Source organism: Legionella sp. 39-23 (genome assembly GCF_001897665.1).
In the GTDB taxonomy this organism is placed as follows: domain Bacteria; phylum Pseudomonadota; class Gammaproteobacteria; order Legionellales; family Legionellaceae; genus Legionella; species Legionella steelei.
On sequence record NZ_MKTO01000037.1, the window covers coordinates 115,343 to 173,013 of the forward strand.

Here is a 57,671-nt window from a genome sequence, read left to right on the forward strand (position 1 = left end):
ATTTCTTGACGGATTAATCTTGCCGCATTCATGACATAGGCCAAAGATTCCGGTTCAGGAATTTGTAAATTAGCAATTGCCTGTTTATCTTGTACTGGACGTTGAAAACACGGTCCTTCACCTTCGGCAAAATATAAACCGAGTCCCATTGCATCAGGAATTGTCAAAATATCAGAAAATAAAATGGCTGCATCCAGTGCATACCGACGCAAAGGCTGCAATGTCACCTCACACGCAAGTTCAGGATTTTTGCATAGGCTTAAAAAATCACCTGCCAACGCCCTAGTCTCTCGATATTCAGGTAAATAACGCCCAGCTTGACGCATCATCCATACTGGAGTTCGCTCTACGGGTTGTCGTCTTAAAGCACGCAGGAACAAAGATTGATCCAAATCATACATCGTATTATCCCAATCTAATCAAAATGTCCCAATGCTAACATATTTGCACTCTAAATAATGCAAGAATTGGCTCTGAAGCACAATCTTTCCCCATACCCTACGTCATCGCGAGTGTAACGAGAGATCCCCAAGCTGTAGCACACTGTTACGAATAGGAGATCCCTCGCTATGCTCGGGATGACGAGCCAAAGAACCAATTACGCCACTCTGTACATCATGCTAATTATTTAGATAAAATCACCAGCAAGTCACTTTTGGGTAAGTAGGAATAACATTGGATACTTTAAATATCAAAGCGCTTAGTGTAAGTACCAAAATCGGTGTTTATGCATGGGAGCAACGCATTAATCAACAATTATTAATTGATCTCAGTATTGATACCGATCTCAGCGACTGTCAGGGCGATTTGACTAAGACTGTAGACTATGATGCACTTTGTAAGAGCGTCACTCTTTATGTAGAATCAAAATCATTCCAACTCATTGAAACAGTTGCCAATGAAGTGGCAGATTTAATTAAAGAACAATTTAAAGTGGCTCAAATTACGGTAGGGATTAGCAAACCTCATGCAATCAAAAATGCAGCAAACATTCAAGTAATTGTGCGGCGCTGAAAAAAATAATTACTTTGGTTCCAATAGTGGATTTCCCGGGTTTCGCTTCGCTGCACCCAGGCTACATAGTAACCGTGGCTACATCCTTTTATCCACCGCTTGTAATCATGCCATTTAGACGTTCATTTTTGGCCAAAGTAACCTGAGCCTGTTGTGCAAGTCCTCGATTAGAATAGGGACCCACTACTACCCGAAACCAATTACCTTTAACAGGATGACTTACCGGAATGATATACGCACCAAACCCTTTAAGAATCAGTGAACCTTTCATGTGTTCTGCATCTTGACGTGCTTTAAAAGAAGCTACTTGTACTAAAAATCTTCCTCTCGCAGTTGCAGAAGTATCCACTTTGGGTGGTGTTTGTGGCGCCTGAGCAATATTTTGTTTTACCGGTGCGGTTGAAGGTGCTGTATTGGTAACACTGGCCGACGCAGTTTTTAGAGTTGCCGTAGACACTGAAGCAGCCGCGGTTGCAGTAGGAGAAGCATTTGCTGCAGGTTGAGGTTGGGCTGAAACTGCAGCATTTGTGTTAGGTTGTGAACTAGGAACTTTTTCATTAGTGAGTAGTGTGTAAAACTCAAATTTTGGTTTAGGCGGAACCGCGGCATGTTGTGCTTCTGATTTGGATGGTTCTTTTTTGGTTTCATGATGAGCCAAAACCTGAGTATTTACCCAGCGGCTTAGCATTTCAAAATTAAAAAAAGAAGCGGCCAAATAACCCAATAAAAAAGTTAAGGTAATCACTAGAAACTGGTGCGGTGCGCTACCGCGCGACCGTGAAGAACGCCTATTCCCATATTCTTTTGCCATCACATACTCTCAGGAGCGGATACGCCCAATAAGTCCAAACCATTCTTTATTACTTGACGCACCGCCTCGAGTAAACAAAGACGAGCGCATCGTAATTGCTCTTGCTCACACAATAGTGGCACAGCATTATAATAACTATGTAAGCCGTTGGCTACTTCACGTAAATAATAAGCCACTTGATGTGGTTCACAATGGGCAGCGGCTAATTCTACAATCTCTGGATAACGACCAATTAAAGAAATCAAATGAGTTTCATGAGATTGTTCTAACAAGTCAATATGTTTGAGTCCAATTGCTTTATCCCAAAACAAACCTCGTTCCTTCAATTGCCTTAATACGGAGCATATTCTTGCATGTGCATACTGAATGTAATATACCGGATTATCACTAGACTCCGACTTTGCTAAGTCCAAATCGAAATCCATATGTTGCTCTGACTTGCGAGCTACATAAAAGAAGCGTGCCGCATCATTACCAACCTCATGACGCAATTCTCTTAAGGTAACAAAAGAACCACTACGTGTGGACATTTGCACTCGATCAGAACCACGATATAAAATAGCAAATTGCACAAGCAATACATTAAGTGCACTTTCATCATGCCCTAAAGCTTGAACCACGGCACGTAAACGCGTTATATAACCATGATGATCCGCGCCAAAAATATCTATTACTCGATCATAACCTCTGTCGTATTTATTCCAATGATAAGCCACATCTGATGCAAAATAAGTAGTTTGGCCATTAGCACGCACCAGCACACGGTCTTTTTCATCACCAAAATCAGTTGCTCTAAACCAAAGTGCCCCTTCTTTTTCAAAAGTATGACCACTGTCCTTAAGTGCTTGAATACCTTTTTGAATGGAACCATCTTCAAATAGAGACTGTTCGGAAAACCAACTATTATAAGTCACACCAAATTCAGCAAGATCATCTTTAATGTCATCAAGAACCGTATTTAATGCATGCTGATGAAACAAAGCAAAAATATCCGCGCCCAATAGTTGTTTCGCACGCTCAACCACCGCATCGATATAAATTTCTTTGTCTCCGCCATGAGGTTCATCAAGAGGCAACCCGTCAATGACAGTAGCCCATGGACGCTCATACTCTTTGCCATGCTCAGCAAAAAACTCCTGCGCTATTTCGGAAACATAATCTCCTTTATACGCATTAGCAGGAATAACAACAGGTTCACCAACAAGCTCCAGATAACGTAACCATACACTAACGGCAAGAATATTCATTTGCCGTCCAGCATCATTCACATAATATTCTAAGGTAACATCGTAACCGGCAGCCTTTAAGACATTTCCTAAAGTAGCACCAAAAGCAGCCCCTCTTCCATGTCCCACATGCAAAGGGCCTGTTGGGTTAGCAGAAACAAACTCAATCAATACTTTTTGATTTTGGCCAGTAGCACTGCGACCAAAACACTCACCTTTATCTAATATTTCACCAATAATTTGTGACCGAGAGCTATTGCGTATAAAGAAATTAATAAACCCCGCCCCAGCAATTTCTACCTTTTCCACAGCAGAATCAGCAGGCACAGCCTGAACTAAAAGCTCTGCTATTTTACGAGGTGCCTGACGACATGGCTTCGCTAAAATTAAAGCCAAATTACTGGCATAATCACCATGAGCGGAATCTTTTGTACGATCAACCTTAATCTCAATATCTAAATCGGCAGGTATTTCACCTGATTTTTGTAATGATATTAAAGCCTGTTTTAAAAGCTGCTCTACAGTATGTTTCATGCTACTCAGTTTTCCATCAAAAAATGATGTTATTATGCGCTTTTTTGCACCATATGAAAAGGTTTTATACCCAGAAACTTCAAAATGCTGCCCTACTAAAAACCGCAATTGCTTCCACATAAAGTAAACAGGACTCAATAAATATCGAGAATGATTATTGCCTTCATGAGTGTCAAACAGGATGAAGAATATTATAGATATTTATTGAGTCCTGCTTCTGAGTTACACTTAAATACCAATTCATTCAATATCAGTCATCGCATGTTATTTAACCCATGTGAATCGCTAACCGGAATCGGACCAACACTTGCAGAAAAACTTGCTAAATGCGGCATCCATTGTGTGCGTGATTTGCTTTTTCATTTACCGTATCGTTACCAAGACAGAACCCGAGTAACGCCGATTCAAGATTTGCGCGCCAATGATTGGTGCGTTATTGCAGGGCGCGTGTGTAAAACAGAAATTAAACCCGGTAAACGGGCGATGTTGCATTGTTATGTTGAAGATAAAACAGGAATAATAAAACTTCAGTTTTTTCATTTTAATAAAAATCAAATCACTAACCTAAAGAACAGCACCATGATTCATGCTTTTGGTGAAGTGCGTGCATTTAATAATACTCTAACTATGACTCACCCGGAGTATCAATTACTAGATCATGAAGAGGAATGCCAGGTTAATGAAACACTTACCCCCATTTACCCAAGTACCCAAGGTTTAACGCAAACACGATTAAGACAATTGGTGAACGTTGCATTACAAAGTTGTGAGCAAGAGCTTCAACAATTAGAATGGATGAGTGCAGAACAATTGCGGACATACAATTTTATCGCTCTGGATAAGGCAATTCAATTATTGCACAATCCACCCCCGGATATTTCCATACAATCTCTTGAACAAGGTCAACATCCTGCTCTCAAACGATTAGTTTTTGATGAATTGTTAGCACAGCGCCTCAGCATGCAATTTGCAAGGAAATCACGAAATGCACTCCATGCGATCGCATTACCTACTGATCACGATTTAGAGCAACGTTTTTTAGATTCGCTTCCATTTAAGCTCACCAACGCACAACAAAGGGTAACACAAGAAATCAGCCAAGATTTAATGCAAACAAAACCGATGTTGCGCTTAGTGCAAGGAGATGTGGGGGCTGGAAAAACCATCATTGCAGCACTTGCCGCCTTACAAGCGATTGCAAATGGACAACAAGTTGCCTTTATGGCACCAACAGATTTGCTGAGCGAACAACACACCAACAATCTAACCAATTGGCTAGAACCACTGGGCATTAACATATTAAGATTGAGTGGAAAAATGAAGCTTAGTGAACGGCGTATGGCATTTGCTGCACTTGCAGACCATAGTTGCCAGTTGATTATTGGTACTCATGCCTTATTTCAGGACAGCGTTACTTTTGCTCGTCTAGGTTTAGTCATTATCGATGAACAACATCGATTCGGTGTAGAACAAAGATTGCTGCTACAACAAAAAGGACAGCAAGAACAACTTATTCCTCATCAATTATTAATGACAGCTACTCCTATCCCAAGAACATTATCCATGACTCACTTAGCCCATTTGGATGTCTCGATTATCGATGAGTTACCTCCTGGACGCATACCCATCGCTACAGCGGTATTAAACCAAAATAAACGAGAAGCAGTCATTGAGCGCTTGGAAGTTGCTATAACGAGTGGACGACAAATTTATTGGGTGTGTACACTGATTGAAGAATCAGAGAAATTGCAATGCATGGCAGCCACTGAAACAGCACGCGTATTGCAAGAGCAACTTCCTGATGCGCGCGTTGGTCTGATTCATGGACGAATGAAACCCGTAGAAAAAGAAGCAACGATGGCCGCATTTAAATGTGGCGAAATTAATTTACTGGTTGCCACGACTGTTATAGAAGTTGGTGTAGATGTCCCCAACGCCAGTCTAATGATTATTGAAAATGCTGAACGTTTGGGCTTGTCTCAACTCCATCAATTACGCGGTCGTGTCGGCAGAGGCAGTGCGCAATCTCATTGTCTTTTGCTTTATCAGTCCCCACTCTCACAACAAGGAGCAGAACGATTAAAAATTATGCGTGCAACCAATGATGGATTTGTTATTGCAGAAAAGGACATGGAGTTAAGAGGCGCCGGAGAAGTATTGGGGAGCCGGCAAACAGGTTATCGACAGTTTAAAATTGCAGATATTCAACGTGATCGTGACCTTCTCCCTCTATTGCCTTCTGTTGCAAAACAACTGATAGAGGATGCACCTGAAATGGCCTACGATTTGACCCAACGCTGGTTAGGCAATTTTGAGCAATTTTTGCAAGGATAAAAATATTTTTAAAAATACGCGAGTCAAGACTGTTTTTTATTTTTTTCTTTGTTAATATGGTCGGGTAATTTTCTAATTCTATAAACATCCATTGTGGATAACCTCCTCTTAAACCAATTGACACCTCCAGTCAAATATTTATGTAATATCTCAAAAAAACCTTACTGTAACAGGCTTAGCAACAATTCAGTATTCTATTGTCAAAAAATTATTTATCCACAAAATCTGTGGATAACTCTGTGAACATGATGTACAACACCTTATAAAATCAGCCTAATTTAAACATGCTTCAGAACCTTCCACAGTGTCTCCAATATTTGGCTTGAGCGATTTTTTTAAATTTTATATTTCCGTTGATTGGATAAAATTTAACCTCAATAAAAATGAGATGATTAACAGCAAATTTTTTTTTAACAAATACTCAAGTCAAGACTGTTTTTTATTTTTTTCTTTGTTAAGATAGCTGGGTAAATTCCTTATTCATCTAAAAATACATCCTGTGGATAACTTCTCTAATCATATCGATTAATAAATACTCAAATCTCACTATAGTACTTGAAAAGCCTTATTACAAAAGGAGTATCGCTGATTTGCTCTTTTATGGCCTCAAAATCATTTATCCACAAAATCTGTGGATAAGCCTGTGAACATGATGTAAAACACCTTGTAAAATCAGCCTATTTTGCCTCTGCTTCAGAACCATCCAAAGTGCTTCTGAAACTTTGGTTTAAACGAGCACTTAATTTTTAATCCTTCTTTAAATCAGTAATTTTTTTGAGCAGTATAAAAATCTTGAGTACTTTTATTAAACGTTAAATTTTTTTAAAAAAAACCAAGTCAAGACTGTTTTTAATTTTTTTCTTTGGTACCATAGTCAGGAAAGTTCCATATACCTTTAATCTACATCCTGTGAATAACTCTTTTCATTATACTGATTAATTAAAACTCGAACCCATTTATAGTCCTTAAGAACTCTTATTTTAAAAGACCTATTTTGTCTTAAGCTTTTATTGCCTAAAAATCATTTATCCACAAAATCTGTGGATAATCCTGTGTACAAGATGCGTAATATCTTGTGGACTCCGCACCAGCCTTAACACACTCTAGATATTTCAGAACATTCAATTTAATGTAAGTTTTAATATAAAATAACTCTTAACCATGTTTAAATAGACCATTGATAGACTGAGCTTGGGATTCTCTAAGTAAAAACCAAGTTCTTATTTTTTTCTTACTTAGATTACATTAATTAAAAAAACATGACCCAACACGACAGATACTGGCAAGCAAAAAAAGTAACCCTTTTGGGGGCTATGTCAAATGCACTATTGGGTATCATAAAACTTATCGGGGGGTACTTTTTTCACTCTCATGCTCTTGTTGCAGATGGAGTTCACTCCCTATCGGATCTCCTCACAGACGCGATGGTTTTATTTGCTTCTAAATACGGCAGCCTGGATGCGGATGCCAGTCATCCTTATGGACATCAACGTATCGAAACCGCTGCAACTTTATTGTTATCTCTTTTACTTATTTTTGCAGGTATCGGTATCGCCTGGGATTCAATATATGACCTGCTCCACTCTAATTACGTCATGCCAAATTGGTTAACCCTACCAATAATTTGTATTTCCATCTTGAGTAATGAAGCGTTATTTCACTACACACTACATATTGGCAAACGCATCAATTCTAAATTGATTACTGCCAACGCCTGGCATCATCGTTCAGATGCAGCCTCTTCGCTTGTTGTATTAGTAGGTTTAATTGGCAGCATCGCCGGTTATAGTTATCTTGATGCGGCCGCAGCAATTATCGTGGGTTTAATGATAGTTAAAATGGGGCTGGACTATGCCTGGAATAGCGTCAAAGAATTAGTAGACACTGCCGTCAGCCCAGAATTATTAACACGAATTGAAGAAGTCATTCAAAATGTGGATGGGGTTGAAAGAATTCATCAATTACGCAGTCGTTCTATGGGAGAAGATGTATTAATTGATGTACATATTCTAGTTTCACCTACGATATCGGTATCTGAGGGGCATTATATTGCGCAACACGTACACCATGCACTCATCGATCAAATAGAAAGCGTCAAGGATGTGATTGTACATGTCGACCCAGAGGATGATGAGACTTCTTGCCCCTCTTTACATTTACCCAGTCGCAATGTCTTACAAGAACTCCTGTCAAATGAAGTCCATATTGATTTCCCACACATTTTATTTTGGAATTTACATTATCTGGATGGAACTATAGGCATTGATATAGTCTGTGATGAAACATTTACTCAATGGCAGGAGTTGCATGCTCGAGTCATTCTGGCATTAAAACTACAGTCTGATATTGTAGAAGTTCGCTTATTTAGCTTGCATGAGACCATGTATCACAACTAAACTATGTGGTTTGGGTTAAGTCTGGGTTGTAGTTTGAGTGCACAATTGTAGCCCGGAAGAAGCGCAGCGAAACTCGGGTTTAAGAAGTTTTTAATTCAAGTCAAGAAAATCCCCGAGCTCTGCTACTTCACCGAGGCTACAGTTTAGCTATAGAATTCTAGAATAAATAACAGGATAAACAATGGTATCTGCTACCAGTTTAAAAATACTTTTTGCGCTTTCTATTTTTATTGTCATCTTACTCGCCGGGTGGTATCCCTTTAGAAAACGCATTAAAGATGACCAACATATTGATCTTCCTATCGGTGAAACCCTAGCTACTGGCGTTTTTTTGGGAGCAGGCCTATTGCACATGCTTCCGGACGCGAATTCTTTATTTAAAAAAATGGGGTATAACTACCCTTTTGCCTTTATTATTACTGGTGCCGTATTTCTGGTCTTTCTCTGGTTTGAACATTTAGGAAAAGAACTTTATCACCATAACAGGAAGCATCCTGCTTTTGCCATTTTAGCCTGGGGAATGCTCTCCATTCATTCTATAATGTTGGGTGCCGCCTTAGGATTAGCTCACTACAACTCCATGATTATTATGATTTTTCTTGCCATTATCACTCATAAATGGGCAGAAAGTTTCGCAATAGCGGTGCAATTAAATAAAAGCTCTATGAGTATGAACACCAGCCTGTGCTTTTTTATTTTATTCAGTTTAATGACACCCCTAGGGATCTACTTGGGTTGGTATTTTGGTCATGGCGTAGAAACCAAATCTTTATTTGATCCCATTTTAATTGCCGCCTCCGCAGGCACATTTCTTTATCTGGGAACGCTTCACGGTTTAGAACGCTGTGTTATGGTCGAGCGTTGTTGCAATCTTAAAGATTTTAGCTTTGTAATTATAGGTTTTTCACTTATGGCTCTGGTCGCGGCATATGTCTAAGTTTTTACAGCAAAAACCTATCATTCTTGCTTCGAGCTCCGCAATAAGATGCAAATTGCTGCAATCTCTGGGTATTGAGTTTTCCGTGGTTCCTTCTCATTGTGATGAAGAAGCAATTAAGGCATCCTTCAAGACGGGGAGCGCATTGGAGTTAGGCTATGCACTTGCCGCAAATAAAGCTTTAGAAGTAAGCCAGCACCATCCAGACCATTTTATTGTTGCCGCCGATCAACTGTGCTTGTTTGGTCAAATCATACTGAATAAGCCTTTAAACCATCCTGCAGCAATAGAACAATTACGCCTATTAAGTGGCAAAGAGCATGTGCAAATTGCTTGCCTTTGCATTGCAAAAAATAATCAAATGCTTTGGCAGCATCATGAAACAGCCCGCTTAACGCTACATCATTTAAATGAAACAACAATAGACGCTTATTTGCACAGTGAAAAACCTTATCATAGCTGTGGTAGTTACCAATATGAAAACCAAGGTAAATGGTTATTTAAAGAGGTTCAGGGAAATGAGGATACCATTTTGGGCTTACCTTTGCTTCCTCTAGCTCAAGCTTTAATGAAACTTGGTGCGGTGAGTTTCTAATTATTTCCTCTATTGTAGCTAAGCCCAGCATGTATTTCTTTATTTCAGAGCAATGGATTAGCACTTGTTTAGTGGGGCTTGCGTTAGGGGTCGCATGATGGAAATTTTGGAAAGTAAGGAATTAACTCCGCAAATGCTGGGCTTAACAACCCAGCCTACACACCATTGTAGCCCGGAGCAATTCCTCCATAAATACACTCAAGTATCGCCTAATGAATTATTTGTATATATAAAGAACGTTTTGATATGATGCTTCATCATGATGATGAATTGAGAAATCAAAATGTACTTAAAAAGTGTCACTCCATATTCTAATTCAACCGATGCACGAAGATTAAGTCTAGAGGGATTAAAACAACAACATTCGCGATTCGTTCTAGATTGTGGCTTTTCTAGAGCAAACTTTCAAAGAGCAATTGAAGGATTACAAAATAACTACAGTGGCATTATTGTTACCCATGAAAGGATGATTGCAACAGTCCAGGAGCAAATTGCACAGAATGAAAAGAGAATTAGCGAGGTAGCGTTTTATGGAGAGGATGGAGAAGAACTTAAATCTCGAATTACGAGAGAAATAGAAAGACAAAACAAATACAAAGAAGGATTAACGGCACAGCTCGCCAAAACAAAATCTTTAAAATTTTTATTCTCTTTAAATCCAAGTGAATTATTTCAGGAAGCTGTAAAAAATAAACCTTCTGCACTACTCATTATTCAAACACCTGAACTGATTGCAAAAATTAGCGATGAGCAAATCGAGCATATTAGCCATCAAGATAGTGGGATGGTTCAATCTCTCGCTTCCATTTTGGCGGCACGTGAATATACCTCAGCAACCCCCACTATTTTTATTGCCTTACAACAACACACCCAGGCTGAGGCAGATAAACAATTTATTGCCGAAAAAGAAAATGCGGCAATCAATCATTTGTTGGTAAAAATTAATAGTTATCTTGATACAAAAATAGCACAAGCGCTGAAAAGCAATTCTCATCCATGGGCATTAGGATATTTTGGTTCACGTCATAAAGTAATCCAGGGTGATAAAAAAGTGTCTGTACCACGAGGTGTTTATGAATTAAAAGATCACCTAGCGCAACGTGGTAAACTTCCTCCAAGTGAAATCTTAGCTAAAATGCACAATACGTTGCATGCCAAGAACGTAGAAAATAAAAATGAATCCTTATTGGCGCAATTTAAACGCTTGATAAGTTATCTTTTTGGATGCTCACAATCACTAGTGACAGCGAAAGAATATGAATATCTTGAACAAGTCACCGAAGGAAAAAAATGTATGCCTTGACAAAACAGGTGCATATCAAAACAATACTAGAGCCTAATGAACCTTTGAGTGGTAGAAGTCTATCGCTTGTTTAGATGAAACAGTTTTACTCGTAACCAGGACTCAACATGCAAATTACAAAAATTCAAGCCCGTGAAATTTTAGACTCTCGCGGTAATCCTACTGTTGAAGCAGACGTTATTTTAAAAAATGGGACCCTAGGAAGAGCAAGTGTTCCTTCCGGGGCATCAACTGGAAGCCGTGAAGCGTGTGAATTACGCGATAATGATGCAAAACGCTATACTGGCAAAGGCGTGCAACAAGCAGTTGCTCATGTTAATCATGAAATTAACCAAGCACTGCACCTTTTTTCTGTTGAAGATCAAGACACTTTAGATCATAAATTATGCCAATTAGATGGCACAGAAAATAAATCACATCTTGGAGCCAATGCCATTCTTGCTGTATCACTTGCTGCAGCTAGAGCGCGCGCAAATGAACATCAGTTGCCTCTGTATGCTGCATTAAATCAAGGCGAAGAAATGAGCATGCCGGTACCTATGATGAATATCCTAAATGGCGGTGCTCATGCGGATAACAATGTTGATATTCAAGAGTTCATGATTATGCCTGTAGGTGCTGTTGATTTTCCAAGCGCATTACAAATGGGAGCTGAGATTTTTCATGGATTAAAATCCGTTTTAAAAAAACAGGGATTAAATACAGCAGTGGGAGATGAAGGTGGTTTTGCACCCAATATTAAATCGAACCGTCAAGCTCTGGATCTGTTATGTGAGGCAATCGAAAAAGTTGGATATAAGTTAGGTGATGAGATAGTGCTTGCTCTGGATGTTGCCGCTTCCGAATTATATGAGCAAGGTATGTATCATATGGCGTCCGAAAATCAAAAGTTCACCGCAACACAGCTCATTGAATATTATGATAATCTTGTCAATAATTACCCTATTATAAGCATTGAAGATGGCCTGGATGAAAAAGATTGGGATGGCTGGAAACAATTGACCACCCGATTGGGTGGAAGAATTCAATTAGTCGGCGATGATGTGTTCGTTACTAATCCAAAAATTCTGCAAGAAGGCATTACGCAAAAAGTAGCTAATGCCATACTTATTAAGGTCAATCAAATTGGTACTTTAAGTGAAACCCGACAAACAATTCAATTGGCCCATCAAAATGGCTATCGTTGTGTCATGTCACATCGCTCCGGTGAAACAGAAGATACCTTTATCGCCGATCTTGCTGTTGCTACAGGCTGCGGTCAAATTAAAACCGGCTCGTTATGCCGTACCGATCGCGTCGCCAAATACAATCAGCTATTGCGCATCAATGAAATGGCCACATTACCTTATGCAGGCAAAACCATTTTGAAAAGATAGATTGTAACATCATAAATAGCCTGGGTGCAGCGCACAGCGAAACCCGGGTTTTCTACCATAAAATTCAGGGCTCCGCTACGCTACCTAGGCTACATGTTTTACGCTCTATTTCTTAATCCTCTGCAAAATGAATATTTGTATTGTACTTAGTACGATTAAGACAAAAACTACTGCGAAAAACTTTAATATTTGCTTCATTTGCAAATACTCTACGTGCAAATTCATTGTAATGATTCATATCCGCAACATGAATTATAAGTAAATAATCGGTTTCGCCGGAAACAAAATAGCATTGCTTCACTTCCTCTTGCTCCGCCATTTTACGTTCAAAATGCGCGAGCAAATCTTCTCGTTGCTTTTCCAAAGTAATATTTGCAAAAACAATGAGCCCTCGTCCCGCTTTAAAAGGATCGACTAAAGAAACATCGTTCACAATAATGCCTTCATCACGTAACCGTTTTACGCGACGAAAACAAGGAGGAGCAGAAATCCCTACTTTTTCAGCAAGAGCCAAGTTAGTAATTTGATTGTCTTTTTGTAACAAATTTAAAATTTTTCTATCAATTTTATCTAAATATACTGGTTCAGTAGTCTGTTCCAGTGAACGTTTTTCTCCATATTTTTTCATATATTACCCAAATTTCAAAATTAACCATTATAAAATGAAATAAAACATCATTAAATTAAAAATTTATTAATTTTTATTTCATGATACATTCGTCACCTCATTAAAAGACCTAAAAGGAACCTATCGTGATCAGAACAGCTCAGATTGATGAAATTAATCTCTTAAACCAGCTCATTGAGCATTCGGCACGTGGATTAAGCCAAGAGGACTATTCAAAACAAGAAATCGAAGGCGCAATCCACTCCATTTTTGGGGTGGATAAAGAACTGGTCATGGATCAAACTTACTACGTCATCGAAAAAGAAGGTACTGTTATTGCCTGTGGTGGATGGAGCAAACGCAAAACTCTGTTTGGTGGCGATCAATGCAAAACACGTGAGGAGGGATTTTTAAATCCACAAACAGATTATGCCAAGATAAGAGCTTTTTTTGTCCATCCACACCATGCTCGGCAAGGGTTTGGAACCATGCTTCTAGAATATTGTGAACAACAAGCTTTATTCCATGGATTTACAAAAATGGAAATGATGGCAACGCTACCTGGCGTAAAACTGTACCAAACCTGTGGGTATCAAATTGAGCAACCAGAATATTTTGCTCTCCCGGATGGGAAACAATTTAAAATGTTAAAAATGATAAAATATTTATAAAATTAGTGAATGCTTTGTAGCCTGGATGCAGCGTAGCTACACTCAGGCTACATCACAAACCAGCTATTTTTTAGAATGATAATCAGGAATTTCCTTTGGATAACGACCTCTTATAGTTCTAAAGAAATCGAGAATTTTCGGAAAGTCACTATCAATATCTCCCGTAGGTTGGAACTTCTCATGAATTCGCAGTTCTTTAGTTGCATAGTCAGGTGCAACCATCACTATAGGCAAACCTGCTTGGCAGGCAATATGATAAAACCCTTCTTTCCAGCGTGTGACTGGGCCACGCGTCCCCTCTGGAGTAATGGCCAATTTAAATTCATCAAGAGAACGAAATATTTCTACTACCTGGTCTACAGTCTTATTTTTTTTGGAACGATCGACTGGCGCCCCTCCTAATGCCCTTAACAATAAACCTAAAGGAAAAAAGAACAATTGATTTTTTGCTAAAAAGTTAATTTTAACGCCTACTGAAAAACGAGCAAATAAACCCACAACAAAATCCCAATTACTTGTATGAGGAGCCACGACAACCAAATATTTTTTATCTTGTGGTAGTTCTCCGACAACTTTCCAACCAAACAGTTTTAAAACCATACGACCGAATTTTTTCATAAGCAAAATCTATAATTATTTTTTTTTAGTATATACAAATTATCCTATTGATACACCTCTATCACATGACGAGTCTAATTGACCTAAACAAGTAAAACAATAAATAAAAAAATGAATAAAACCCTCAATTGTACAATATTTATACTAAAATGATACATATATAGGTGGAGCTATGGAGTGCCAAATGAATAAGCAAGATCCTGCACTTAACTTTTCCAATCCACGTTTACTGGCGACTGTTTATTATGGATTGCTATCCGTTGTCGGAACGATACTTATCGATGCTTTTCTCACAACAATTGGCATCGAAGAACTTGTTCCTCTTTTTAAAGCGATTATTCTAGGAATGATTGTCGCTTCAATAACTGGAGCGATATTTGGGAAACGTCTTGTTCACTGCCCTAGACCCTACAAGCGTAAAACCTTTTTATTAGGTTTTATTATGGTATTGGTTTCCTTGCCATTTTTTGATCTAGGTCTGGTACTCTCTATGGACACATCAAATAACCAAGTATTACCAATAACCAATGTACATGATTTTGTGCATGTGTACCTCATTGTCCTTGGTTACAGCTATATCCTTTTTGGTGTTTTACTCGCCATTGCCTCAGGTTTAGCTTCAGTCTATTTACGCGGTCATTTTGTTTATCATATCTTGCGAACAGACAGACGAGAAAGTCATAGTTTACCTCGCTATGTAAGTGCCGCTGATAGAATCAAACCAAAACCCAAATCCGTATCCAAAAAACCAGTCAGCAAAACGCGTACTTTGCAGCGCAAAAAAACTTAAGTAAAATCGTTTACTATTCAACAACGGAACCCGTCATCCTTGTATGTGTTAGGTAATTCGTAGACAAAAAAAGCTAAATAACCCTAAGCTGGGCTTAACAGCCCAGCCTACATCTGCCATTTTTGTCTACGAATTAACGAGCATGTCCCCAGTTCAACGAGGGATGACCGGAGTGGCGCAAGACTACAATGAACTACTTTGATCTGGATTTTTATGCCAATACATACGTTTACTGATAAAGAGCAGCTTTTTCTTCTTTTAGCGCAAAAAGCCACTGTACTCACTCCCAATAACCGACTCAGTGAAACAATCCTGCAGTATTATTTTGCTCAATGTAAGAAGCAGACCGTAGATAAGCCCGCATGTATGCCGTTTCGTGTTGCGCTAAGTAAAGCCTATGAACAACTCAACTTTATTAGCCCACATAATACCCACCCCACCTTATTAAACAACGCTCAATGCCAGTATTTATGGCGTAAAATAATCCAAGAAGAATCCAACATCACCTACAGTGATGGACTTCTTCAAGCAGTAATTAGTGCTTGGGAGCGCTGTCAGCAGTGGCAAATTAATCTGCATGATTCAGCCTTCAATCACACAGCACAAACGCGACAATTTCAACGCTGGTGGCAATTGTTTGATAAGCAATTAAAACACCACAATTTTATTACTGAACATGCGTTAATACCCTATTTACTCCAAGCCAATAGTTCTTTCTTTTCTCAAAATGTTGTCTGGGTTTGTTTCGATGATTTCACTCCCCAACAAGTGCTTTTACAGCAATGCCTGGCACAAAAGGGTTTCCTTCAATATCAATACGATTTAAAGGACAAGTTGTCGAAAACTGAACTATTAGCCGCCGAAGATAACAAAGAAGAATATCAACAGCTCATAGCATGGTTGCATTTAAAGATTAAAGAAGGGGATCAACATATTGGAGTCGTTGTTCCCAATTTAGAGCAAGAATCTCATGCATTACAAAGAACTTTAGCACAGCACTTTGAAACAACTTCTTTTAATATCTCCTTAGGCCAATCTCTAAGTAATTTCCCTTTAGTAGCCCATGCTTTATGCTGGCTTAACTTAGATGACACCCATCTCAATCCACATCAAGCCAACTTGCTGCTGCAGTCACCTTACATAGGCAGCTCTAAAGAAGAATTCATTGCACGTTCTGAGTATTTGCAAGAAGGAACGTTACTGACAAATCATTCGATCCCCTTAAAACATTTAATCAAGGAACTGCAAGATCACGTCCCAAAACTTGCTACACTATTGAATCATCTCACTCCCTATCCTCAAGAAGCTACGGTAGAAGAATGGATACGCTTATTTCAAAAACGTCTCAATACTTTAGGATTTCCTGGAGACTATAATCTCAACTCAGAAAATTATCAGTGTCTTAATCGTTTTATCACGGTTTTTGATGAGCTAAGACAATTCGCGTTATTTAACTCGAGCTTCACCAAATTGGAAGTACTTGAGCTGGTACAACATCTGATAAGAAACACTATTTTTCAAGCACAAAAAACAAGTGCACCGATTCAGATTTGTGGTTTACTGGAAGCGTCAGGATGTGAGTTCGACAGTTTATGGGTTATGGGCTTAACTGATCAATGCTTGCCTCAAAAAGTACATTTATCTGCCTTTATCCCGCCACAGTTACAACGAGAATTATGTATGCCTCATAGCTTACCCGCTCGTGAACTACAATTTGCACGCCAGATTCTCCAACGATTACAAAGAAGTGCCGATTCCGTTGTATTGAGCTACGCACAATTGCAGGCTGATACACCCAATTTGCCGTGCGCCTTAATCACTGATTTTCCTAATTTTGAATTACTACCAACAAATGACGCATTAAAAAATCAACCTGATTTAATGAGTGCGGAGGAATGTTTTAATGTTCCATTATTGACCGAAGAGCACATTCATGGAGGCACAGCAATCCTTTCGAATCAAGCGAAATGCCCTTTTAAAGCATTCGCTGAACACAGACTTCGCGCAAAAGCCTCCTTGCCAACAACCGATGGTTTGGACAATAAAAAGCGAGGACAAATTATTCATAGGGTTATGGAACTGCTGTGGCAAAAGTTGGAAACTCAGCATAACCTTCTTCATTTAGCGCCCAATATTCTGGAACAGTATATTGAAGAGGCCATTCATACGGCTTTAGAGCCTCTAAAAAAACAACTGTGTGAATTACTCTCCGATTCAATTCAAGAAGTGGAGTACACACGCCTAAAACGACTGGTACAAACTTGTCTTGAATGGGAAAAACAACGTCCCCCTTTTGCAATTGCAGCCATAGAGCAATCTTATGCAATTAATTTAGCAGGTCTTGAGGTACAAGTACGTGTCGATCGCCTGGATCAGGTGGAAGATAAAAAATGGGTTATTGATTACAAGAGTAGTCTTCCTGCTAGCAAACCTTGGAATGAAGAACGACCTAAAGAATCACAGTTATTACTTTATGCACTACTAGATGAACAGATTAATGCGTTATTACTCCTACAAGTAAAAACTGGAAAAATAAATGCCATGGGGTTTAGTGAGGAGAAACTAAATATCAGTGGGATTACTCCTTTAAAGAAAGAAGAGACATGGACAGAGTATAGAGAGCTCTGGAAAAGGCAACTAACGGATTTAGCTCAAGAATTTCAAGAAGGCCACTGCCCCCCTCAACCGGCTCATTTAACGATTTGCCAACATTGTGACTTTCAAAACTTATGCCGATTTCAAGTCGAGTAGTAATCCCCTCGCCATCTAAGCCAACAGGGATCTCCAGTATAGGTATGACGAAAAATAGTATATGGGCATTGAATCGTAGAAAATCAGGGCAGTTTGACCAAGAAAATAGAAATGGAAATAGCACCTAAAAAAATAAGATTACTTGTTATGTCGAACTCACTTTAATTATGATATAAGACATTTAGACCATTCCTCTCAATTGAAATGGTTATAACCCATGGTCCGGACAATAATAATAAAGAGATGAATCATGCCTGTTAATCATAGTAAATTTGAACCACGTTTAAGCAACTGTGACAAAGAATTACAAAAAATATTTGATGGTCTGCAAGTTGACGGAAAACTGCAATGGCAAATAGATCAAGTAAAAGATTACTATAACCTGTCTTATACCAAAGCAGTTTCTGAAAAAAGAATCACAGAAATTTTAATCAGCTATGAACTATTTATAGCGCGATTAAAACAAGTAAAAAATGGGGTAATAAAACCCAAAGAATTAATAGATGAAACTGGAAGTGCCTGTGAATCGAGAAAAATTAGCATTTTATTTCATAATCTCGCCAAGGCATGCGAATTAATGTTCTATGCGGCCACCGCATTTTCCCTGTATGCAGGAATCTTTGGCATTGCACTACCTGTACTGATTGTCCAACCTGTTTTAGGTGTTGCCGTAGGTATAACTATTGTTGGAGGCCTGCTTGCAGCAGCATATAAAGCATTGTCGTGCTTTACTGAGTTCAGATCATTTAGCCGCCATGATGCTGAATACACCAATGAAGTCAGTTTGATTTCTTTCTTTAAGCCAAAACTACCAAAAACAGTAACCTTAGATCCGATAAATATCGATGAGGATGCTGAGATAGATAAGTCGTGTTGTTTCTCATAAATCCTGTTTTAACTCTCAAAGCACCTGGGTAAAGCGAACCTGAAACACGGAAATCATCATTTCCGTTGCTTTACCCAGGCAGCGCTATCCAAAGATTCTGACTGCATATGCTCTAAGTATTAAGACGTTACAATTGCGAAATTTAAGCAGATGTTTAATAATGATTAAATCACTGGACAAGGGAGTGAATATGTCACTCAAACTAATTAAAACTCGGATTCTATGTTGTGGCTTAATCACCAGTTTACTGAGTAGTTGCTTTCATCCACCTTATAATAATTTTAAACCGGTACACCCTATGCCTAAAAGAGTAACTACAGGAGCCGTTTTCGGTACTGCAGTAGGCGCAGCAGTAACCGGTAACGTGGCTGGTGCATTAGCAGGTACCGTTGCCGGAGGTACTGTGGGTGCCATTGTAGCGCTTAACAAAGCCAGTCGACGCAGCATCATTAAAGAACTAAATAAAGAAAATATCCAGTATGTACAGTACGGGGATACAATGACCTTGGTTGTACCCGTTGATAAGTATTTTATGTTTGAAAGTCCTCGTCTTAATGAAATTTGCTACCCGGGTTTGGAAAACATTATAAGATTGTTAAAATTTTACCCATTAAGCCCCGTTTATGTTGCCGGGTTCACCGATGATGTCGGTTCGCGCCACCATAAAAAATTAATGTCCCAAGCCCAGGCAGAAACAATGATGACCTTCTTATGGGCAAATAATATTCCAGCTCAGCTTCTTAAAGCCGAAGGTTATGGCGATAAAAATGATGTAGGTGATAATAAATTGATTCATGGCAGTGCATTTAATCGACGCATTGAAATTCAATGGTTCAATAGTTATGGGACTAAGACTTGTGCAACCTGCCCAGCTCCAGTACCATCACCTGTAGTTTATGCAACCAAGTAAGGCAATTTAATGCGCTCAAGATTTATCGGGGGAATTCTTTTAATCGTTGGAACATCTATAGGCGGGGGTATGCTGGCCCTGCCTGTTGCCAATGCGGCTACAGGGTTTTGGCAATCGTCAATCTTTCTATTCCTTTGCTGGGTATTTATGACTTTAGGGGCATTTTTTATTCTTGAAGCAAATCTTTATTTACCTAGAGGGAAGCATATGGTTTCTATGGCACAAGCTACTTTAGGTAATTATGGTTTGCTTGCTGCCTGGATAAGCTATCTTTTTTTGCTTTATACCCTACTATCAGCCTATATTTCTGGAGGAGCTGACGTCTTAAATAGTCTTCTTTTCAAAATAGGATTACATTTGACGGATTGGCAGGCCAGCTTGTTGTTCACTTTTGTTTTTGGCTTAGTCGTTTATGGTGGCATCCGCTATGTGGATTATGTGAATCGTGGCTTAATGTTTGGTAAATTAACAGTGTATTTTTTGTTAATACTGCTTATCGCACCACACATAGAAATACAACATTTGTATCACGGCGATATGCGCTATATCGGTAGCGCGATTATGATTTTAATTACCTCTTTTGGATTTGCCATCATTGTACCGAATCTAAGAGATTATTTTGATGATGACGTAAAGCAGTTGAAAAAAGTTATTCTTATTGGCTCGCTAATCCCTTTATTTTGTTATTTAGCTTGGGATGCGGTAATTATGGGCGCCCTGCCTTCTGAAGGCAGTCAAAATCTTGAGAGTTTAATGCATAACCCGCATACGACAAGTGCTCTGGCAAGCATGCTCTCGAATAAAGTACAAAATACAACCATCAGCGCCCTATTTAACTTCTTCACCTCCATTTGCATGCTCACTGCATTTCTTGGTGTTTCTTTATGCTTATACAGTTTTCTTGCCGATGGTTTAAAGTTACGCGAACAAGGAGGCCATGGTCTGGGATTGTTTTTACTTACTTTTGTCCCGCCACTACTTATAGTCATTTATTATCCAGGCGCCTACATCCATGCTTTGGGTTATGCCGGTATCTTTTGTATCATATTACTACTACTTTTACCTGCTCTTATGTGTTATTTTGGCAGGAGAAAACATCATTCTGCCTTTATCGTTCCAGGCGGCAAATGGACCCCGATTGCTGTAGTTGCTGTTTCGATCGGGCTATTAATACATGAGTTTTACAATTTGATGTAGACAATCTGGTGAGCCCTCATCCGTCCTTACGGGCACCTTCTCCCTTGTCGGGAGAAGGGATGCTTGCTTTACTTAAGAGAGGATCCCTCCTCCACTTGTGGGGAGAGAGGTCAGGGCAAGGAATATCTCATCTGAAAAAAATTTTTTACCTTCATGTGGGAATATAAATTAGAATTTTATGCATCAATTCTGAATTTTAAGGGCTATGATACGATTGACTATAAATGAATAATAAAGTATCATATTGAATTATTTTTATACTATTTTGGATTATATCTCATGATCAATTCAAAACTAATAGGTGGAATATTACTTATAGTAGGAACGTCAATAGGTGGAGGAATGCTAGCCTTACCTGTCTCTACAGCGGAAGTAGGCTTTAGCAATTCAATTTTCTTCTTATTCTTTTGCTGGCTGGTCATGACTGCAGGTGCCTTATTACTCTTAGAGGTTAATCTACGTCTTCCACCAGGCAGCAACATGATATCCATGGCTAAATCCACTTTGGGTTTACCGGGCCAAATCATTGCTTGGATCACGTACTTATTTTTACTCTATACCCTCCTCTCAGCTTATATTTCAGGTGGCAGCGACGTATTCAATAGCTTATTGCATAAAATGAATATTAATTTGCCTCCCAGCGTCACTGCGATCCTATTTACACTTTTATTCAGTTTAATTGTTTACAAAGGCATACGCTCTGTAGATTATGTGAACCGTGGTTTAATGTTTGGAAAATTAGGCATATACGTTTTATTAGTTGCAATTATTAGCCCTCATGCTTCTACGCTGGGCCTAACTGATGGTTCAGCACGTGCTTTTACAGGCACTTTAATGATTTTAATTACTTCATTCGGCTATGCATCGATAATACCCAGCTTACGAGACTATTTTGGGGATGATGTACGCAGCCTAAGGCGAGTGATACTCTTCGGTTCGCTTATCCCTCTTGCATGTTACATTGTTTGGGATGCGGTCATTATGGGCGTTGTCTCTCGTGAAGGAGAAAATGGACTGCTTGCCCTCATGAATTCAGAACATGCTACCAGTGGATTAACAGAAGCTTTAAGCCAATCCGTTCAAAATCAATGGATTAGCGGATTCTTCGGCTTTTTTACTTCCATCTGTATGCTCACCGCATTTTTAGGTGTCTCTTTAGGATTATTTGATTTCCTGGCGGATGGATTAAAACTAAAGAAATCAGGAAACCAAGGAAAATATATTTTGCTCTTAACATTCCTTCCTCCACTCGCAGTAGTTCTATTAAATCCAGGGATTTATCTGCATGCATTAAGCTATGCTGGTATCTGTTGTGTTATTTTACTGTTGTTATTGCCTGCGATCATGGCATGGAGAGGCCGTCAAACATTAATCACAACAGAAAGCCACTTGGTTCCTGGAGGCAATTCCAGTCTTGCACTAATTGGTTTAATTGCTACCAGTTTACTCATGATTGCGATTCTGTATTAATACGGTCACTTAAATAGCGCAATATTCCCCTTTTTTTTAAAACATTGTAGCCAGGGTGCAGGTCCGAAGGACCAAAACCCTGGAACTCTCATCAAAACAGGAACCTACACTATCCCTTGCGATGCCGGCATAACCTGATTTCCCAGAATCCGCTACGCAGTCCCAGGCTATAATCATTCTTATTCCTAATTTTTAGCTATAATTTAAATGAATACTCTGTTCAATAAAAACACAAGGAGGTTGTTATGTTATATTGGGCTCTCATATTTTTTATCGTAGCCATCATTGCCGCTGCATTTGGATTTGGTGGAATTGCAGTAGCGGCTGCAGGAATTGCAAAAATTTTATTCTTTTTATTTCTTGTTATCTTTGTCGTATTTCTTGTAATGGGGCTACTTGGTCGACGTCCTCCTCCCCCACTATAAAATAGGACAGCAAGTCATTCCGAGAACTGCGAGGGGTCTCTTTCATAACACAGCTACAGAATGGAGATACTTTGCCATGCTCGGGATGACGAGGAGTTCACCTCACTGCATTCAAGTACAATATGCTTGGTCTAATCAAATAACTTAATTTGCATTGCTTGCGATGAGCTTCGCCATGCTCTTTTCATAATTTCAGTATTAAAAGAAATACCAAAATCACCATTTCGATTCAGCGCAATAACGCCCATTTCCCTATTTAACTGCTTATTGCGTTCATGAATTACATAATCACATGCCTCCTGGATGGACATATCAAATTCCATCATCATAGAGATAGTATGACCAACCACGCCTCTAATTAAATATTCGCCTACCCCTGTTCCAGACACTGCGCATGTTGCATTATTAGCATAACATCCAGCACCAATCACACAACTGTCACCAATTCGTCCTGGAAGGCAATTACTGGTTCCACCTGTTGATGTTGCTGCAGCAAGATTTCCTTGTACATCTAAAGCTACGGCACCTACTGTCCCTTTCATTTTCTTATTCTGAATGTCTTCCATAGTCTCTATTTTATTGAGCTCTTGATACATTTCATACTGATGAGGGGTGATAAAATAAGACTCTGCTTCCATGTCTAAACCATACTTTTTTGCTATTTCTAAAGCACCGTATCCTGAAAGAAAGACATGTCTCGTTTTCTCCATCACTAACCTTGCCAAATAAATCGGATTTTTTACAGTGCGTACCATAGACACAGCGCCGGCTTGTAACTCTTTGCCACTCATGATCGAGGCATCCATTTCAACTTCACCGCGAGAATTTAATGCAGAACCTTTTCCTGCATTAAATAATGGATTGTCCTCTAGAATACCAACTGCCGACTCTACTGCATCTAAAGCAGAACCACCTTTATCAAGCACTGAATAACCCATTTCAACTGCTTGAGCTAGACCATATGCAAATTCCTTTTGATGTTCTTGCAAGAAAGAATAGTTTTCACTAGCGCCACCATGTACTGCGATTGCAATTTTATTCATCACGTTATTCCGTCATTTAGATAATTTATTGGGAGGGATTGCGGGGTTTGCTAAGGTGCGATTTGCAATAGAAAATTGACATCCCTTGACCAAAAGATGCACAATTAAATTTTCAACAAATACAGGCTCCCCTTCTTCAACATCGGTGATATTCGTTTGATCAATATTTCTGCCATCAATAATAACTACCATACCCGAGCCATAACACTCTGCCTCTGAGCCATTGCGAATGACCAGAGCCGTATCCTCACCCAAGCCAATACCCAATTGTTCTGGGTTCATAATAATTGCATGTGCAAGTCGACTAAATCGACCTCTTTTAATGAAATGTGTATCAATAATACAAGACAATAAGATCCCTAATCCTGAAGAGGTTAACAAGTTTCGATACCTTAAAGCCTCTGATAAACCGCCCCCGGTAATCATTACCGTGCCCATAACCATAGCTCCAGCACTGGTACCCGCAATAATAAAATCACTATCCAGCAGATATCGTTCTTTAATAATATCAACAATAGGGGTGCCACCTAATATTGTTGATAAGCGAAACTGATCACCTCCGGTAAAAAAAATAGCTCCAGTATCTTCTACTCTTTTTAAATACTCATTATTGCGTGCTTCACTTCTTTTTTTTATAGGAAGAAACCCAATGTTGTTATAGCCCATATCATGAAAAACTTTTTGGTATATTTGTTTTACTTCATCCTGAATTTCTGAACCCGTTGTAATAATTTCTATTTTCTTATTTGATGGAGGTAATAATTCACTTAAAATCTCGTAACGAGTAAATTCTCTTTTTTGCTCAAAAATATCTACTGGTTCATTGTCACCTTTATCCTCTGCACCACCGATAATCAATAACTTAGCTTTGGGTATCATTGTAAACCTCATTGACCATCATCAATTGTTTTTCCTTTCTCTTGAGAAAATTGGTGGTTTCAAATACATCCTCAACCGCACAAAAGATAAAAGTATTGGGTTCCGCCATTTCCATCATATGTTCAATCGCCTCTATCTCATCTGAAATAATATTTAAAGACGGTTTAAAGTCTGAACGAAGGATTCCGGCAATAAAAAGTTGGTTCATTTCATGGTGGGTTCGTCCGCGTCCATCCTTATCATGACGAATGACAATTTCATCAAACATGGAGGCAACATGATAACCCAACTGCTCTATGTCCTCATCACGGCGATCACCTACTACCCCAATAATTCCGATTTTTTTAGCACAAGGAATCGAAGCAAGGTAATTTTTTAACTCACGAAATGCACCTTCGTTATGTGCATAATCGAGCATAATTTGACAATGAGGAAAGTGAAAAAGATTCATCCTGCCAGGAAGATTTTCAACTGTGGGGAAAAACATCTGGAGGGCTTCTTTTATTTTATCTAAAGAGAAATGACTGATAACTCCAGCTAATACCGCCGCTAAGATATTTTGGATCATGCTGGTTGCAGAACCTTGGAAACTAAGCGGTATTGATTTGACATCCGCCAGAATAGTCCGTTCCGATCCTCGTTGAACAACAATATTCCCTTGATCAAGATAAGCAGCCAAGCCACCTAAACTACAGTGCTTTCTAATCTGTGGGCCATCACACAGACTAAACAAAGCAATGTTGCAGTGTAAATCATGTCTTAAGTCATAGCTTAGCCTGTCGTCAGCATTCAAAATAGAATATCCTGTTTCTTTGGTGCTGCGTCCAACAACCGCCTTGACCTCCGCCATCTCCTCCAATGTATGAATATCATTTAACTCTAGATGATCGCCAGTAATATTAGTTATCACACTGATATCACACTCATCAAAACCTAAGCCCGAACGTAAAATCCCCCCTCGAGCACATTCTAATACTGCATAATCAACCTCAGGATCATACAAAACTGCTTGCGCACTAGCTGGACCGCTGCAATCTCCTCTATAGATTAATTTATTATTGATATAAATGCCGTCAGTGGTTGTATACCCTGTATAATGATTTACAGCACGTGCAAGATGAGCAATCAATCTGACTACGGTTGTTTTTCCATTAGTACCTGTAACTGCGACTATTGGAATTCTTGACGTTAAATTTGCTGGATACAGCATATTTAAAATCGGCTCAGCTACGTTACGTGGCTTACCCTCATTAGGTGCCAGATGCATTCTTAATCCTGGGCCTGCATTAACCTCAATAATGGCTCCATGATTCTCATTAAGCGGACAACTAATGTCTTTTGAAATAACATCTATTCCACAAATGTCTAAATTCACGAGACGTGCTACACGTTCTGCAAGAAAGACATTAAAAGGATGAACCGCATCGGTAACGTCTTTAGCTGTGCCACCAGAGCTTAAATTTGCAGTTTCTTTTAAATCTAAAATATGATCTTTAGGTAAAACACTTCCCAGAGTCAGATTATTTTGTCTTAAAATAGAGTACGTCGATTCATCAATTTTGATTTTTGTCAGGATATTTTCATGAGAGTCACCTCGATTGGGATCCTCATTCGCCTGTTGAATTAATTGATTAATTGTCAGTTCTCCATTACCTACAATTTGCGCAGGTGTACGCTTGGCTACCGCCACCACTTTATGATTTACCACTAAAAATCGATAATCATTTCCAGATATGAAGCGCTCTATAATCAATTGATCGGAAAATTTTTTTGCGAGCTCATAACCAAAATTTGCTTTATTAAGATCGCTAATATTAGTCGTTACGCCCTTTCCATGATTGCCATTAAGTGGCTTAATTACTAATGGGAAACCTAATTGTTCAATCGCCTCATTTAGTGCCTCCTCAGAACTAATAATCATTCCCTTAGGCGTTGGGATAAAATTTGCATTAAGGATACACTTAGTCAACTCTTTATCGGAGGCAACGTCGACACCAATTGAGCTTGTTTTCGAAGACACAGAAGCCCATATCTTTTTTTGATTTCGACCATATCCCAATGTAATTAAGGAACTGTTTTCATAACGCTTCCAAGGAATTTTTCTTTTTTGGGCTTCGTCTACAAGTGCTTGAGTACTTGGTCCCAAACCTTGTTTTTTAAAAATCTCTTTTAAATGATTGATTGCTTCAGCAAGCGGATATTTATTGCCTTCTGCGATAGCGGTTATGAAGTCGATTGCTGTTTTTCCGGCATACAATCCAGCCTCTTCAATCTGATAGGCAAAAATCACATGGTAAACCCCATAGTCCTTAGTCCCATAAGTTCGACCAAAACCACAGTCCATGCCTGCAAGGCATTGCAACTCCAAAGCAATATGTTCAATCACATGTCCTAACCATGTGCCATCCTCAATTCGTGTTAAAAATCCACCCTCAATCCCCAAAGAACATCGATGACTGTGTAAACTAGGTAAGGCCTGAATCAGTCGCTCTTTGAATCCAGCGATACGATTTGTTGGAAGCTCTTCATATTTCCCTAGATCGAGTTTGATAACTATGAGTTCTTTTCTGTAGTTTGACCAATAGTTAGGCCCATTTAAAACTTGGGTTTTTAAAATGTTCATTTGCTTTCCTTGGCATAAAATGAATTACTAAAAACTCCTTTTAGCATAGGAAGAATTATTAAATTCTTCAAATCTATTAAAAAATAATTCATTCATGAGTTACAGGGAACTAGGGTAAACGCCTAATTAATTGAAAAAAATATATTTTTTAGAAAAAGTTACCTGCATACCTGGGATAGGCATGCAGGTAATTAGATTTACTTTTTCACATTACAAGTGATTTGTGTACAGTCTCGACAATGTTTTTGTGCAAAAGCAAATGATTTAGAAGCAGAACCAGTATGATCAGACATTTTCTTATCCGCGTCTTGATCTGCTCTTTTTTCACTAGAACTTGCATTGGTAGTACAAACCCAATTTGTTCCCATAGTAGTCTTAGGGCTTTTTGCAGTAGAACTTGAGCTCGTGCCAGTGGCATTTGAACCCATAGTATTATCATTAGCAAACGAAGCGACAGAGACTACAAAGTAAACTGGTAAAAAATATTTTTGATAAGGAGCTCATGATTTTTTACCTCCTGTATAAAAACCAGTTATTGTCGTCGTAAATGCAGGTGCTGAAAAATTTGGCCAATGATCTTTGTCAAAACCAGGTGCATTTTGCAAATGGTGCTTCTCAACATTGAGAATAAAGCAATCATCTTTATTGTCGTATAAAAAAAGATTCCAGGGCACCGCAAAGTATTTATTTCCAAATCCCAGAAAACCACCAAAATCTAATACGAGATAGCTTACTTTTCCGGATTGTTTATCGATAACAACCTCTGCTATCTCACCGAGGTTTTCATGTGCGGGGTTCATTACCTTAGAGCCTGTTAGCTCGCCGGATTTAACAATTCCTCTGTTTTCCATAATTAAACTCCTTTTTATAAAGCGAAATCACTGTTCATTTTTAATGATGCATTTTCTTTTGAAAGTCGTGTACTGCTTTTTTGGCTTGCTCTTCCGTATAGCCATAATGTTTTCTTAGCTTTCCAAAAATTTCCTCTTGATTTCCTTCAATTTGTTTTAGGTCATCGTCCGTAAGTTTTCCCCAAAATTGCTTCATTTGACCTTTGATTTCCATCCATTTTCCTTGAAAAATATTCTGGTTCATTATGTTCTCCCTAAAATGTTTAAACCAATAAGAAGAGTTCTTATTAGTGCAAGTAAAGGCTAGTCAATAATTTCCAAAAATGCAAAAAAAGAGAACAAAATATGCAAAATATAGGCAAAATTATGGGGGGGGGTTGTATTCGTGATTATCCTGAGGATAATTAAGGTTTACATTATAATTTCCATTACCGTAACAGGATGTCCTTTAAAACGGTCAGTATCGATAATGTTCCATCCCAAAGATTGGTAGTAATTGGGAATCGTTCGATCAAAGGCAAAAAGATACAGAATCTCATACCCCATTTTTCTTGCTTGCTCTTTAGTTACGTCAATAAGGCGTTTACCGAGTCCTTGGTTTTGATACTCGGGCTTTACGGTTAAGGAGCCTAACCATGGCATTAAATCAGGGCGAATACCATCATTTTCGCGTAAACTGCACATCCCTACTGGTTTTTTTTCATCAAATGCGACAAACGTCATAGGCATTTTATCGTTATTCGCATGGTCAAGAAAACGCTGCTCTACAACTTCAAGTGGCACATCAGGTAACCAAATTTTTCCAAGAACTTCTCGCCAAATCCGGGCAAGTTCAGGGATCGCATCAAGATTATTTTGCAAAAGATCAATTTTTATCATTTTTAAATGCCTATGAATGTTCCATTTACTTCGATGCACTACCGTCATGCTCGCTTACTCTAGAAAACTATTATCTCATAAATTATCTGTTTTTTAGAGCACTCTTAGCTTCACCACACTCTAAACTATCATCAATATTCATCTATACTAAAAAAATAATTTGTTTGCAGAAAGGAATAATAATGAATACTCTTTCCGGTAGCGGACGTGGTGATTTTCATACTCTTTATCTAGGCCGATCTGTAGACGATCTCATTATTGAGTATATGGAAGAAAATAATATTCCTGGGATGTCTCTGGCGATTGTTCAAGCGCCCTATATTACACGAGTAGTCGGCTATGGATTCGCGGATACAGAAAAAAAGCTTTTAGTCTCGACACGTACACTCTTTCACGTGGGTCAATTAACCCATGCATTTACTGCAGTAGCCATCATGCAATTAAAAGAAGAAAAGAAACTGCAGCTAGATGACTTAGTGTCTGCTTATATTTCAATTCCGCAAACATGGCAAAGTGTCACCATTCGAGAATTACTAACCCACAGTTCAGGAATACCCGATTACACCCAATGTGACGGTTTTTCTTTCCATAAAGATTATAAACCTAAAGACATTTTTAGTTTATTTAAGGATCCAGGCTTATATTTTCCTTCAGGCACCAAAATGCAAATTAGTGCCACCAATTATTACTTATTGGGGCTTATTATTGAAAAAGTCAGTCACATGAGTTACGAGGACTATGTAACAAAAAATCAAATTAATCGTGTGGGTCTAAAACGAACATTTTTTGTCAAAAATAAAACATCAATTGCTAATGAACTGAACAAAGATGCTCCTCCCTTTAAACATAGCGAATTTTTGCATAATCCTATCTATATAGACCCTATGGAAGTTGCTCTAGGCTATAACACAGAGAATGAAGCAATCCCAGAGGTCACCTGGACAACCACTATGTCACATAGTGGCGTTATCGCCTCTGCAGAGGACATTAGCATATGGGATATCAGCCTGGCAGGGACCATTTTAGTTAAAGAAACAGAGAACAGAGATTTCCTTTATCATTGTATTACCTTAAATAACAAAACCACCATTCCAGGCAATGCAGGCTGGCTATTTCCGGGACACCCTGGGTTAATGGAAATCAAAGGCAATATTCCTGGCTTTTCAGCATTCTTAAGTCGTTTTACTGCAGCAAACGAACTTTTATGCGTTACCCTTTTGGCTAATAAGGAACATTTAATTGATTTAGATATTCTCGGTCGAAAAATTGCGGCTGCATTTGACTTTAAGCTGGGCGCTCCTGAAGGGTCGGGTTCACAAGCGTTACAAAGTCCTTACTCTGTCACACAAACAATAGAACGAGTAGTTGATATTGTGACGCAACAAGGCGGAAAAATATTTGCTCATATTGATCACAGCAAGGAAGCACAAAAGGTGAATCTCACCCTACTTCCAACTGAAGTTCTTATTATAGGTAATCCTGCAAAAGGCACCCCATTAATGCAAGAAAATGCGGCAATCGCACTGGATTTACCTTTACGGATAATGGCTACTGAAGACCATGATGCTCAAGTATGGTTAAGTTTTGCCGATCCAATTCAATTAGGTAAGGAATACCAATTACACAATAAAGAATTAAAACAAATTGCCAGCGCATTGCGCATGCTTTGCGAAAAAGCTGTATCTGCACAAAGTATTCTTTAAACGTAGCCTGGATGAAGCCAAACGAAACCCAGGTTCCTCCATTTTAAATGAACGTGTACCTACCCTTGAGCATTCCCGGAAAAATTTGCCGCAATATCCATATTAAGTTAGTTTTTTAAGGAAAGGAGTTGTCGGGCCAAGGCCCGACCTACATGAGACTTTCCGGACACGCGAACGTTCACGTAAATCAACTACAATCCAGGTTACATTTTTACTTTTATTTCATAATTCTGAATTAACGCATTTTGTGGTGATAAACTAAAACTTACTTTAAGACTTGCTTTTTCCCCTTTCAGAATAAAATATCCCCGCAATTGATTTTTTGGAATGATCGCGCCAACATCGAGGATTTTCCCTGTCTTGTCAAAAAGCTCTTGGCTTTTCTTTTGTAACAACACAACAGATGAATCCAAAAAGAAATTCTCTGCAAATATTCCACTTGTTTTTGCATCCTTCCATTCAGGCAGTAATTTCATCAATGCTTTTTGTCGTTCACTTAATATATGTGAGGGCGGTAACTCTCTTGGCTTAAGTTGTGCCTCATGAATGAGTGTGTTAATCACTTTCGCATTAACTGCCTCTGCAGCTGCATAGGTCACATTCGTTAATAAAACCACACCTATGCCATATTCAGGCAATATGATCCAATTACTTCCAAACCCAGGCAACCCACCAGTATGTCCGACAGCGACTCGAGCATTACAATCCCTAGACCATCTTAATCCATAACCATAAGCGTTTATTGTGGGACATACTTTGCCATGATCCTTATTTTTTGAGTCTACAGCATAAAATCGCCACGCTTGGTGCATTTCACGTATAGAACTCCTTTTTATTGGCCCGGTTTCCACATCATTTCGTGCAGGCCACGCAGTTTGATGCAATGTCATGTAACGGCTAAACGATTCTATGGAAGCAATCATTCCTCCCATAGAAGCATAACTGCCATCGTGTAAGAGAGGCTCCTCTTGCCAATGTCCATCCACCCATTGATAACCATGCGCTAATTGATTTGGTGAAACTTGCGCAAACTCCCAAGCGACCTGATTCATATTTAGAGGCTGCCAAATATTTGCTGCGACATAGTCCTGATAAGAAACTCCTGATACTTTTTTAACAATCAACCCCAGGAGTGCGTACCCCAAGTTACTGTACTCAAATGAGGTTTCAGAAACATTAGATAGTGCAATTCCTTGCTTCACCAAAGCAATTAGTTCTTCATCTGTTTGATTCAGATTTCTATCACCCCAGGGATTATCTTCTGGAAATCCCGCAGAATGCGTTAATAAATCACGAATCGTAATCTCTGGGGCATCTTGAGTTAATTTTTGATCTTTGAGTTGAGGAATATAAAGGGAGGCAGGATCATCTAATCTTAATTTACCCTCATCTCGAAGTTTTAAAATAGCCATGGCAGTGAAGCTTTTAGTCATCGACGCAATGCGAAACATCGATTGCGGCGTTGCAGGAATTTTTTTTGCAATATCAGTGTAGCCACCATTTCCTGTATGTACCAAACGACCATCCACAATAATTCCATATGCATAGCCAGGAACATGATTTTTCTCTGCGTACTTCTGATACAGTTTATCAATGAGTGGAAATACTTCCTGAATTTCTGCAAGCCTATCCTTCTCAGTAAAAATAGGTGGAAGATAGGAGTTACTTTCACTATTTACCGCGAGGGGAAGTAGAGTAGCGAGAATAAAAAATTTTTTTGCGATAAAACGATGCATAATAAAACCTAATCAATCCGTTAAAAAAAGTCGAAGTATATAATATTTGTTGACTGCAATAGACTTAAAATGAAAAATAAGATCTGTAAATAGCCTCCATTGTACTGGAATAGCGAATGAAATTCTCGACATTATTAAAAATGATGCGATTTTGGCCACCTTTTTGGGGAGCTGGAATTAGTGTAAAAAATTTTCATGCTGATGGCACTCAAATTGTTGTTCAGATGAAAATGCGCTTTTGGAATAAAAATTATGTGGGAACACATTATGGCGGTTCCATGTACTCAATGACCGATCCCTTTTATATGTTGATGCTCATGAATTTATTAGGAAAGGGGTACATTGTATGGGATAAATCAGCGTCTATTCGCTATAAAATACCTGCCAAAGGAACTATTTATGCACGATTCGAATTATCCCCAGAGCTTGTTGAAAAAATTCGACTTGAAGTCAACGAAAAACAAAAAATTGAGTCCGAATTTTTTGTTCCTATAACTGATGAAGAAGGAAAAGTCGTTGCTGAGGTAAAAAAGATTCTTTCGATTATCAAAAAATAGGGGCTGTTTACAATTGCTCGCTTAAGCTAAAATGCCGCGATTTTAGTCAAGACAGTAGTATTGTACACAGCCCCTATATACACAGTAAATCAATAGTGTCTTATGAAGCATCATTTAATTGATAAAAGGAAAGATCATGCCAATACATTCTTTTTTGGAAGAAGAGCAGAGCTCCGTCTTAAATCGCTACAATGCATTGCAAAGTGACCGCGATAAAATCCCAGAGCTATTACGTAATTACCATACAGGCTGGCCACTTTTACAGGTAAGCTTATTTAGCGTAGCCAAGGATGCAACTGAGTCAATAAAATATGAACATGTTCTAGGCGGTGGTGCATGCCACTTTTTTTATATTGGCGCTTTTAACTTCGCAAGCCTCTTAACAAAAATTCCGGGCAGTATGGATATCACTACCCCTTATCCAATAACCCCAAAAAGAGAACTCGTCAAAGCAGATAATGTGCTTTTATTTTTAAAATCATTTAGCGTTCATCATAAAAGAATTGGCATCAAAATTACGAGTAAATCTAACGTTTATGGTAAAAGCTTGCTCGTAGATCTCCCTATGGGGAATGCAAGTAAATTTTGCGATGCGTTGATGAATGTCTTTTCCTTTGCATTAAAAAAAGATGCTGCAATTAAGGCAATTGGTGGATGGAGTTCTCCTGGATATACACAACAAGAAATTGAAAGTGCAATTAACCCCGAGGTTGCTGTATTTCACAACGGACAAATTTTTATCGACTTTGGAATGTTTTTAGAACAAATCGTAAAAGACGCAGAGACCATCGAATTATTTAAATTTTTATTTAAAATTGAACCTTTTTTGGAGTTGCAAAAAAAATACCCAGAGTTCAAACCAAAGCCCCTCCAAGCTGTTGTAGCAACTCGTGAAACTCCTACAAAAGAACCTGGTTCCAGCATCAGCAGACCCAAAACACCATCTTTCTTTCAGGAAGAAAAAAAGGAAGCATCAATAATTCATAATTCAGTTGTTCAGGCGTCCCCTAGCCAATAAAATCAAATTGAAACATTCAGGTTGGAATCAAGTATCAACTGCCAAAGGTAAATGTGTATACTTTGATTCCAGGCTCATGAACAATAATCTGAAGATAGCCACTGGTGAATTGCTTTTGGGAAATTAATTCATAGATGGAATATTTATCGATTAAGATACTGTGTTCCTGAAGTTTTTTACCGGATGGTGCGTCGGTTAAAATTACAGTGATCTTAATGGGTTTTGTAGCGCTATTGCCCATAACCGCATAGACCTTGCGCGCATTAAAATGTATTTTTAGAGCAGCATTTGCTTCTTGCGCAATGATATTCTCAGCATTGACTTGCCACGCCCCCTCTAAGCCCCATGCGTTAGGAGATAATGTATTAGAAAAATGATATTGTGCCGTCTTGTCTTTAATAAGTTCCGGACTGTAGTCCGCATCAGCTTTTACATATCCTAAATAAGTTTCTGGTGTCTGCATGAGGTTAAATGAAGTATCCTTTAATGCCCTTAAAGTAGATAAATCCTTAACCCCTAATAAAAAACGAATATTATTCTCCATAACATCGTAATCCCCTTCACCAAAATGCTTATAAACCACATCGCCCTTTTTATTAATTAAATAATGTGCAGGCCAATAATTATTTTGATAGTTCCTCCAGGTAACGAATTGATTATCAAGTGCTACAGGATACAAAATCCCATATCGCGTCACAGCTGCTTTGACATTATCTAGATTTTTTTCAAAATCAAATTCTGGGGTGTGGATACCAATAATAACTAATCCTTTATCATGATACCGAGCATACCAATCTTTGGTATAAGGTAAAGTACGCAAGCAATTAATACATGAATAAGTCCAGAAATCGATTAAAACTACTTTTCCATGCAAATCAACTAAGCGTAAAGGAGGAGAATTAATCCACGCGTCAATCCCTTGTATCGGTGGTGCGGGATAGGTAAACCATAGCCCGTTGATGAGTGCGTTTGACGTCTTAATCCCGGTTTGCGGAGACACTGAAGAGGAAACCACATAGCCCTCAAAGTAAATCATATAAACGACACTCGCGATAATTATTCCGCCTAAAAATTTACGGAAAAGAGTTGCGCGCGTTTTAAAAAAAGCAAAAGTATTCATTATTTTTTTCCCGTATAGGGAAATAATAAACATAGGAATCGCAGCGCCTAAAGCAAAAGCCGTCAAAGTGAAGAAACTAATTATTGTCGTTTTCTGTAATGCGGTTTGTACAATAATTGCCGCTAAAATCGGCCCCGCACAAGGAGTCCAAATAATGGCAATAACTCCACCAAAGAATACCCCATTCCAAAATCCTGCTTCTGGTTTATTTGCTGAAGAAAAAAAATTACCTATGCGGGTAAATCCCTGTGTTATTTTGCCAAATTGCTCTGTTAAATAATTCGAGAGCATAATGAGCCCTAAAAGAAGTAAAACGACATAGCCAATAGCGCGCACGATATTAAAATCAATATTTAAATAACGTACTAATTGATGCGAAAAGAAAACGAATAAGGCAAAAAATAAAGTAAAGCCGACAATAATCCCTACCGGTCTTTTTTTGGATCCAGTGAGTGAACCCGCTAAAAAAATAGGTAGGATGGGCAAAATACAAGGGGAAATAATCAGGCCAAATCCTTCGATAAACCCTAAAATAATATTAAAAAAATTTGCTTCCATTTTATTTCCGGAAATTGCAATTTATTTCAACTGTTGATATCCCACGGAAGATATCCAACTGTATTTACAAACGAATGTGCGCACCGCTTTGTTGCAATCGTTTTGCAACAACTAATTGAATATTGTCTCTTGCTCGCGCAGGAAAATATTGATAAACGGCCAAGAAATCTCTAGCATTAATCGTCAGAAATTGACATGCCGTGAGTGTACTAATACGCGCCGTTCTGCGAATATTACGTAAAATAGCAATTTCCCCAAACACATCACCGGCTCCCAAAGTATTAACGCGCTTCCAACCCATAGATTGTGTTTTTACAGAAACCTGCACCGAACCACGAATAATAATATAAAGCTTATCCCCCACTTCACCTTGCTCGATGACGATCTCTTCAGCTCTATAGCTTGCAATAACGCATTTGTCAGCAAGCATTTTTTGTTCAATAAGGCCAATTCCTGTAAAAATGGTTGCTTGAGAAAGTATGGGTATTATTTCTGCTTGAGATAAATGATTGAACGGTTCCATATACTCTCCCTTTTCAAAAAATGAATTGCCGTATAAATAACATAGTCTTAATCATAGTATAGATTGAATTTTCTAAAATTTTTTAAGATTGGAATAGTCGCGTAATGGTTCACAAAATAATTGGCCAAGAAACAATAAAACACTGAGCAAATCAGCGACCCCTCCTGGGCTAATCCCTATAGTGGAGAAAACGTGATGCAATTCCAACGCTTTTTTTTGGCGGGTTTGCACACATTGAATCGTCAATAATTCTGCAGCCCGCTCTTGCGCATAATTCAACCCCAGCTTGCCTTTCCGATGCAAGATATTGGTATCATCCATACGCAATAAAAGCTCTGAGTAAGCATATAAACACACTGTATCAAGCGATCGGGTTTCCATAAAAATTGACATAAAGGCAGGAAGTAATTCAAAAATCAGTTCATAACCATGCATCGCCATGTGCTTCGCATCAAGAACCTTATATTTTTGACGGACTAAAGCACCATGACTTCCCGGATTACCTAAATGGTTTTGCAAATGTTTTGGCCAATCATTTAATATTTGCCGGTGCACATCTGCAGGTGTGAATTGTTTTTTTGCCTGAGCCAAACGAATCACCGAAACGCAAACAATACCTAAGGCAAAAATAGCGCCACGATGTGTATTCACCCCCCAAGTTTTTTTCAACATGTGCGCTTCTGCTGCAATCGCTATTTGTTTTAATTCTTCAAAAGAATTGGTGACTAATCCTGTTTTTGTAATGTGATAAAAATAATGGCGCAAAGCAAACAGGCTACGATAGAATGTATCACCGTCCATATCGCGATGAGCCCCAGCATCCACAAAACTGACTAAACCTGGTTTTGGATAAGCTTTCACTTCCAAATAAAGTGCTCGAACCGCCATTTTGGCGAGCGTTCTTTCACAGCAAGGGATAGTGTTCATAAAGCTCAGCTCTTGATAATAACGTAATGCTGTCCTTACGCTTACATAACAATTTTTTTGCAGATAAATCGAGTAATTCTTTGATTGGAATATCCCCAAAATTAGGAAAGCGTACCTCTCCATCAATCGTACGATTAAATTTCTTTGTTAACGCGCTAATTGTTTCATGCAAATCAGTCCAAGCATATTCTTGATAATGAATCAGTAAATCAAGATCTGAAGCATCATTAACAAAAGGGGCGCCAGATAAATATTGGAATAAAAATGATCCATAGACAGCAATATCAGAAATTGGATATGTAGCAGTAATGCTCGTTAAATCCTCTATCCCATAATAAGAGGAGAAAAAATTCTGCATCTCGAGAAGTTGTGGCAATGGCTGTTGTTTTTGCACGAATGAAGGAGCAACTTGCATGCCAACTCGATGCTTTTTATTTTCGTGAAAAAGAGTTACCCCCAAATTAATTAGGCCTCTTTCGAAACTCGTTGCGGAGCAAACTTGTTTCGCATAAATGCAAGGCAATCCTCGTGTTAGCCAAAGTGCTACCTCTCCGGCAATCATCTTCTGATCTTCATGACATGAAGTAATCACAAAATCAGCATAAGGCTTAAGATAAATCAAATGATGCCGTTGCGAGTTCATAAATGACTGGCTACTTTATTGATAATCGAGAACGCCAGCTTCCTGCCTCCACGCTCATTTCCCAAGAAAGCTCGTTCGTCCTGTGTCCTGTGTTTTTGGATCGCTAAATCAATTTTTTCAGTAAGTTCGGGGATGCGGACGATTTCATGCACCCCACCAAGCTCATAAAAATTTTGCACCCCAGGAGCAAAAACTGGGAATGTTTTACTAAGCTCTTGGAGTGTCGCTAATTCTATTTTTGTTACTTTAGCAATACCTTCCAGCCACATCACAGCCAAAGCAGCATCAGGCAAAGCTAAAATGGTATCCGCCATCAAACCATAGGCAATAAAAGCACCTCCTAATGCCTGGTTATAAACCAGTGATATCAACACATTCCCTTGTTGACGTAGACACTCCAAACATTCGAGTAAATGGCCAAAATACTGTTGCATCCCCAACCACTCATCACGCATTGTTAACTCTTGTCCCGCAACATCCACTAAGAGCAAAACGGGATCTTTAGATTGGCTTTCAAGAATATCTATTACATGCTGAGCCATAATCAGTGCTTGCTCCGCCCCCAAAAATGTTGATTCCTTGACCCCAAGAATATGTACCCGTTGCTTCTTCAAAGTCGCATGTCCATAAACAACGGATTGATTTTCAGTCAACTTAACTTCCAGAGAAAATATCTGTTTGAGAAGATCCTTTAATGCCACCATTTTTTATTCCTTTTGTATCATCACAGACTGAATACTTTGTAGCTTGGGTGCAGCACAGGGGAACCGGTGATCGATCTAAATCACATTCCCGGGTTCCGCTGCGCTGCACCCAGGCTACAATGAATTACAGTTTCTTTTTTATATTTTTTGCTGCCTGTAAAAATTCCTGCTCATCCATATCAAAAAGAGTTGCCGCATAATTTGGCGCAACATGACGCAGATAAGTTCCCTGCTCTTGATATCCTTGTGTTTCTTGAAACCGTTTTTTTAACAACGCCTGTTTTTGTTTTACAGAGCTAAGATTCAGCGGCAGATTTTTATCAAGAGCAGCAATCAATTGAGTACGTATTTCTGCAACATTCGAACCGACATAGTTTTGCGCAATATCCTGTAGATAGCGGGTTTTTCCTCCGTACACACGCCAAACCAAAGCCCTATCCTGTGCATTAAAGGCCTCAATACCTGCCACTGCTTGAATCACCTCAGGACCTGATACCCCAATACGTCCTGTTTCATTAATCACAAGATAATCCAAACATGCTGAAATAATTCCCATGCCTCCAAAAGCACCATTCTTACCACAAATCACACCTATAGTGGTTATTCCATGATGTCGTGCCTCAAAAATAGAGCGAATCGCCTCAGAAATTGCGATTTCTCCAGCATTTGCTTCGTGCAAACGCACACCACCACTATCAATGAGAAGAACCACGGCCTTAGCTTGCGTCGCGACCGCTGCTTTGAATAAACCAGTAAGCTTTGCACCATGAATTTCGCCCACGGCACCACCCATAAAATCTTTTTGTTGTGCGGCAACAAGCACTTTACTCTTTTGTAGCAATGCAGAGCCAATCACAACGCCGTCATCTGCTTCACCAGGTAAATTTAAAGCGGCCAAATAGGGACTGTATAGTTTTTCATCAGCAAGCCACTCAGTAAAGGAGTCTTCATCAAAAATAACCTGGATGCGCTCACGCGCGTCAAGCTCTTCATAGTTACTTCCTATTTTGCAGTTGCCATAAAACTCGTCCAACGCTTGGCTTAAGCGTAATAAAACAACAGCTGGTGTTGCGCCATTATCATTGAGAGTGAATTGCAAACCGATGGGTTGGTGTTGACTCACAAAATCACCAATAACCATTTTCCAAACGGGTTTGTAATGTTCAACTGCCGTCTGGATATTAAAAATCGTTTCTGCAGTAGTATTGGTTTCAATAATGACTTCCAAATTCCCGGAGCCAACTACACCACAAACTGTTTTTTTACCTTGAAGGCGTTCCCCTGAAAGCGTAAAACGAAATTCCATATGTTCCATATTCTTTGTCCTACCAATTTCTAAATTTTACAGGCGGTTCATATAACCCTTGGGAGCAATCAACAAGATCGCGAATTGACTTGGCTGCCAATAAATCACGAGTTGCATCAGACACCTTAATCCCCAAATCCTCTGGACGTTTTATTACTCCTCGATGACGCAATTCCTCGACTTTCATCTTATCGCGCATTATTCCAACTTCAGTATACCCTGCAATCCCACGAATGGCGTGCTCACGCTCTTCGAGCGTGCGGCACATCAGGAGATTGGCAATCCCTTCTTCAGTCACTACATGACTTACATCATCTCCATAAATCATCACCGCAGGCAAATCAGCATTCATCGCTTTTTGTAAAGCCCAAGCATCCAACTGCTCCACAAATGTAGGTTGTGTTGAACTCTGAAACGTCTCGACCATTTGAATCACCAGTTTTCTTCCTCGTGGCATTTTGGTCGCCAATGCCTGGCTGCGTTCTTGTCCTGCTTTCAACCAAGCATAAGAAGAATGGCGTCGACCAGGAGCATCACAGCCCATATTAGGCGCGCCACCAAAACCCGCGATACGCCCCTCAACCGCGGTCGAGCTATTGCCCTCCAGATCCATCTGCAATGTTGCTCCGATAAAAACGTCACAGGCATAATGCCCCGCCAACTGGCCTAACATACGATTCGAACGTAACTCCCCTTCTTTGCCCGTAAAAAAAATGTCGGGACGTGCAGCGGCGTAACGATTCATGCCTACCTCTCCCCCAAACGGATAAATTGTTTTCACAAATCCAGCTTCAATGGCAGGGATTAAAGTAGGTAAAGGATTAACCACCCAGTGTTGGCATATTTTTCCTTTTAAACCCAATGATTCGCCATAGGTCGGCAAAAGTAATTCAATGGCACAGGTATTAAATCCTACCCCGTGATTTAAGATATTCACTTGATAAGGGGCATAGATCCCTTTGATCACCATCATAGCCATTAATATTTTTATTTCGTCTATTTGTGCCGGATCACGGGTAAACAATGGTTCGATATAGGAGGTTTCCGGACCTTGAACAATAACATCAACCCAATCGCCAGGAATATCAACTCGTGGTAAGTGCTCAACCAGTTCATTAACTTGAACCACAACCACACCATTTTTAAAATTGGTCGCCTCAATAAGGGCCGGTGTTTCCTCGGTGTTCGCGCCGGTAAATAAATTACCCTGCCTGTCTGCTTTATCTGCCATCAACAAACACACATTAGGTGTCAAATCTGCTACTAATCGTCCAAAAAGCTCATTGTAGGTATGGATATTACCTATCTCAATTTTTTTATCGTTTACCATATTGGCAAGTCGCACAGATTGCGGGCCAGAATAAGAGAAATCAATTCGATTAGCGATACCTTTTTCAAAAACATCCAGGTGTTCAGGCAAGGCAATCGCCGATTGGATCATGTGCAAATGATTTATCTCTACAGGATTTAACTGAGCCATTGTCATAGCCAAAAAACTGGCTTGCTTTTGGTTATCCCCTTCAATGCAGACTCGGTCACCTGAGTGTATCAGCAGAGAAAGTACGGTGACTAAATCATTTGCCTCAACAAATTTGTTGTTTTTAAGATAGGGTTTAATCTTGGACAAGCGCTTTAAATATTCTTGTTTATTCTGGTCCCACATGATCGCTTCCTGCTTTGTTATGTTGCAATTCTTACTTTATACCCAAAATGCACTGCATCATTGAGGTACAACTTTGAATAATGCTAGTGCAGTTTGAGTCGAGGCTTTACCCTACGACTTAACACATTCGACAAGGTCAGCAAGAAAACTCGCCACCCACCATATAATGACATTTGATGTTGTTTATATAAAGATAAATAGAATAAACGCGCCAATTTACCCTCTATCATGAATCGCTGAGTCATTTTGCCCATTAAATTACCAACCACTTGATGACTTAAAGTCACTAAAGAACCATGATCATGATAATGATAAACTGGCAAAGGTTTACCTTCTAAATATTTATGTAAATTTTTATACAAAAAACGTGCTTGTTGGTGTGCTGCCTGCGCACGTGGCGGCACCATTTTATCTGAATTGGTTTGCGGACAACTCGCACAATCCCCTAACACAAAAATAGAATCATCCAAGGTTGTTTGTAAAGTTTGCTTCACTAATAACTGATTGATGTGATTCACCTCCAAACCATCTAAATGATGCAGAAAATCTGGTGCTTTAATGCCAGCAGTCCATACAACAAGATCGGCAGGAATAAATTGTGACGATTTAGTATGCAAACCCTCTTTTGTCACTGTATCAACTTGTTGATTGACACAAACTTTTACTCCCATGCGTGTTAATCCAGTAGCCACTTTTTCTGAGAGATCTTCTGGAAGTGCGGTCAATAATCGATTTGCCGCCTCGATTAAAGTAAACGAAATAAGTTCGGGTTGAATGCCAATACCATAATCGATAATTTCATGGATTGTGCTATTTAATTCGGCGATTAATTCGATCCCAGTAGCTCCACCTCCTACCACTACAAGATTAAATTGGCCCTGCTGTGGTTGTTGTGAAAGACGCATACAACGGTTTAATAGCTCACGATGAAAATAAGCGGCTTGCTCTATATTATCCAAAAACAAACAATGTTCACGCACCCCAGGAATACCGAAGTCATTAGCAACACTTCCCACCGCAATAATTAAAATATCGTATGCAACTGCACGTTTGGGCAAAATCTCTTGTTCGTGGCTGTAAAAAGGGGACAAATAAATTTCTTTTTTGCTTCGATTTAAACCTTCAAGCGCCCCTAAAACAAAATGAACGTGGTGTGTCGCAGCATATGCAAGATAGTCAATTTCATTTTCATTGGTAAACAAGCTACCTGCTGCAACCTCATGCAATAGTGGTTTCCAAATATGGGTTGGTGAGCAATCAACTAAAGTAATGGATGCAGTACCTGCTTTTCCAAATTTCTTCCCAAGCAATGCGGCCAACTCCATTCCTCCGGCACCACCACCTACAATCACAATGTTTGGTACTTTATTTGCCATAAAAACACTTCCATAGAATAAATTATTATTATAGTAGGGCTTAACAATACATCTTTCAATTGAACCTTTGCAACGCGCTATTTCTGTAAACATATGCGTGTCCAATATGGTTTGCTTCACTGGTGTAAGTTGGGTCTTGGCTCAACAACTTTGTTAACTCAAAGTAACATCAGAGCAGTTATATTGCCGGACCAATGCCCGATCTACGTCTGTTATACCGTAAGCATACATTTACGGGTATAACAGCTCATTTGCCAATTCGCACTACAGGTAATTCTGACCAACACGTGGTGTAACGTGGTGAGCGCATTTGTAAGCGCGCACCCCAAGGTTTACTATTGCAGCCTTCTGCAGCAAGATATAAAGTGTTGCGGCCGAACTTTTGATTAATTTTATCGAAAATTAACATAAAGTCCTCTGTCTTTTGTAACTCCTTTTGACTGACTTGATGAAGTAAATCCAGCTGGCGTAACTCTTTAGGAATAAGATCGACAAGGCATACCCCCGTCTTTTTATAATGATACCCTTGCTTAAAAATTTGCGATAAACCGTTCTTTGCCAAGTGAGTAATGATTCGCAAGTCATCTGTTGGATAAGCAAAACGGATTGCAATAGATTGCACATGTTGCGCCAAATCGTCTCGAAAGCGATTGGTGTAGATAAAAAGATGCATGCCATGTGTTAATGAGTGTTGTCCACGCAATTTTTCAACGGCACGTGCGCAATGACTACTCAAAGCTTCAGCTACGGCTGTATACTCCGTTTGCATGGAGCCAAAGCTTTTGGAGGATAGAATGCTTTGCTTGGCTTCTTGTATTTCCAAATCATGACAAGGAATACCTTGCAACTCTAAAGCCGTACGCATCATCACAACATTAAACTGTTTTTTCAGCATATGGATATTAGTCGATACCAAATCAAAAGCCGTATAAATACCATAATCAATAAGCTTTTTACTCCACTTTCTACCAATACCCCATACTTCATTGATGGCAATTTTTTTCAGCCACCCCTCTTGATTGTTCATATTAAAAGTAGGCGTTTTTAAGACTTTTTTACACAGATAATTTGCAAGCTTTGCCAGTGTTTTCGTTTGCCCAATACCTATAGAGGTGGGAATCCCCGTATGCTTTAGAATCTTTTTTTGCAATGCAAGACAAAATGCATCATGCAGATGTGCAGGCATACTACTTAAATCAAGAAAAGCCTCATCAATAGAATAAATTTCCATCTGTGGCCAATCTTGCTCTATAGTTGCCATCACACGCTGAGATACATCACCGTATAAAGTAAAATTAGAGGAAAATACCTGAATTTGATGACGTGTACATAACCCTTTAACTTTAAAATAAGGCTCTCCCATACCAACGCCTAAAGCTTTGGCTTCATTGGAGCGAGCAATAACACAGCCATCATTACTGGACAGCACAATGATAGGCTTCCCTTGTAAATCAGGGCGAAAAAGACGCTCACACGATGCATAAAAATTATTACAGTCTATTAATGCATACATGATTTAGGTCACTTTTTGATTAATGTACATCAATCAAATATAAGCTGCACAAAGCAATTTGTAAATCATTATCTTGAGCAATTACCGCTTATTCGCAGTGAAACTGGCACTCACTCAAAGGAATCATTTTGGTCTTTTTAATCCATTTATTTCCAATCCAGAGCATGAGAAACAATGGCACACCAATATAAGAAATAAGCAAGCCATACCAATCAATAGGAGTTGCCATTAAGGCCGTATAATTTTGTCCGCCAATCACGATAATGCATACGCCAAAAGCAAATAAAGGTCCGAAAGGATATCCTTTAGCCAAATAAGGAAGCTTGGCAGGATCGTTGCCTTGATGCAAATAAGCCTTGCGAAAACGATAATGGCTGATTGCTATGCCCATCCACGCAATAAAACCGGAAAGACTTGTTGCATTGAGCAACCAAAAATAAACCGTCCCGTTACCAAAAATAGAAGATAAAAAAGCCAACATGGCAATGGCACTCGTTAACGCTAAAGCATAGATAGGTATTCCCCTTTTGTTGACGACAGAAAAAACACGAGGAACATGCCCTTCTTTGGCAAGATACCAAAGCATTCTGCTGCCAACATACATACTTGAATTTGCTGTTGATATGACTGCGATAAGAATGACCGCGTTCATAATCATTGCTGCAAACGCTTTATTGTATTGTTGAAACACTAAGGTAAAAGGACTCGTGACCACATCAGAACTGGCCAACTGTGATGCAGTATAGGGAATTAACAGGCTGATAATAAAAAGTGATAAAATGAAAAATATGAGAATACGCCAAAAGACCATTTTTATCGCCTTGGGAACCGTCTTCTCAGGCTGTTCACTCTCTCCTGCAGCAACTCCAATTAACTCAGTACCTTGAAAAGAAAAACCTGCTGCGACAAAAGCACCAAGAATACCAATCCATCCACTATGAAACGGAGCATCACCAATGCGCCAATTTTGAAAACCACCTGCTTTGTACTCTGTGAAACCAAAAACCAAGAAAACACCGGTGACAATAAATAAAATAATGACAAAAATTTTGATAAATGAAAGCCAATACTCCATCTCACCAAATGCTTTAGTGGATATTGCATTAAAACCAATAATCAAAAAGAGAAAAACAGAACACCAAAGTAATGATGAACTCTCAGGAAACCAAAAATGCATGATTAATGCAGAAGCAGAAATTTCTGACGCGATATAAATGGCACAGCTATACCAATAATTCCATCCCAGCGCATACCCTAAAGATGGGTCGAAAAAGCGCGCGGCATAAACATAAAATGATCCACTAGTCGGCATGAATGCCGCCATTTCACCAAGGCTAGCCATCAAGAAATAGACCATGATTCCCATGATCAAATAGGCAAACAAAGTACCACCAGGCCCCGCCACGGATAAAGCATTACCACTCGCTAAGAAAATACCCGTTCCAATAGAGCCACCCAAGGTGATCATTCCCAATATACGTGCATTGAGCTTTCGTTTCAGCACAGGCTCTTGAGCTAATTCGTGCATCATTCAATCCTTGATTCCAGAGAAAAATCATCCGGTGTTAATAGTCACTATTGTTTATCTATTAATCATTAAGGAATTCACAAAGTAGACGCTGAAAATGATGAGTTCCTTGTTCTTTTGTCGGAGAGAAGCGACCCGTCTCATAAAAACGCGAACGAATCCCTCGTTGAACTGACTCGACAACTGCCTCGTCTTCACGTTCCACTTTATCCAAATCACCGCCAGCACCTTTACCTAGCTTAGATTCATCAAGAACGTACGTTAAGAAGGAAACTTTAGTTAATTCAGGTCCCATTGGCTTTACTACATTGACAGAACATCCCCACGGATAAAAGTTAAGCATGGTATTTGGAAAAATCCAATAATAATAAGCAGCAACTTGTTTGCCATAATCAGGGGAATCCTTAGGCAAATCAAAACTTTCCTCACCAGGACTGGCTAGCGCCAATTGCAAATTACAATAGCGATAAAGTTCTGTGGTATAAGTGGTACAATCAATCACTTTTCTTAACGAATGATGGACAAAGGGAATGTGTAATGCTTCGAGATAGTTTTCACAATACAATGCCCAATGCGCTTTAACTAAGTAATCACGTGAACGATTGCTGTCGAGACGCATTTTTTCCATGGGTAACCAAAAAAGGCGTTCCTTAATATCGACAAACACATCCTTAAAAGATATTTGCGGCGCTAATGAAGCAAAAAGAAAGGGATCAAGACAATCAAATGGGATCTGCGACAAATTGTCCTGTGCCGTTGGAAAATTGCAGGTCTTCTCAAATTCAGGCATATGCAGAAGTTCACCACATAGATTAAATCTACGCCCATGGTAGGAACATTTAATTTTCTCGGCAGAACATGGTGCATCAATTAAGATATTCCCTCTATGAGTACATACATTACTGAGACAACGAAAACGGTCTTGTTCATCTCGCACAAATAATAAAGGTTCATCTAACAATCCTGGCAATAAGGTAAAAGGCACCAGTTGCCCCTCTAACCGCAAGCTTTCTGTACTGCAGCAAAATTGCCAAGTCCTGGCAAATATCTTTTCTTTTGCTTGTTCAAAACATTCCAAAGACGTATAAAAATGTGCAGGTAAAGTAGAGGCTTGTGCGATATCAGGATCGACGTAAAACTTATTCATGATCAACTTCCTTATAAATATTCCTGTCTTTACTTATTGGCCAGAGCCACTTTGGCGATATTAAAACACCAATCACTTTGCTTATCCATATCTTGTATTATCGGAGTCAATCACTGCTGACAAAAACTGTCAGTACTATCCTTTAAACTCTTATCTCCGTTAAATCAAAAGGAGTTTATTATGCATCTTGATCCAAATTTAATAATTTTTTACGTCGATAATCCTCTAATAAGTACACCTTTTTACGAAGGAATACTTAAGAGCCAACCCATAGGTTCATCACCTACTTTTGTCATGTTTGTATTGAAATCAGGGATGCGTCTTGGTTTATGGTCGAAACACTCTGTTGAACCCCATGCTACCCTGCTTGGCGGGGGAAATGAGCTGTCACTGCAAGTACAAGATGATCGCGCAATTGATGAGCTTTATGCACTTTGGCAACAACAAGGAATACAAATTGCCCAAAAACCAACAATGATGGATTTTGGTTATACTTTTGTAGCACTTGATCCAGATCAGCATAGGATTCGTATTTTCTCTTTGAATCCGCAATTAAAAGAGGCTTAATCACTAATCTTCTACAAATTCCCAGAAGCTCCCCCTCCCACGTGAGAGAGGGTCGGAACGAGGACATCCCTCATTCGCCCCTGCAGTCACCTTCTCCCTTTTAGGGAGAAGGGATTTCTTGACTTAATTTTTCAAACGCATGTCAGCTGAAAAAAAGTCTCAGATAATTTATGATTACGCCAAGAGAAAAACGATTAAGGGTCTGCAATGAATATATTGGTCACTGGTGCATCAGGTTTTATTGCCTCTCACATTGTAACTGATCTCATTGCCGCCGGACATGCCGTTACATGCTGTGTCCGTGATGTTGCGTTTACGCAAAAACTATTCTCCACAACACGTGTCATTCGCTGTGATTTTATCCATGATCAATCCATCAATCACTGGAAAGAACGTTTACAACAGATTGACCTGGTAATCAATTGTGTAGGAATTCTCTACCATCCAAATAATAAAATAATATGGTCGATTCATTATAAGACGCCGAAAGCATTATTTGATGCATGCGTCCAGGTCGGAGTAAAAAAGATTATACAAATCTCTGCTCTTGGTGTTGAGACATCCGATGTAGTTTATGCTCAAAGTAAAAAAGCGGCTGATGACTATTTACAAACCCTCCCTATTCCATCAATTATTCTTCGCCCCTCCTTAGTTTATGGACGCGGCTCTTATGGAGGTTCTTCTTTATTTCGTGGTCTTTGTGGATTACCTTGGATTACCCCTGTACCAGGGCACGGGACACAGGCATTTCAACCCATTCATGTTGAAGACTTATCTAAAGCCATCATCAAACTCATGGAGCTTCCTTCAGAACAGAATTTGCTGTTACATGCTGTAAGTGCCAAACAGATTAACTTAAATAATATCCTAACCCACATGCGCTCCTGGCTGGGTTTTGCCAAATCAAGGTTATGTTTTGTGCCTGTAACACTTATCCGACTTGCATCATTTATTGGCGATTTAATCCCATACTCTGTCTTGAATACGAACTCTTATAAGTTACTTGTGCAAAACAGCATTACAAGCTCGGAAGAAACACAAACGTTTCAAAACAAAATTGGTTTTACACCACAAGCATTTCCGGAGGGAATGTATCGCCATCCCAGCTCCATTCAGGATCGTTGGCATGCGCGACTTTATTTTCTTAAACCCATTTTAAAGTTTAGTATTGCATTTATCTGGTTATTTACGGCAATCAGTTGCCTGTTTTTCTACCCTAAAGCAGCCTCTTATGGACTTTTGGCGCAAATTGGGGTGAACGCATTCTGGCAACCGATTTTATTTTATGGCGCGAGCATTCTTGATGCAGTTATTGGTTTGGCTGTGTTGTTCAGCAATCAATTAAAAAAAATTACCCTATTACAAATCCTTATTATTTTAGGTTATAGTGCTCTATTAACGTGGAAACTTCCTAATTTATGGTTTGAACCGTTTGCGCCTTTAGCGAAAAATATTCCACTTTTGGTTGCAATATGCATTTCTTTAGCCCTGGAGTCTGATCGATAATGCTCTATTTTTGGCTCAAATTTATTCATGTTATCAGTTCAACTATTCTCTTTGGCACGGGTATAGGAACTGCCTGTACCATGCTGTACGGACATAGAACTGGTAAAACTGAAGTGATTGCAGCAACAACACACTATGTTGTGCTTGCCGATTGGATCTTTACTGGAACCTCTGGTTTTATTCAACCAGTTACGGGATTATGGATGGTCTATTTAGCCGGCTATGCATGGACTTCTTTATGGGTGATGGGATCAATTATTGGCTATTTAATCGCAGCGTTTTGCTGGTTTCCTGTGGTGTATCTCCAGATTAAAATGCGCGATTTTGCCACGGAGGCAGAACAAAAAAATACCCCCTTGCCCCCTATTTACTTCCGCTATTTTAAATATTGGTTTTGCTTAGGTTGGCCAGCATTTATTAGTCTGATTATTGTTTTTTACCTAATGACCAATAAACCTGCTGGTTTTTAAAAAGTGTAGCCTGGATGAAGCGAAGCAAAACCCAGGCTACGATTCCCCAAAAACCGCTATTTCTCTTTTTAGCGTGTACATTATGCAAAATTAAGTTATTCTCAATAAGGGATAATTTCTAATTAACATGGAGCATTTACAATGCAGCATCTGACAAAAATTTTGATATTAATATTTGGTTTTAGTTGTGCTTCCACGAGCTTTGCAAACTCAAATACCCCAGAAGCACCTGTTTTAGGTAAAACAATAACACAAGCAAAGCAACAACAGATGACCCCGAAACAAGCGCTGCAACGCTTAAAAGATGGAAATCAACGTTTTTTAACCAACACCCAAATATCAAGAGATTATTTAAAGCAAGCACATCAATCCTCTTATGGACAATACCCATTTGCAGTAATTCTTAATTGCATGGATTCACGTAGTGTTCCTGAATTCTTTTTTGATCAAGGTTTAGCTGATTTATTTACCTTACGCGTCGCCGGAAATGTACTCAATGATGACATTCTAGGCAGTATGGAGTTTGCCACTAAAGCAGCGGGCTCTCGTCTTATTGTTGTCTTGGCACATACGTCATGTGGTGCCGTTGCTGGTGCATGTGATGGGGTTCAGCTAGGACATCTCACCGATGTTTTAGACAAAATTAAGCCTGTTGTGCAAATGAGTATGCAAGAACAGGGAACAAAGAATTGCAGTGAACCCAAATTAATTGATGCGATCGCTAAAGCGAATGCTTTGAGAGTAGTCAAAGAAATACAAGAAAGAAGCCCAATAATCAAAGAGTTAATTAGTAAAAAACAAATAGGAATTGTGGCGGGACTACATGACATCAAAACAGGCAAGATAGAATTTTTTGAAGAAAAGCGTTCTGTCCCTAATTAAAAAAGTGTTTTGTAGCCTGGGTTTCGATACGTTTTACCCAGGCTACAATCACCAATCAGAACATTTTCTTTTTTAGTGTATCCATTAAAACATGTTCAAATTGTTCTTGATTTACGGAAGTACATACTCGTACCGTGTTACCCTCATTATCCACTACTGTAGTCCCTGCCCGCTCTTCTGGGCTCAATACAACACGTAATTTTTTATTGCTGGATTGAACAATTGAATCATCATAGGCAATTACCGCCGAGAGTACATCCCAAAAATACCACTTGTGTTCAAATATTTCGGCCTCATTGTGATGAAACAATTCATAGAAAAAATGATTGGCGAGATTCGATTGGTTTTGTTTCAGTTTCTGATAAAAAGCTTTGGTTACGGGAACCTGATTGGTCACATCCAGGCCAACCATGGTGATAGGGATTCCAGAACGAAATACTTTGTCTGCAGCATAAGGATCAACATAAATATTCCATTCTGCAGTATTATTTTTAATTGAAGGTTCCACCTCTACTATGTTCCCAGGGCTATCCACTGCCCCACCCATGATATAAATCATTTTAATTTTATTTTTTAGTTCTGGCATTTGGGTCACAAGCTCACCCAGATTGGTTAAAGGGCCAATCGCTAAAATCTCAACAGGCTCTTTTGCGCTTTTTAAGGTGGACTCCAACAATTGAATTGCAGTCTGCGAAGATGTTACTTGAACTTGTGGCAATAAATCAGCAGCCCCGACTAAATTATCAGCGAGTTTACGTAACCAATCAGGAAATTGATGCGTTCCAGCCATAGGTGTCTCACGACCACAAGCCAGTGGAATGTGTTCATGATGCATCAAGGACAACAATCCAGCAACATTTCTTAATCCGGCGGAACAATGAGCCTCCCCAGTGCCCACTACAGCAATCGCTTTAACATCAATATCTTTTTGTGCTAACAAATAAAGAATTGCCAATTCATCGTCCACCCCCACATCCGTATCAATAATAAAAGGCCTCACCGCATTTGCCAGAGACAAGCACAAAAACAAACTGAATAAGACAAAAGCTTTTACTGCACAATTCACGATAAAACCTCCTTTTCTGCATAGAGTTTTTTAATAGTTAATACGGCGATAAAACACAGCATTGCACTCAGCATGAGATAAAAACTCGGCGCAAGATTGTTGTTTAGTTTCTCAATTAAATAAGTAACAATGAATGGAGTTAAACCTCCGAAAAAGGCAAATGCAAGATTATAAGAAATAGCAATCCCAGTATAACGAATTGACACAGGGAATAGCTCAACCAGTAAGCTGGGATAAACCATAATGGAACTACTCAAAATAGCAAAAATAGCTAAAGAGGTAGTCAATGACCATGTAGTTTGCTGGGATAACATAATAAATAAAAAATGGCTTAATAAAATAAACCCAACTGCGCCGATTAAAAGAACTAGCTTACGGCCCACTCGATCAGCAAACCAGCAAAAAAATATCAATAACAAGGAATAAAAACCCAAATTAATCGTATTAAATAAGGTCGCTTGCTGTTTTGGATAAGCAAGGATTGTTGAAAGGTACGTAGGCATATATAAGAATAACAAATTAATCATGACCGAACCCAAACACGTTACCCCAATGCCTTGCAAAATCTTTCGCCAATACAAGGTAATTGCTTCAACAAAAGGCACGCGCGTACTTTCGGATGAGTTCTTAAAGGCAAGAAATAATGGGCTTTCAGCCAATCGTTTACGGATGTAGAAACTAAATATTCCCAGCAGTCCGCCAAATATAAACGGAATGCGCCAACCAAAGCTTAATAATTGAGCTTTTGAAAGTTGATTCGTTAAGATTAAACTTATCAGAGCCCCTAGAAAAATACCTAAATTAAGAAAAGAAAAGATAACACCACAAGCAAGCGCTCGGGAACGAGGATTGACATGCTCACAAGTAAACGTTAATGCACCTGGAATTTCTCCACCAATCGATAATCCTTGTAATAAGCGTAAAAAAATCAAAAGGATACTCGAAAAGATGCCTATGTGTTGATAAGTAGGTAAAAACCCAATAAGAACCGTTGGAACAGCCATTAGGATAACTGAAAAAACAAACGTTTTCTTGCGACCGTATTTGTCCCCAAAATGACTAAAAGCAACCCCACCTAAAGGACGAATTAAATAGCCAATCGCAAAAACAGCATACACACTCATCAGTGACGCCAATTTGTCAGTTTCCGGAAAAAAAATCTGGCTGATTATTGGTGCAAAAATAACGTAAATGACAAAATCATAAAACTCCAAAGCACCACCTAAAGAGGCAAGAAAAATAATTTTTCGTTCACTCGAACTTAACTTCAACTCTTGCATTTACAAATCCTTGTTTTATAGCAAAGCAGTAAAATATCATAACTTTTCATTGCTCTCATGAGTTTTTTTAAAACAAGCTTTTGTTATCATTCTCATTTTTATAAATTCTTCTAGAAATAGTTCTTTTTCTTGAGTTCGAGTATTATCAATGGAAGTAATATATTGTTCTGCACCAACAAATGAAAAACCATTCCATTTCTCAGCAAATTATTCAACGTGTTGAAGCAACGGTTACTCAAGCTCATCTTGATGCTTATAAAAAAGATGGTGCCGTTTGTGTTCGTCAAATGCTAAGTTCTGAAGAAATAGAGTTACTGCGTGAAGGCATTGAGCTCAACCTCAAATCGCTCAGCCATAGGGCCAAAATAGCCAGCAAAAGCGATGATCCAGGACAATTTATTGAAGACTTTTGTACCTGGCAAACGAACCCTCATTACCAACAATTTATTTTTGAATCACCAGCCAGTCTTCTTGCAGGCAAACTCATGGAGAGTAAAAAAACTCGACTGTATCATGATCATCTTTTAGTTAAAGAACCAGGTACTCGACAAAGGACACCCTGGCATCAAGACCAACCTTATTACAATGTGGCAGGGAGGCAAAATTGCAGTTTATGGATACCTGTTGATCCAGTACCGCGTGCGTCCACTTTAGAGTTCGTAGCGGGTTCTCATTTAGGACCATGGCTCATGCCCCGCTCTTTTATGGATAATCAAGCCAAATGGTTTCCGGAGGGAAGTCTTTCTGAACTGCCCAATATTGATGCGCAACGCGAATATTATCCCATCATAAGTTGGGAAATAAATCCTGGTGATGTTGTTTGCTTTCATATGCTCACGCTGCACTCTGCAAGCGGGGTGCATTATAACCAAAGACGAAGAGTATATTCTCTACGATTCCTCGGCGATGACATAACGCATGCGCCAAGACAATGGATCACATCACCTGATTTTCCAGGGCTACTCGAACAGCTTCCTGCAGGTGCGCCAATGGAACATCCTCTATTTCCTGTAATTTGGGAATGCTGAACTGATTATATCTAGTCTGGGTTCAACGAAAGTGAAACCCGGGTTACAGTCCTTCAGACCTTCATCCAGGCTATTCTAAAGCTGACGCCATTGTTGAACACTTACTATTAATTCGGCATATGAATTACATAAGTCACTACGCCCCAAATCACTAAATCTTGTCCATCTGTAATATCAATTGGTTTGTACTTTGGGTTTTCAGGAAGAAGCTGCACGCGTCCGCCAACTTTAGATAAACGCTTCACAGTTAACTCACCATTGAGCGCTGCAATCACAATTTTTCCATGCTGTGCTTCAAGACTCTTGTCCACAATTAAAAGATCACCCGAATGAATTCCTGCATCAATCATCGAATCTCCGGTCGCAGTAAGAATAAATGTCGCGGCAGGATGTTTTATTAATTGTTGATTTAAATCCAAATAGTGTTCAATATAATCATCACCTGGAGAAGGAAACCCTGCTTGGACTTTGCTGGAATACAGAGGCAATTGATATGTTTTAGGTTCCTTTTCCAATAGGTCGTGAATTTCCGGAAGACGAGAAAGGGGAATCCGTATTGCTTTAGTTGGCTCTAATCCATATTTCCCCCTACCTAAAGGGCGCCCAGCTCCTTCTCGTTTACCTCCACGTTGACTCATCATGCCTCACATTTGATTTTTGCAACAAAAATCAATGATAAGAACATATTAATTCATTGTAAATATGGTTATAAACATTATCATGAAATAAAATTTTACAACAAAAAATTCTGTTTTTTTTCTTAAAAATAAGCAATACTTCTTTCTGAATAAATCGTGGTAAAACCTATGGTTAAAATAAGGCCTTTCCTTAAATGGGCAGGTAGTAAATACAACTGCCTAGAAAAGATTATTCCCTTTCTTCCTCCGGGCAAACGCTTAATTGAGCCCTTCGCTGGTTCAGGCGTTGTGTTTATGAATACGCATTATTCCTCCCATCTGTTGGCAGAAAGCAATCAAGATTTAATTTATCTTTTCACTACATTGCAACAGCAAGGAAGTGCATTTATTAAGCTCTGTGAAACCTATTTCAGTCCAGAATTCAACCAGAAAGAAAAATATTATCAAATAAGATCTGATTTTAATGAATCGGCTCATTCACCACAAAAATCAGCTTCTTTTCTTTACCTAAACCGGCACGGTTACAATGGATTATGCCGATATAATTCTAAAGGGTTTTATAATGTTCCATTTGGCCTGTACAACAAACCCTATTTTCCGCATAAGGAAATGCAGCTTTTTCATCAGAAGAGCCAACATGCGGAGTTCATCCATCAAGACTTTAGAAAAACATTTGAAAACGCCGAACGCGGTGATGTCATTTATTGTGATCCACCTTATGTACTTCTTTCAGAGAAATCACACCATCTGCCCTACACTAAAAAACTGTTTACTACAGAAGATCAAATAGAACTCACTGAGCTGGCTAAAGAAACAGCAGCAAAAGGGATTCCTGTCATTCTGTCCAATCACGACACGGAATTTACTCGATACCATTATAGAAAAGCAGAAATCAAGAGCTTCCCAGTATCACGTTTTATTAATTGCCAAGGCTCACTACGTCGGCCAGTAACCGAGTTAATCGCCATATTTAGCTAATAATTACATGTAGGCTGGGTGGCTTGCAACCAGAATTAATAATCGACAACACCTGGTTGCAAGCAACCAGGCTACAATTTAATTAGTTGGATGGTCTTTATGATCTTTGATAAAGAACGCAAGAATCGTGACGAGTAATAATGAAAGAGGCAATATAGATAAAGCAACCTGATAATCTACCACAGTATAGATATGCTCCCCTTCAACAATACCACTATCACCAAAAGTATCCAGCAATTTACCAACTAGTGGTTGGAAAACGACCCCACCAAGGGTGACTATCATATTAGTTGCCGCAAATACCGTACCTGATAATTGAGCACCAGTACATTCTTTGGCCATGATAAATACAATAATTTCCGTGGCGCTGAATACACCATACAAAAACAAGAAAACATTCAAACTAAAATAAGATAAACCAGGCCAGTACAAGACAATGCTAATACAAATCAAGGCAAAAATTGCCCCTAAAACTAAAGGCAACAAACGTCTTCCCGTACGATCTGATAAGTAACCTGCTATAGGAGCACCAACTGCCCAACCTAAAAAAACGGCGGAAACTGTTTTCGCCGCTTCAACTTTAGTCAAACCATGCGCTTGCTCTAAATAAGTCTTTCCCCATAACTCACCAAATACGGACAAAGAAGTATACAAACAAGCACCGACAAAACCGATAACCCAAACCTCTGGAGCCATTAATACTTTAAGAACATTTTGAAAGAACTCTGGCAAAGGATGTTTATTCGGCTGATGCCCTTCAGGTCCATCACGAACCACAATAAACATCAACACACTCAAACCGGCGCCTACAATTGCTATCGAAAATAATACCTGTTCCCAGCCCATGCTCTCAGACCATTCAGTAATCTTCACTTCACCATAGACCAAGCCTAACATTCCCAAGGTTGTCATCAGACCTGCGACTAAAGAAAAGTAACGTCTGGGTAACCAATGTAATGCAAGAGACAAAACCCCCACAAAAGCAAACGAAGAACCAAAACCCACTAGAAAACGTCCTGCCCCAACCAAAAACATGGATGAGGTCAGGGTAAACATCCAGGAACCAACCGTACAACAGATACAGGCAAAAGTTAAAAGCCTTCTGGGGCCAAATCGGTCCATCAGCATGCCAACAGGCATTTGCATAGGTGAGTATGCAAAATAGTATAAGGCAGATATCTGACCAAAAGTGGTCGCAGAAATATGCCCCAAGGCAATGCTTAACTCGGTCTGCAAAACACCGGGGATAATGCGTAAGATAAACTCATAGCAATAAAAAATAGCCCCAACAAAGCAGATAAACATGCCACAAAGCAATTGTTTCCTTGAAACGATATCATTTAGGTGCATGAGCGTGAGTTTCCCTTAAAAAGAATGTTAATAAAGCCGCAATAAGCATGCTAAGCGGTATAAAAGCAAGTGCAATGCGGTAGTCCGTCATGTTGTACAACTTATTAACATTATCCACAACCAAAGCTGAAGATACTGAAGCACCACTTCGTAAGGAATAACTGAAATCTAATAAATGTCCTACTAAAGGTTGCAATAACATGCCACCGAGCATGACGATCATATTAGTAAACGCCATCGCGGTACCTGCTGCTTCTCCAGGACTCAACTCTCTTCCAACTGCAAATACGATTGCTTGGGCACTATAGAATAACCCTAAGAAAAACATGAGTATTTGCACGTTCGTTTCCGTCAGGCCAGGGAAATAGAGAATAACCAGCATCAGAACCGTTGCAATGCTAGCACCTAAAAACATCGGTAGCTTTCTGCGCGCTATTCGGTCAGAAAAATAGCCCATCAGTGGCGCACCTACAGTAAAACCCAAGAAAAGAAGTGAGTTCGCTAAACCAGCATCATGCGCCGATAACCCATGAGCATGTCTTAGATATGGGATACCCCATAATTCAGCAAAAACAGTTGTCGGTAGATAGACCATGCAACCATACAATCCGTTAATCCATATCTGTCTATTACTGATGATGATACTTAAATCGACTAAACCTGTTTTAAAGTCAGAAACGGTACCACTTTGTCTGTGTCGACCTTTTTTATCGTGAATTCCTAACCATAAAAGAAAGGTTAATACAATTCCAAAAAAA

General features: G+C 39.2%; 53 protein-coding genes (2 of these 53 running past the window's edge). 24 read left to right on the forward strand and 29 right to left on the reverse strand.

Features of this window, described 5'->3' with window-relative positions; genetic code table 11:
- A protein-coding gene (gene hemE / locus BGO44_RS13250) for a uroporphyrinogen decarboxylase (protein ID WP_273197315.1) crosses the window boundary here: on the reverse strand, positions 1-401 show its start. It extends 658 nt beyond the left edge of the window; the window shows 401 of its 1,059 coding nt (coding positions 1-401); the start codon lies at positions 399-401; its stop codon lies beyond the left edge, outside the window.
- 274 nt (positions 402-675) lie between these two features.
- Between hemE and folB the strand changes: the two genes are divergently transcribed.
- Entirely contained in the window at positions 676-1,014 is a 339-nt protein-coding gene (gene folB / locus BGO44_RS13255) for a dihydroneopterin aldolase (protein WP_058509408.1), read from the forward strand.
- Positions 1,015-1,102: 88 nt separating this feature from the next.
- On the opposite strand, the gene BGO44_RS13260 is transcribed toward folB, so the two are convergent.
- Both BGO44_RS13260 and argS read right to left on the reverse strand, forming a co-directional pair.
- Positions 1,103-1,825, reverse strand: coding sequence for an SPOR domain-containing protein (locus BGO44_RS13260; RefSeq protein ID WP_058509407.1), 723 nt, complete (start codon positions 1,823-1,825; stop codon positions 1,103-1,105).
- Positions 1,825-3,585: an arginine--tRNA ligase gene (gene argS, locus BGO44_RS13265; protein WP_058509406.1), complete on the reverse strand. Its 1,761-nt coding sequence runs from the start codon at positions 3,583-3,585 to the stop codon at positions 1,825-1,827. Before argS ends, BGO44_RS13260 begins: the two co-directional genes overlap by 1 nt.
- 261 nt (positions 3,586-3,846) lie before the next feature.
- Here argS and recG point away from each other — a divergent pair, with 261 nt between their 5' ends.
- The 6 genes from recG to eno all read left to right on the forward strand — a co-directional run bounded on the left by recG (position 3,847) and on the right by eno (position 12,526).
- A complete protein-coding gene (recG, locus tag BGO44_RS13270) occupies positions 3,847-5,919 on the forward strand; it encodes an ATP-dependent DNA helicase RecG (protein WP_058509512.1) in 2,073 nt (690 codons plus the stop codon).
- A gap of 1,259 nt (positions 5,920-7,178) precedes the next feature.
- On the forward strand, positions 7,179-8,315 hold the full coding sequence (locus tag BGO44_RS13275) for a cation diffusion facilitator family transporter (RefSeq protein WP_058509405.1): 1,137 nt from the start codon (positions 7,179-7,181) through the stop codon (positions 8,313-8,315).
- A gap of 181 nt (positions 8,316-8,496) precedes the next feature.
- Positions 8,497-9,252, forward strand: a complete 756-nt coding sequence (locus tag BGO44_RS13280; RefSeq protein ID WP_058509404.1) for a ZIP family metal transporter — start codon at positions 8,497-8,499, stop codon at positions 9,250-9,252.
- Positions 9,245-9,847, forward strand: coding sequence for a Maf family protein (locus BGO44_RS13285; protein WP_273197320.1), 603 nt, complete (start codon positions 9,245-9,247; stop codon positions 9,845-9,847). Before BGO44_RS13280 ends, BGO44_RS13285 begins: the two co-directional genes overlap by 8 nt.
- A gap of 283 nt (positions 9,848-10,130) precedes the next feature.
- On the forward strand, positions 10,131-11,150 hold the full coding sequence (locus BGO44_RS13290; protein WP_058509402.1) for a hypothetical protein: 1,020 nt from the start codon (positions 10,131-10,133) through the stop codon (positions 11,148-11,150).
- Between the two features lie 107 nt (positions 11,151-11,257).
- Positions 11,258-12,526, forward strand: coding sequence for a phosphopyruvate hydratase (eno, locus tag BGO44_RS13295; RefSeq protein ID WP_273197324.1), 1,269 nt, complete (start codon positions 11,258-11,260; stop codon positions 12,524-12,526).
- A 112-nt stretch (positions 12,527-12,638) separates the two neighbouring features.
- Here the strand turns inward: eno and BGO44_RS13300 are convergent, their stop codons facing one another.
- Positions 12,639-13,154, reverse strand: a complete 516-nt coding sequence (locus tag BGO44_RS13300; protein WP_058509400.1) for an Lrp/AsnC family transcriptional regulator — start codon at positions 13,152-13,154, stop codon at positions 12,639-12,641.
- Positions 13,155-13,279: 125 nt separating this feature from the next.
- Between BGO44_RS13300 and BGO44_RS13305 the strand changes: the two genes are divergently transcribed.
- Complete coding sequence (locus BGO44_RS13305) at positions 13,280-13,804, forward strand: GNAT family N-acetyltransferase (protein WP_058509399.1); 525 nt, start codon at positions 13,280-13,282, stop codon at positions 13,802-13,804.
- Between the two features lie 63 nt (positions 13,805-13,867).
- Here the strand turns inward: BGO44_RS13305 and BGO44_RS13310 are convergent, their stop codons facing one another.
- Entirely contained in the window at positions 13,868-14,422 is a 555-nt protein-coding gene (locus tag BGO44_RS13310; RefSeq protein WP_058509398.1) for a 1-acyl-sn-glycerol-3-phosphate acyltransferase, read from the reverse strand.
- A gap of 184 nt (positions 14,423-14,606) precedes the next feature.
- On the opposite strand from BGO44_RS13310, the gene BGO44_RS13315 reads away from it, so the two are divergent.
- From BGO44_RS13315 to BGO44_RS13345, 7 genes are all read left to right on the forward strand, one after another.
- Complete coding sequence (locus tag BGO44_RS13315) at positions 14,607-15,212, forward strand: hypothetical protein (RefSeq protein WP_058509397.1); 606 nt, start codon at positions 14,607-14,609, stop codon at positions 15,210-15,212.
- A 213-nt stretch (positions 15,213-15,425) separates the two neighbouring features.
- Complete coding sequence (locus tag BGO44_RS13320) at positions 15,426-17,963, forward strand: PD-(D/E)XK nuclease family protein (RefSeq protein WP_273197329.1); 2,538 nt, start codon at positions 15,426-15,428, stop codon at positions 17,961-17,963.
- Positions 17,964-18,213: 250 nt separating this feature from the next.
- On the forward strand, positions 18,214-18,849 hold the full coding sequence (locus BGO44_RS13325) for a DUF5638 domain-containing protein (RefSeq protein ID WP_273197332.1): 636 nt from the start codon (positions 18,214-18,216) through the stop codon (positions 18,847-18,849).
- A gap of 190 nt (positions 18,850-19,039) precedes the next feature.
- A complete protein-coding gene (cmpA, locus tag BGO44_RS13330; RefSeq protein WP_273197333.1) occupies positions 19,040-19,759 on the forward strand; it encodes a C-OmpA-like family protein CmpA in 720 nt (239 codons plus the stop codon).
- A 9-nt stretch (positions 19,760-19,768) separates the two neighbouring features.
- On the forward strand, positions 19,769-20,956 hold the full coding sequence (locus BGO44_RS13335) for an amino acid permease (protein ID WP_058509393.1): 1,188 nt from the start codon (positions 19,769-19,771) through the stop codon (positions 20,954-20,956).
- 279 nt (positions 20,957-21,235) lie between these two features.
- Entirely contained in the window at positions 21,236-22,426 is a 1,191-nt protein-coding gene (locus BGO44_RS13340; RefSeq protein ID WP_058509392.1) for an amino acid permease, read from the forward strand.
- A 245-nt stretch (positions 22,427-22,671) separates the two neighbouring features.
- Entirely contained in the window at positions 22,672-22,851 is a 180-nt protein-coding gene (locus tag BGO44_RS13345) for a DUF1328 domain-containing protein (RefSeq protein ID WP_058509391.1), read from the forward strand.
- A gap of 131 nt (positions 22,852-22,982) precedes the next feature.
- Here BGO44_RS13345 and BGO44_RS13350 read toward each other — a convergent pair whose 3' ends face one another.
- From BGO44_RS13350 to BGO44_RS13380, 7 genes are all read right to left on the reverse strand, one after another.
- Positions 22,983-23,894, reverse strand: coding sequence for an isoaspartyl peptidase/L-asparaginase family protein (locus BGO44_RS13350; protein WP_273197336.1), 912 nt, complete (start codon positions 23,892-23,894; stop codon positions 22,983-22,985).
- 12 nt (positions 23,895-23,906) lie between these two features.
- Positions 23,907-24,773 (reverse strand): cyanophycinase, encoded by an 867-nt coding sequence (locus tag BGO44_RS13355; protein ID WP_058509389.1) that lies wholly within the window; start codon positions 24,771-24,773, stop codon positions 23,907-23,909.
- Entirely contained in the window at positions 24,757-27,396 is a 2,640-nt protein-coding gene (cphA, locus tag BGO44_RS13360) for a cyanophycin synthetase (RefSeq protein WP_058509388.1), read from the reverse strand. The genes BGO44_RS13355 and cphA overlap by 17 nt, the downstream gene beginning before the upstream one ends.
- A 197-nt stretch (positions 27,397-27,593) precedes the next feature.
- The gene (locus BGO44_RS13365) at positions 27,594-27,824 is read right to left on the reverse strand and encodes a hypothetical protein (RefSeq protein ID WP_058509387.1); all 231 of its coding nucleotides are present in this window, start codon (positions 27,822-27,824) and stop codon (positions 27,594-27,596) included.
- A 72-nt stretch (positions 27,825-27,896) separates the two neighbouring features.
- Complete coding sequence (locus tag BGO44_RS13370; protein WP_058509386.1) at positions 27,897-28,247, reverse strand: PRC-barrel domain-containing protein; 351 nt, start codon at positions 28,245-28,247, stop codon at positions 27,897-27,899.
- 40 nt (positions 28,248-28,287) lie between these two features.
- Positions 28,288-28,491 carry a CsbD family protein gene (locus BGO44_RS13375; protein ID WP_058476887.1) on the reverse strand — a complete coding sequence of 68 codons (204 nt, stop codon included), beginning with the start codon at positions 28,489-28,491 and terminating at the stop codon, positions 28,288-28,290.
- Positions 28,492-28,658: 167 nt separating this feature from the next.
- Positions 28,659-29,126, reverse strand: a complete 468-nt coding sequence (locus tag BGO44_RS13380; RefSeq protein ID WP_058509385.1) for a GNAT family N-acetyltransferase — start codon at positions 29,124-29,126, stop codon at positions 28,659-28,661.
- Positions 29,127-29,308: 182 nt separating this feature from the next.
- Between BGO44_RS13380 and BGO44_RS13385 the strand changes: the two genes are divergently transcribed.
- Positions 29,309-30,829 (forward strand): serine hydrolase, encoded by a 1,521-nt coding sequence (locus BGO44_RS13385; protein WP_058509384.1) that lies wholly within the window; start codon positions 29,309-29,311, stop codon positions 30,827-30,829.
- 203 nt (positions 30,830-31,032) lie between these two features.
- On the opposite strand, the gene BGO44_RS13390 is transcribed toward BGO44_RS13385, so the two are convergent.
- Positions 31,033-32,565: a serine hydrolase domain-containing protein gene (locus BGO44_RS13390; protein ID WP_273197344.1), complete on the reverse strand. Its 1,533-nt coding sequence runs from the start codon at positions 32,563-32,565 to the stop codon at positions 31,033-31,035.
- A gap of 116 nt (positions 32,566-32,681) precedes the next feature.
- Between BGO44_RS13390 and BGO44_RS13395 the strand changes: the two genes are divergently transcribed.
- The gene (locus BGO44_RS13395; RefSeq protein ID WP_273197347.1) at positions 32,682-33,122 is read left to right on the forward strand and encodes a DUF4442 domain-containing protein; all 441 of its coding nucleotides are present in this window, start codon (positions 32,682-32,684) and stop codon (positions 33,120-33,122) included.
- A gap of 136 nt (positions 33,123-33,258) precedes the next feature.
- On the forward strand, positions 33,259-34,140 hold the full coding sequence (locus BGO44_RS13400) for a hypothetical protein (protein ID WP_273197349.1): 882 nt from the start codon (positions 33,259-33,261) through the stop codon (positions 34,138-34,140).
- 34 nt (positions 34,141-34,174) lie between these two features.
- On the opposite strand, the gene BGO44_RS13405 is transcribed toward BGO44_RS13400, so the two are convergent.
- The 11 genes from BGO44_RS13405 to BGO44_RS13455 all read right to left on the reverse strand — a co-directional run bounded on the left by BGO44_RS13405 (position 34,175) and on the right by BGO44_RS13455 (position 47,148).
- Positions 34,175-35,818 (reverse strand): cytochrome c biogenesis protein DipZ, encoded by a 1,644-nt coding sequence (locus BGO44_RS13405; protein ID WP_273197351.1) that lies wholly within the window; start codon positions 35,816-35,818, stop codon positions 34,175-34,177.
- A 64-nt stretch (positions 35,819-35,882) separates the two neighbouring features.
- The gene (locus tag BGO44_RS13410; RefSeq protein WP_058509379.1) at positions 35,883-36,341 is read right to left on the reverse strand and encodes a cyclic nucleotide-binding domain-containing protein; all 459 of its coding nucleotides are present in this window, start codon (positions 36,339-36,341) and stop codon (positions 35,883-35,885) included.
- Positions 36,342-36,413: 72 nt separating this feature from the next.
- Complete coding sequence (locus BGO44_RS13415; RefSeq protein ID WP_058509378.1) at positions 36,414-37,268, reverse strand: triphosphoribosyl-dephospho-CoA synthase; 855 nt, start codon at positions 37,266-37,268, stop codon at positions 36,414-36,416.
- Positions 37,246-37,911, reverse strand: a complete 666-nt coding sequence (locus BGO44_RS13420; RefSeq protein WP_273197355.1) for a phosphoribosyl-dephospho-CoA transferase MdcG domain-containing protein — start codon at positions 37,909-37,911, stop codon at positions 37,246-37,248. Before BGO44_RS13420 ends, BGO44_RS13415 begins: the two co-directional genes overlap by 23 nt.
- Positions 37,908-38,615, reverse strand: coding sequence for a biotin-independent malonate decarboxylase subunit gamma (locus tag BGO44_RS13425; protein WP_273197357.1), 708 nt, complete (start codon positions 38,613-38,615; stop codon positions 37,908-37,910). The genes BGO44_RS13420 and BGO44_RS13425 overlap by 4 nt, the downstream gene beginning before the upstream one ends.
- Before the next feature lie 124 nt (positions 38,616-38,739).
- The gene (locus tag BGO44_RS13430; protein ID WP_058509375.1) at positions 38,740-39,930 is read right to left on the reverse strand and encodes a biotin-independent malonate decarboxylase subunit beta; all 1,191 of its coding nucleotides are present in this window, start codon (positions 39,928-39,930) and stop codon (positions 38,740-38,742) included.
- Positions 39,931-39,940: 10 nt separating this feature from the next.
- The gene (gene mdcA, locus BGO44_RS13435) at positions 39,941-41,584 is read right to left on the reverse strand and encodes a malonate decarboxylase subunit alpha (protein WP_058509374.1); all 1,644 of its coding nucleotides are present in this window, start codon (positions 41,582-41,584) and stop codon (positions 39,941-39,943) included.
- 83 nt (positions 41,585-41,667) lie between these two features.
- Positions 41,668-42,960, reverse strand: a complete 1,293-nt coding sequence (locus BGO44_RS13440; protein WP_058509511.1) for an NAD(P)/FAD-dependent oxidoreductase — start codon at positions 42,958-42,960, stop codon at positions 41,668-41,670.
- Between the two features lie 247 nt (positions 42,961-43,207).
- Complete coding sequence (locus BGO44_RS13445) at positions 43,208-44,473, reverse strand: Y-family DNA polymerase (protein WP_058509373.1); 1,266 nt, start codon at positions 44,471-44,473, stop codon at positions 43,208-43,210.
- A gap of 88 nt (positions 44,474-44,561) precedes the next feature.
- Complete coding sequence (locus BGO44_RS13450) at positions 44,562-46,004, reverse strand: amino acid permease (RefSeq protein WP_273197361.1); 1,443 nt, start codon at positions 46,002-46,004, stop codon at positions 44,562-44,564.
- A gap of 58 nt (positions 46,005-46,062) precedes the next feature.
- Positions 46,063-47,148 carry an SRPBCC family protein gene (locus tag BGO44_RS13455; RefSeq protein WP_273197362.1) on the reverse strand — a complete coding sequence of 362 codons (1,086 nt, stop codon included), beginning with the start codon at positions 47,146-47,148 and terminating at the stop codon, positions 46,063-46,065.
- Between the two features lie 180 nt (positions 47,149-47,328).
- Between BGO44_RS13455 and BGO44_RS13460 the strand changes: the two genes are divergently transcribed.
- The 4 genes from BGO44_RS13460 to BGO44_RS13475 all read left to right on the forward strand — a co-directional run bounded on the left by BGO44_RS13460 (position 47,329) and on the right by BGO44_RS13475 (position 50,573).
- Positions 47,329-47,715, forward strand: coding sequence for a VOC family protein (locus BGO44_RS13460; RefSeq protein WP_058509370.1), 387 nt, complete (start codon positions 47,329-47,331; stop codon positions 47,713-47,715).
- Between the two features lie 207 nt (positions 47,716-47,922).
- Positions 47,923-49,221 (forward strand): NAD(P)H-binding protein, encoded by a 1,299-nt coding sequence (locus BGO44_RS13465; RefSeq protein ID WP_273197364.1) that lies wholly within the window; start codon positions 47,923-47,925, stop codon positions 49,219-49,221.
- Positions 49,221-49,691, forward strand: coding sequence for a DUF2269 family protein (locus BGO44_RS13470; protein WP_273197365.1), 471 nt, complete (start codon positions 49,221-49,223; stop codon positions 49,689-49,691). The genes BGO44_RS13465 and BGO44_RS13470 overlap by 1 nt, the downstream gene beginning before the upstream one ends.
- Positions 49,692-49,832: 141 nt before the next feature.
- Positions 49,833-50,573: a carbonic anhydrase family protein gene (locus BGO44_RS13475; protein WP_058509367.1), complete on the forward strand. Its 741-nt coding sequence runs from the start codon at positions 49,833-49,835 to the stop codon at positions 50,571-50,573.
- Between the two features lie 55 nt (positions 50,574-50,628).
- Here BGO44_RS13475 and BGO44_RS13480 read toward each other — a convergent pair whose 3' ends face one another.
- Both BGO44_RS13480 and BGO44_RS13485 read right to left on the reverse strand, forming a co-directional pair.
- Complete coding sequence (locus BGO44_RS13480) at positions 50,629-51,639, reverse strand: nucleoside hydrolase (protein ID WP_273197368.1); 1,011 nt, start codon at positions 51,637-51,639, stop codon at positions 50,629-50,631.
- On the reverse strand, positions 51,636-52,919 hold the full coding sequence (locus tag BGO44_RS13485) for an MFS transporter (RefSeq protein WP_058509365.1): 1,284 nt from the start codon (positions 52,917-52,919) through the stop codon (positions 51,636-51,638). The genes BGO44_RS13480 and BGO44_RS13485 overlap by 4 nt, the downstream gene beginning before the upstream one ends.
- 179 nt (positions 52,920-53,098) lie before the next feature.
- Between BGO44_RS13485 and BGO44_RS13490 the strand changes: the two genes are divergently transcribed.
- Positions 53,099-53,947, forward strand: coding sequence for a phytanoyl-CoA dioxygenase family protein (locus BGO44_RS13490; protein ID WP_273197371.1), 849 nt, complete (start codon positions 53,099-53,101; stop codon positions 53,945-53,947).
- A 107-nt stretch (positions 53,948-54,054) separates the two neighbouring features.
- Here BGO44_RS13490 and BGO44_RS13495 read toward each other — a convergent pair whose 3' ends face one another.
- The gene (locus BGO44_RS13495; protein ID WP_058509363.1) at positions 54,055-54,585 is read right to left on the reverse strand and encodes a LexA family protein; all 531 of its coding nucleotides are present in this window, start codon (positions 54,583-54,585) and stop codon (positions 54,055-54,057) included.
- 168 nt (positions 54,586-54,753) lie between these two features.
- Between BGO44_RS13495 and BGO44_RS13500 the strand changes: the two genes are divergently transcribed.
- The gene (locus tag BGO44_RS13500; RefSeq protein WP_273197373.1) at positions 54,754-55,563 is read left to right on the forward strand and encodes a DNA adenine methylase; all 810 of its coding nucleotides are present in this window, start codon (positions 54,754-54,756) and stop codon (positions 55,561-55,563) included.
- 78 nt (positions 55,564-55,641) lie between these two features.
- On the opposite strand, the gene BGO44_RS13505 is transcribed toward BGO44_RS13500, so the two are convergent.
- Both BGO44_RS13505 and BGO44_RS13510 read right to left on the reverse strand, forming a co-directional pair.
- Positions 55,642-56,913: an MFS transporter gene (locus BGO44_RS13505; RefSeq protein WP_058509361.1), complete on the reverse strand. Its 1,272-nt coding sequence runs from the start codon at positions 56,911-56,913 to the stop codon at positions 55,642-55,644.
- Positions 56,900-57,671, reverse strand: partial view of an MFS transporter gene (locus tag BGO44_RS13510; protein ID WP_273197376.1) — the 3' portion only. Its footprint extends 527 nt past the window's final position; 772 of the gene's 1,299 nt are visible here — the last part of the coding sequence; the start codon falls outside the window, past its right edge — the gene reads right to left on this strand; it ends in the stop codon at positions 56,900-56,902. The genes BGO44_RS13505 and BGO44_RS13510 overlap by 14 nt, the downstream gene beginning before the upstream one ends.

What these genes read in the sequence shown, in the direction of transcription:
- BGO44_RS13260 (WP_058509407.1), bottom strand. Translation starts at nt 1,825, where the DNA reads ATGGCAAAAGAATATGGGAATAGGCGTTCTTCACGGTCGCGCGGTAGC.
- argS (WP_058509406.1), bottom strand. Translation starts at nt 3,585, where the DNA reads ATGAAACATACTGTAGAGCAGCTTTTAAAACAGGCTTTAATATCATTA.
- recG (WP_058509512.1), top strand. Translation starts at nt 3,847, where the DNA reads ATGTTATTTAACCCATGTGAATCGCTAACCGGAATCGGACCAACACTT.
- BGO44_RS13275 (WP_058509405.1), top strand. Translation starts at nt 7,179, where the DNA reads ATGACCCAACACGACAGATACTGGCAAGCAAAAAAAGTAACCCTTTTG.
- BGO44_RS13280 (WP_058509404.1), top strand. Translation starts at nt 8,497, where the DNA reads ATGGTATCTGCTACCAGTTTAAAAATACTTTTTGCGCTTTCTATTTTT.
- BGO44_RS13285 (WP_273197320.1), top strand. Translation starts at nt 9,245, where the DNA reads ATGTCTAAGTTTTTACAGCAAAAACCTATCATTCTTGCTTCGAGCTCC.
- BGO44_RS13290 (WP_058509402.1), top strand. Translation starts at nt 10,131, where the DNA reads ATGTACTTAAAAAGTGTCACTCCATATTCTAATTCAACCGATGCACGA.
- eno (WP_273197324.1), top strand. Translation starts at nt 11,258, where the DNA reads ATGCAAATTACAAAAATTCAAGCCCGTGAAATTTTAGACTCTCGCGGT.
- BGO44_RS13300 (WP_058509400.1), bottom strand. Translation starts at nt 13,154, where the DNA reads ATGAAAAAATATGGAGAAAAACGTTCACTGGAACAGACTACTGAACCA.
- BGO44_RS13310 (WP_058509398.1), bottom strand. Translation starts at nt 14,422, where the DNA reads ATGAAAAAATTCGGTCGTATGGTTTTAAAACTGTTTGGTTGGAAAGTT.
- BGO44_RS13315 (WP_058509397.1), top strand. Translation starts at nt 14,607, where the DNA reads ATGAATAAGCAAGATCCTGCACTTAACTTTTCCAATCCACGTTTACTG.
- BGO44_RS13320 (WP_273197329.1), top strand. Translation starts at nt 15,426, where the DNA reads ATGCCAATACATACGTTTACTGATAAAGAGCAGCTTTTTCTTCTTTTA.
- BGO44_RS13325 (WP_273197332.1), top strand. Translation starts at nt 18,214, where the DNA reads ATGCCTGTTAATCATAGTAAATTTGAACCACGTTTAAGCAACTGTGAC.
- cmpA (WP_273197333.1), top strand. Translation starts at nt 19,040, where the DNA reads ATGTCACTCAAACTAATTAAAACTCGGATTCTATGTTGTGGCTTAATC.
- BGO44_RS13335 (WP_058509393.1), top strand. Translation starts at nt 19,769, where the DNA reads ATGCGCTCAAGATTTATCGGGGGAATTCTTTTAATCGTTGGAACATCT.
- BGO44_RS13340 (WP_058509392.1), top strand. Translation starts at nt 21,236, where the DNA reads ATGATCAATTCAAAACTAATAGGTGGAATATTACTTATAGTAGGAACG.
- BGO44_RS13345 (WP_058509391.1), top strand. Translation starts at nt 22,672, where the DNA reads ATGTTATATTGGGCTCTCATATTTTTTATCGTAGCCATCATTGCCGCT.
- BGO44_RS13350 (WP_273197336.1), bottom strand. Translation starts at nt 23,894, where the DNA reads ATGAATAAAATTGCAATCGCAGTACATGGTGGCGCTAGTGAAAACTAT.
- BGO44_RS13355 (WP_058509389.1), bottom strand. Translation starts at nt 24,773, where the DNA reads ATGATACCCAAAGCTAAGTTATTGATTATCGGTGGTGCAGAGGATAAA.
- cphA (WP_058509388.1), bottom strand. Translation starts at nt 27,396, where the DNA reads ATGAACATTTTAAAAACCCAAGTTTTAAATGGGCCTAACTATTGGTCA.
- BGO44_RS13365 (WP_058509387.1), bottom strand. Translation starts at nt 27,824, where the DNA reads ATGGGTTCAAATGCCACTGGCACGAGCTCAAGTTCTACTGCAAAAAGC.
- BGO44_RS13370 (WP_058509386.1), bottom strand. Translation starts at nt 28,247, where the DNA reads ATGGAAAACAGAGGAATTGTTAAATCCGGCGAGCTAACAGGCTCTAAG.
- BGO44_RS13375 (WP_058476887.1), bottom strand. Translation starts at nt 28,491, where the DNA reads ATGAACCAGAATATTTTTCAAGGAAAATGGATGGAAATCAAAGGTCAA.
- BGO44_RS13380 (WP_058509385.1), bottom strand. Translation starts at nt 29,126, where the DNA reads ATGATAAAAATTGATCTTTTGCAAAATAATCTTGATGCGATCCCTGAA.
- BGO44_RS13385 (WP_058509384.1), top strand. Translation starts at nt 29,309, where the DNA reads ATGAATACTCTTTCCGGTAGCGGACGTGGTGATTTTCATACTCTTTAT.
- BGO44_RS13390 (WP_273197344.1), bottom strand. Translation starts at nt 32,565, where the DNA reads ATGCATCGTTTTATCGCAAAAAAATTTTTTATTCTCGCTACTCTACTT.
- BGO44_RS13395 (WP_273197347.1), top strand. Translation starts at nt 32,682, where the DNA reads ATGAAATTCTCGACATTATTAAAAATGATGCGATTTTGGCCACCTTTT.
- BGO44_RS13400 (WP_273197349.1), top strand. Translation starts at nt 33,259, where the DNA reads ATGCCAATACATTCTTTTTTGGAAGAAGAGCAGAGCTCCGTCTTAAAT.
- BGO44_RS13405 (WP_273197351.1), bottom strand. Translation starts at nt 35,818, where the DNA reads ATGGAAGCAAATTTTTTTAATATTATTTTAGGGTTTATCGAAGGATTT.
- BGO44_RS13410 (WP_058509379.1), bottom strand. Translation starts at nt 36,341, where the DNA reads ATGGAACCGTTCAATCATTTATCTCAAGCAGAAATAATACCCATACTT.
- BGO44_RS13415 (WP_058509378.1), bottom strand. Translation starts at nt 37,268, where the DNA reads ATGAACACTATCCCTTGCTGTGAAAGAACGCTCGCCAAAATGGCGGTT.
- BGO44_RS13420 (WP_273197355.1), bottom strand. Translation starts at nt 37,911, where the DNA reads ATGAACTCGCAACGGCATCATTTGATTTATCTTAAGCCTTATGCTGAT.
- BGO44_RS13425 (WP_273197357.1), bottom strand. Translation starts at nt 38,615, where the DNA reads ATGGTGGCATTAAAGGATCTTCTCAAACAGATATTTTCTCTGGAAGTT.
- BGO44_RS13430 (WP_058509375.1), bottom strand. Translation starts at nt 39,930, where the DNA reads ATGGAACATATGGAATTTCGTTTTACGCTTTCAGGGGAACGCCTTCAA.
- mdcA (WP_058509374.1), bottom strand. Translation starts at nt 41,584, where the DNA reads ATGTGGGACCAGAATAAACAAGAATATTTAAAGCGCTTGTCCAAGATT.
- BGO44_RS13440 (WP_058509511.1), bottom strand. Translation starts at nt 42,960, where the DNA reads ATGGCAAATAAAGTACCAAACATTGTGATTGTAGGTGGTGGTGCCGGA.
- BGO44_RS13445 (WP_058509373.1), bottom strand. Translation starts at nt 44,473, where the DNA reads ATGTATGCATTAATAGACTGTAATAATTTTTATGCATCGTGTGAGCGT.
- BGO44_RS13450 (WP_273197361.1), bottom strand. Translation starts at nt 46,004, where the DNA reads ATGATGCACGAATTAGCTCAAGAGCCTGTGCTGAAACGAAAGCTCAAT.
- BGO44_RS13455 (WP_273197362.1), bottom strand. Translation starts at nt 47,148, where the DNA reads ATGAATAAGTTTTACGTCGATCCTGATATCGCACAAGCCTCTACTTTA.
- BGO44_RS13460 (WP_058509370.1), top strand. Translation starts at nt 47,329, where the DNA reads ATGCATCTTGATCCAAATTTAATAATTTTTTACGTCGATAATCCTCTA.
- BGO44_RS13465 (WP_273197364.1), top strand. Translation starts at nt 47,923, where the DNA reads ATGAATATATTGGTCACTGGTGCATCAGGTTTTATTGCCTCTCACATT.
- BGO44_RS13470 (WP_273197365.1), top strand. Translation starts at nt 49,221, where the DNA reads ATGCTCTATTTTTGGCTCAAATTTATTCATGTTATCAGTTCAACTATT.
- BGO44_RS13475 (WP_058509367.1), top strand. Translation starts at nt 49,833, where the DNA reads ATGCAGCATCTGACAAAAATTTTGATATTAATATTTGGTTTTAGTTGT.
- BGO44_RS13485 (WP_058509365.1), bottom strand. Translation starts at nt 52,919, where the DNA reads ATGCAAGAGTTGAAGTTAAGTTCGAGTGAACGAAAAATTATTTTTCTT.
- BGO44_RS13490 (WP_273197371.1), top strand. Translation starts at nt 53,099, where the DNA reads ATGAAAAACCATTCCATTTCTCAGCAAATTATTCAACGTGTTGAAGCA.
- BGO44_RS13495 (WP_058509363.1), bottom strand. Translation starts at nt 54,585, where the DNA reads ATGAGTCAACGTGGAGGTAAACGAGAAGGAGCTGGGCGCCCTTTAGGT.
- BGO44_RS13500 (WP_273197373.1), top strand. Translation starts at nt 54,754, where the DNA reads ATGGTTAAAATAAGGCCTTTCCTTAAATGGGCAGGTAGTAAATACAAC.
- BGO44_RS13505 (WP_058509361.1), bottom strand. Translation starts at nt 56,913, where the DNA reads ATGCACCTAAATGATATCGTTTCAAGGAAACAATTGCTTTGTGGCATG.